Origin of the sequence: Massilia sp. DWR3-1-1 (assembly GCF_049898325.1) — a bacterium.
Lineage (GTDB): Bacteria > Pseudomonadota > Gammaproteobacteria > Burkholderiales > Burkholderiaceae_D > JAFCUW01.
The window spans coordinates 171,710-218,523 of the sequence record NZ_JAFCXL010000010.1; the positions used below are offsets into that span (position 1 = coordinate 171,710).

Here is a 46,814-nt window from a genome sequence, read left to right on the forward strand (position 1 = left end):
CGTCTGCGACGCCGTCCATTACCTGCACCAGCACCTGATCGTCCACCGCGACCTCAAGAGCGCCGATATGCTGGTGGCGCCTGGCGGCGCCGTCAGCGTGCTCGACGCCGGCATGATCGGCGACGGCTGGGCCGTCAACCCCGCCTTTACCAGCCCCGACCAACTGGCCGGCCAGCCGCTGTCGGTGAGCACCGACATTTATTCACTGGGCGCCGTGCTGTTTAGCCTGTTGACGGGCAGGTATGTCCATGGCGTCGATGCGGGCGGCGTATTCAAGACGGGCGGGCAGGTGGTCGCGCCCGCGTCGACCGTCATGCTCGACGCTTTCGAGCGCGGCCTGGACGGCGCCACCGACCTGGCGGTCGATCCGTTCTTCGCCCCGGCCGACGCCGCCGCCGCACAGGCCCGGGCGGCGTGCTTGCGCAGCTGGTTTGACCCGATCCTGGCGCGCGCGCTGGCGGCCGCGCCGGCCCAGCGCTACGCTTCGGCGCACGCGCTTGCGCGCGAGCTCGAGCAGGCGGCGGCGCGGCTGCAGGCGGACGGCGCCGCGGTGCCCGCCGTGCCGGACGATGCCGCACCGGTACGCGTGGCGCCGGCCCTGCTGGCGGCAGCCGCTGACGATGCCGAACCGGCCAGCAGCGCCAGCAGCGCCAGCATCGCCAGCATCGCCGCCGCACCGGCTCCGCACTCTGCTCAATACACTGAGGCCGCCATCGCCGACGCGTCGGCCGCGCCACGCCGCCGTCCGCTGGCGCTGGCGGTGGCCATGCTGGTGGCCGGGCTGCTGGTGGGCGTGCTGGCCGCGCCCTGGCTGCAGCAGCATGGCATCCCGCCGGCGCCGCGCCTGCGCGGCGCGGTGACGGCGCCGGCCACGGTGGCGGCCGTCGCCACCAGCGCCGCGTCGGCCGCCACCAGCCGGCCGGCCCAGGGCGCCGCGCCGCAGTCGGCCAGTTTTCCCGCCGCCCTTGCGCTGGCCGACAGCCGGCGCGCCGCCGGCGACCTGGCCGGCGCCCAGCAGGCCGCCCGCGAGGCGCTGGCGCTGACGGCCAGCGTGGCGCAGCCGGCGCGCGACCAGGCCAGCGCCGACGCCAACCTGCGCCTGGGCGCGATCCTGGCTGAGCAGGGGCACACCGGCGACGGCCTGGCGGCCTTGCGCCAGGCGCTGGCCCTGCACGAGTCGCACGCCTTGATGGACAATGGCGGCAACGGCGCACCCGTGCAGGCGGCCCGTTCGGGCGCCGACGTGCGCCTGGCCATCGCCCGGGTGCTGGCCGCCACGGGCGATGATGCGGGCGCCGAAGCCGAACTGGCGGCGGCGCGCTCGGTGTATGCGGCCCAACTGAAGTCGACCCCGGCCGACGCCGCCCTGCACACGGGCTTGCTGTCGATCGAAATGGCGCTGGCCGCCAGCCAGAACGCGCAAAAGCATGGCCGCGATACCGTCAACACCCTGGCGGGCCTGCGCCGCCTGGCTGGCGCCAGCGGCGACGCGCGCATCGATTTGCTCGAAGCCTACGTGCAGCCGCGCGGCACGCCGGAGAAGGCGCACGCGCAGGCCCAGTCGGCGCTGGCCCGGCTCAGGCAAAGCAATGGTGAGCCGGTCGATGCGGTGCAGGCGCGCGCGCTGGCGCAGTCGCTGACGATGGCGGGCGAGGTGGGCTTGCGGGCGCGCCAGAACAAGACCGGTTGCGCCAATTTCGACGAGGCCGGCGCGCTCCATGAAGGTCTGGCGTCTAGCCACCGCGCCAATGCCTTCGACCAGTTGGCGCAGCAGCGGCTGGCGCAGTTGCGCCAGGACTGCAAATAAGACGGCGCGTTCACGGCAGCGGTGAGCGCGGCCCAGGCAGGCAGCGCGCCTGGCCACTGTGCGCGCGCCGCGTTTATTGCGGCGCTACCACCATCCCGCCCTTCATCACCAGGCCGACGTGCCTGAGCGCGTCGATGGTGGTGGTGGGGTCGCCCTCGACGGCGACCAGGTCGGCCAGCCAGCCAGGCTTGATCCGCCCCAGGTCGGCGGACTTGCCCAGGATGGCCGCATTGACGGTGGTGGCCGCCTGCAGGGCCTCGACCGGCGTCATGCCCAGTTTCACCATCCATTCCAGTTCGCGCGCGTTGCTGCCATGGGCGAACACGCCCACGTCGCTGCCATTGCCGATGATCACTCCCACCTTGCGGGCGCGCGCGAACGCCTGGGCCGCCAGCGTCATCGACGGGGTCGGCGCGCCGCCCCGCACGTGTCGCTGAAAATATTCGCCCGTCGCTTCCGGTGCGCTCAGGGTGGGAATATAGGCCACGCCTTGCTCTTTCATCAGGCGAAAAGTCGCTTCGCTGATGCCGTAGCCATGTTCGACGGTGTCGGCGCCGGCCTGCACCGCCATGCGGGTGGCCGCGTCGACGCTGGCGTGCACCGCCACCTTGCGGCCGCTCACGTGGGCGGCCGCCACCAGCGCGTTCATTTCTTCCTGCGTGAAGGTGGGGCGGGTGCTGCCGTCGATGCCGGTGCGGTAATCGGCGTAGAACTTGATCCAGTCGGCGCCGCGCGCGCTTTGTTCGCGCACGGCGCGGGTGACGCCATCGACGCCGGTGGCTTCCTGCGCGCCTTGCGGCAGGTTCATGTCGGCCCGGTAGCTGCGCGGACCGGGGCCGTAGCTGCTGCTGGCGACGATGGCCAGGGTGGCGATGAACAGGCGCGGACCGGCGATGACGCCGTCGTCGATGGCGCGCTTGAGCGAGACGTCGGCATAGCCGGCGCCCTCGGTGCCCAGGTCGCGCAGCGTGGTAAAGCCCGCTTGCAGGGTGGCGCCGGCATGGCGGGCGGCCAGCAGGGTGCGGTACTCGACGCTCTCCTTGAGGACCTGGTCGTCCCAGCTCGTTTCGTTGTACGGGTGCAGCAGCAGGTGCGAGTGCAGGTCGATCAGGCCGGGGATCAGGGTCTTGCCCGGCAGCGCGATGCGCTCGGCGTCGGGCGGCACGCTGATGCTGTCGGTGGGGCCGGCGGCGGCGATGCGGCCGTTGGCCACCAGCACGCTCCATCCCGCATGGGGCGCACCTTCGCCCGTCCAGGTGCGCTCGGCGCTGAGCAGGACCGGCCGGGTCTGGACCGGCGCCGCGTGCAGCACGCCGCTCACGGCGAGCAGGACCAATGAAAACAGGCGCATGGGCGTTCTTTCAAAAAAAACAGGCGTACCGGCCAGTGGACCGCCTTGTCGGACCGTGGCAACAGCACGGTGTCACGGTGCTCACAAGCTGTTATTGGGCGACCCAGCCCCCATCCATGTTCCAGGCCACGCCACGCACCTGCTCGGCGGCGGGGCTGCAGAAGAACACGGCCAGCGCGCCCAGTTCTTCCGGGGTGACGAATTCGCCGGACGGCTGTTTTTCGGCCAGCAAGGCCTGCTTGGCGACGTCGCCACTGACCCCGTCGCGGGAGGCGCGGTCGTCGACCTGCTTTTGCACCAGCGGCGTGAGCACCCAGCCCGGGCAGATGGCGTTGCAGGTGACACCGGTCTTGGCCGTTTCCAGCGCGGTGACCTTGGTGAAGCCGATCAGGCCGTGCTTGGCGGCGACGTAGGCCGATTTTTGCGCCGAGCCGACCAGGCCGTGGACCGAGGCCAGGTTGATGATGCGGCCCCAGTTTTTCTGCTTCATGCCGGGCAGGGCCAGGCGCGAGGTGTGGAAGGCGGAGGTCAGGTTGATGGCGATGATGGCATCCCATTTCTCGACAGGAAAGTCTTCGATGTTGGCGACGTGCTGGATGCCGGCGTTGTTGACGAGGATGTCGACGCCGCCAAAGCGGGCCTGCGCCTGCGCCATCATGGCCTCGATCTCGGCGCCCTTCGACATGTCGGCATTGCTGTAGTCGGTGGCTACGCCAAATTCGGCCGCCACGTCCTGGACCAGCGCGGCGATCTGGGCGGCGTCGCCGAAGCCGTTGAAAATCACATTGGCACCCTGGGCGGCAAGGGCGCGGGCAATGCCCAGGCCAATGCCGGAGGTGGAACCGGTAACCAGGGCGGTCTTGCCGCTTAACATGGTGCTATTCATGATGTCCTCAATTAAAATGGGATGGTTTCTCGACCGAAGGGCGCAATACAACGTTGCTGAGATTTTAATCGCAACGCCCGGTAAAATGTCGTTTGCAGCGAAATTTGACGTTCTTAAGGATGACCTGGCAATGGCGGTGGCAACAATTGAATCAGTGCAATGCATCTCCCCGGCCGGCCTGCACCGCATGGCCTACAAGCAGTGGGGCGATCCGGCCAACCCGCGCGTGCTCGTGTGCGTCCATGGCGTCACCCGCGTGGGCGACGATTTCGATGCGCTGGCGGAGAACCTGTCCGATGTCTATCGTGTCGTGTGCCCGGACGTGGTGGGGCGCGGCCGCTCGGAGCGCTTGCGCAATCCCCTGTTCTACACCATTCCACAATACGTGAGCGACATGGTGACGCTGGTGGCGCGCGTCACCGGCGTCCCCGGCAGCGCCGCCCATGGCAACCGGGTTGACTGGTTCGGCACCTCGATGGGCGGCCTGATCGGCATGGTGCTGGCGGGCCAGCCCGATGCGCCGATCGGCAAGCTCATCTTGAATGACATCGGCCCCACGCTCGACCCGCTGGCCATGAAGCGCATCGCCACTTATATTGCCCAGGACCTGCGTTTCGACAGTTTCGAACAGGGCGCCCGCTTCGTGCGCGACGTCTCGGCCTCGTTTGGCGTGCATACTGACGCCCAGTGGCACAAACTGGCCGCCGATGTCTTGCGCCAGGGCGAGGACGGCAGTTGGGTGCGTCACTACGACATGGGCCTGTCGGCGCCCCTGCAGGCGAGCACGCCCGAATCGGCGCAGGCCGGCCAGGCGGCGCTGTGGGCCGCCTACGATGGCATCGGCTGCCCGACCCTGCTGGTGCGGGGCGCCCTGTCGGACCTGTTGTCGGCCGACACAGCGAGCGAAATGCTGGCGCGGGGGCCGAAGCCGCAACTGGTCGAAATTGCCGATACGGGCCATGCGCCCACCTTCGTCAGCCCCGCCCAGATCGCCATCGCCCGGCGCTTTTTGCTGGGCGAGTCGGGACCCTGAGCGATCCCGTGGGCAAGCATTGTTTCAAAGAATTATTCAAGCAAGTGCACTACAGCAACCATTAACACAACAACAGGAAAATTATGGAAATCACCCGTCTGCACGTCGGCAAACGCCTCTCCGAAGTGGCAATTCACAACGGCACCATCTATCTGGCCGGCCAGATCGCCGAAGACACCAGCGCCGACATCAGCGGCCAGACCCGCGAAGTGCTGGCCCAGGTCGACCGCCTGCTGACCGAAGCGGGCAGCGACAAGACCTGCATCCTGATGACGCATATTTTCATCACCGACATGGCGTTGTTTCCCGCCATGAACCTGGTGTGGGACGAGTGGGTCGCTGCCGGCCACACGCCGCCGCGCGCCACCGTCGAGGCCAAGCTGGCCAATCCCGCCTGCCTGGTCGAGATCTGCATCACCGCTGCCTTGCGTTAATCGACCATGGTCGCCATCGCAGCGCTGGGCAGCGTCACCGCTGAACTGGTCCAGGGCCTGGGCGCGGACGACTGCGCGCGCGTGGAAGCGGCGCTGGCCTTCGCCACCGACGCCTACGCCGATAAAAAGTGCAGCTCGGGGCAGGGCGCGCTGGAGTTTTCCGTGGGCGCGGCCAGCACCCTCGCTTTCCTGCGCAGCGATGCCGAAACGCGCATCGCCGGCCTGATGTTCGAGCTGACCGTGATCGAGCCGGCCGCCGCGGCCGGCCTGGAAACCCGCTTCGGCAAGGAGGTGACCGATCTCGTCACCGGCGTGCGCCAGCTGATCCGGCTGCGCGACATGACGGTGGGGCAGCAGGTGGCGGGGCCGGCCAGCCGCGGCCGTGGCGCCGCCCAGGCCGCCGTCGCCCAGGTGGAAACGCTGCGCAAGATGCTGCTGGCGATGGCCACCGACATGCGCGTGGTGCTGGTGCGCCTGGCCTCGTGCGTGACCACCTTGCGCTGGTTCGCCGAGCAAAAACTGTTCAACGACATGACGCGTGCCTACGGCCGCGAAACCATGGACCTGTACGCGCCGCTGGCCAACCGGCTCGGCATCTGGCAGCTCAAGTGGGAGCTGGAAGACCTGTCGTTCCGCTTCATGGAGCCGGACACCTACAAGCGCATCGCCAAGATGCTCGAAGAAAAGCGCATGCTGCGCGAGAGCTTCGTGCAGTCGGCCATCACCCGCCTGGAAGACGAGCTGGCCGCCGCCGGCATCAAGGCCGAAGTGTTCGGCCGGCCCAAGCACATCTACAGCATCTGGAACAAGATGCGCGGCAAGGAGCTCAATTTCGACGAGCTGTACGATGTGCGCGCCTTCCGCGTCATCGTCGAGGACGACCGCGCCTGTTACGCCGTGCTGGGCCTGGTGCACAATATCTGGACGCCCATCCCGAAGGAATTCGACGATTACATTTCGCGTCCCAAGGCGAACGGCTATCAGTCGCTGCACACCGTCGTCACCGCCGACGACGGCCGTCCGCTGGAAGTGCAGATCCGCACCCAGGCCATGCACAACTTCGCCGAGTACGGCATCGCCGCCCACTGGCGCTACAAGGAAGAGGGCGGCTCGAACTTCAAGGGCCAGAAGTACGACGAGAAAATTGCCTGGCTGCGCCAGCTGCTGGCCTGGAAAACCGACGTCGCCGACGCCGTGGTGGGCCAGGAAGGGCAGGAGGAAATCCAGAAAGAGTGGGTGGAAAAACTCAAATCGACCGCGCTGGACGACCGCATCTTCGTGCTGACGCCGCAGGCGCGCGTGCTCGAGCTGCCCGTCGGCGCCACCCCCATCGACTTCGCCTACCACCTGCACAGCGAAGTGGGCCACCGCTGCCGCGGCGCCCGCATCGACGGCGTCATGGTGCCGCTCAACACGGCGCTGCGCAATGGCCAGACTTGCGAAATCATCACCGCCAAGGGCGCACCGGGCACCGCCGGACCGTCGCGCGACTGGCTCACACCCGGCTACACGGCCAGCAACCGCACCCGCACCAAGGTGCGCGCCTGGTTCCACGCCATCGACCTGGCCGAAACGCTGGGGCACGGCCGCAGCATGGTGGAAAAAACCTTGCAACGCGAAGGCAAGACGGCCGTCAACCTGGAAACGCTGGCGCACAAGCTGGGCTTTCCCAAGGTCGACGACCTGTTCGTTGCCGTCGGCAAGGACGAGTTCTCCTTGCGCCACGTCGAGCAGGCCCTGCATGACACGGGCGAAGTGGTCGCAGTGGAAGACGCCGTGGTGGTGCGCAACAGTCGCGCCTCCAGCGTCGAGCAGGGCGCCAAGTCGGGCGTGCTGGTGGTCGGCACCGAGGGCTTGCTGACGATACTGGCCAAGTGCTGCAAGCCGGCGCCGCCGGACGGCATCGTCGGCTTCGTCACGCGTGGCAAGGGGGTCTCGATCCACCGCGCCACCTGCAAAAATTTTGCCGAGATGCGCGCCAAGGCGCCCGAGCGCGTCATCCACACGGACTGGGGCCGCGCCGGCCAGGACACGGTCTATCCGGTCGACCTGTTCATCCTGGCGGGCGACCGCCAGGGCTTGCTGCGCGATATCTCCGAGGTGTTTTCGCGCGAAAAAATCAACGTCATCGGCGTCAACACGCAAAGCGCCAAGGGCCAGGCCCGCATGACGTTCACGGCGGAAATCAGCTCGACGGCGCAGTTGCAGAAGGCATTGACGGCGATCATGGAAGTGTCCGGCGTGCAGGAAGCGCGGCGCCATTGAGGCGGGCCTGCAGGGACGAGCGGCGCCCGTGATCGGCTTTCTGCACACCCATCCCGCCCGCTGGTGGCCGCTGTTGGTCCGCTGGCTGGGCAGTTGGTGGCGCATGCTGCTGCTGGGCGCGGTTGCGCTGGTGCTGGCGTGCTCGCCATCGACCTACACGGCGGCGCACCGGCGCGCCGTCTCGCTGCAGATCTACCTGGGCGCCTGGCAGGTGCTGCCGTGGTTCACCGCGCTGGCGGCGCTGGTGAGCCTGGTGATCATCCGGATCGTGCTCGTCACCGCCACCAGTTACGGCTTGTCGAAATTCGCCCTCGAGATGGTGGTGCGGGTGCTGGTGCTCGAACTGATACCGCTGGCGGCCGCCCTGTTCGTGGCGCTGCGGGCGGGCCTGAAATTCAATGTGGCCTCGATCGAGCCGCTGGCCGACCTCGGCGCGCCGGCCGTGCGCACGCGCCTGCAGGGCAGCCTGGTGGCCGAGGTCAGCGCCAACGCCTTCGCCGTGCTGACCCTGGCCATGGTCAGCAGCGTCATCGTGCTGGTGCTGGCCTATCTGAACGTCTACGGCGTCTCGCCGTGGGGACTGGGCGACTACACGCGCACGGTCGGGCGGGTATTCGATCCGGCGGTGACGCTGGGTTTCGCCCTCAAGACGGTGCTGTTCGGCTGCGCGGTGGCGGTGATACCGGCGGCGGCGCTGGTGGAAGTCCAGCGCTTCGGCCAGACGACCACGGACAAGCTGTCGACCATGCAGCCGGGCGCCGTGCGCCTGCTGTTCGTGCTGTTTGTCATCGAGGCGGCTTCGCTTGCCGTCAAGTATATTTGAGTGTGGTGGTTCGACCTCTGAACAGGGAGCTGTAGTGGAAACAAGCAAACCGATGCCGCCCGCGCCGCCGCACGTGGAAGTGAAGGCGGTGATCCTGCTGGCGCTGATGGTGGCGCTGGTGGTGCTCTTTCTGGCCTACGTGATGTACGCGCGCGGGGTATTCGAGCCGACCCAGTCGCTGGTGCTGATTGCCGACGACTCCGAGGGCGTCATTCCCGGCATGGACATGACCTTCGCCGGCTTCGCCATCGGCCGCGTGCGCCAGGTGGACCTGGCGCCCGACGGCAAGGCCCGCATCGCCGTCGACGTACCGAAGAAGGACGCGCGCTGGCTGCGCGTGTCGAGCGTGTTCACGCTCGAGCGGGGCCTGGTGGGCGACACCCACATCAAGGCCTACAGCGGCGACCTCGAGGCCGCGCCGATGCCGGCCGGCGCCACCCGCACGGTGCTGCGCGGCGACACCGCCGCCGAGATTCCCCGCCTGGTGGCGAGCGCCCGCGCGCTGCTGGAAAACCTCGAGGCGATCACCCGTGCCGACTCGGCGCTGAGCAGCACGCTGGCCAATGTGCAGACGGCCACGGAGCGCCTGTCCGGCAAGTACGGCCTGCTGGGCGGCGCGCTGGGTGGCGATGCCGAAGCGAAAAAGCTGATGCTCACGCTGGACCGGGTCAACGGCTTGCTGGCCCATGCCGACCAGCGCGTGTTCGGCAAGAACGGCGTGATGGACGACACCCAGGCGGCGGTGGTGCAACTGCGCGTGGTGCTGGGCGACGCCAGCGCGACCCTGAAGCAGGTCGACGCGGTACTGGTCGAGGCGCAGGCGGTGGGCAAGAATGCGCGGGTGGCGACGGACGACCTGGGCGCGCTGCGCACCGAGGTCGACGCCAGCTTGCACAAGGTGACCCGGCTGGTCGATGAACTCAACCGCAAGTGGCCATTTGCCAAAAAGACGGAGTTGAAGCTGCCATGATCGAGCGCGCACGAGCACGTAAATTGGCCGCGGCGGGCGGGCGGCTGGCGCTGCTGCTGGCCTTGCTGAGCGGGTGCGCCAGCAAGCCTGTCGAGCCTGCATGGCGCGGCAACGCCGCCGCCGCGCTCGACAGTTTTACGGCGGAGTACCTGGCGGGCAATAGCGCACTGGCCGCGTCCGACTTCGCCCGCGCGCGCAGCGACATGGCCAGCACCGGCCAGGCCGCGCTGGTGGCGCACGCCGAACTGCTGCGCTGCGCCGTCAGGACGGCCAGCCTGGAGCTGGGCGAATGCGCGGGCTTTGCGCCGCTGGCACAGGATGCCACGCCGGCCGAGCGCGCGTACGCGGCCTACCTGGCGGGGCGCTTGCAGGGCCTCGATGTGGCCCTGTTGCCACCCCAGCATCAGCCGATCGCACGGGGCACGGCGGGCCTGGCCTCGGTGGCCGACCCCTTGTCGCGGCTGGTGGCGGCGGGCGTCTTGTTGCAGGCGGGGCGCATCGCGCCGGCCGACATCGATACGGCCATCGACACGGCGTCGGGGCAGGGCTGGCGGCGCCCCTTGCTGACCTGGCTGGGCGTGGCGAAGCAGCGGGCGCAGGCCGCCGGCGACGATGCCGGCGTGGCGCGAATCGACCGCAGGATAGCGCTGGCGCAGTCGCGCTAAGACCCTGGAACGTTAAAACCTTAGAACCTTAAAACGCGAAAGCGACCGCGCCCGGCCTGCCCTCAATGCGCGGTGATCTGTCCTTGCCCGTCGCCCGGGCCGGCGCCCCTGGCCTCGATCATTTCCTTGAAACGCTGCAGGTTGCTGCGCGCTTCGAGCCGCATGGCGCCCAGCATGTCGCCGATTTTTTCCACCGTGCCGTCCCTCTCGGCCGCCATTTTCAGGGTGACGCGGGTGTGCTCGTCGGACAGGGCCGTGAAGCTGACCGCGCCGCTGTTGCGGGGGGCGCCGATGCTGCGCCAGGCAAGGCGCTGGTCGGGCACCCGCTCGGTGATTTCCACGTCCCACTCGGTGTCCTGGCCGTCCACCGTGGCCTTCCAGTGCAAATGCCGGCTGTCGAGCTGGCGCACTTCCTTCACGCTGTGCATGAAGCTGGGCAGTTGTTCGAACTGCGTCCATTGATGGTAGGCCACGCCGCGCGGGACATGGACCTCGATCGATTCTTCGACGGCGCCTGCATCGGCGCGGCGGGCTTTGCCGGTGATACGTTTGGATAAGATAAATCCACCGACGGCCAGCGCGGTGGCGGTAACGACGCGGTTCAGTAGCATGGCGAATTTCCTCCGGTGGTGGTCAAGAGCGCTCACCTGTCAGACCACCACGGCGCCGTATGGTTCCCCTTCGTGCCGCCCTTGCGCACCCGCTCAGGCGAGGCCGTTATTGCCGTGTTCGCGAAACGCCGGGCGCTGTGACAGGCGGGCAAAGTAGGCGTCGACGGCCGGCAGCGCCGCATGGGGCAGGGGCGTTGCCTTCCAGCGGTTGACGGACAGGCCGATCACCACGTCGGCCAGGGTGAAGGTGGCGCCGGTCATATAGGGACCCGCGCCAGCCAGGTGACGCTCGAGCAATCCCATATTGTGCTGCCAGGCCGCGATGCCCTCGTCCAGCAAGCTTGCATCCTGGTGCAGGGGGCTGTGGCGCACCAGGGCCATGAAGGCGTAGCGCCATGAATTGTTCAGTTCGGTCGCCTGCCAGTCCATCCAGCGCTCGACCAGCGCCCGCTCGCGCGACGGTGGCGGCAGCAGGCGGCCGCCACCGTGGCGGTCGGCCAGGTAGCGGCAGATGCTGTTCGATTCGCTCAGGATAAAACCGTCGTCGTCGATGACGGGGACCAGGCCGCCTGGGTTGAGGGCGAGGAACTGCGGCGACTGCAGGGACAGGCTGCCCGTACCCCACGCTTCCAGCTGGTGCGGCAGCGCCAGTTCGGCGCAGGTCCACAGCACCTTGCGCACGTTGATGGAGGCTGGCTTGCCCAGGATGTTCAGCATGGCGCCGCCCGCAGGGTCCACGGCAGCGTGTTGTGGATGCGGGTGGCGGCGATGGCCGCCTGGCCGGTGGCCACGCTGATCTGGTTCAGGCCGCGCACCACGTCGCCCACCGCGTACAGGCCCGGCACGCTGGTGGCCTGCCAGGCGTCGACCAGCAGTTCGCCGCAATCGGCGCTGTCGGCGCCCAGCGCGGTGGCCAGCTCCGAGTGGGCAATTTCTCCCAGCATCGGGTACAGCACGTCGAAGGCATGGGCCTGGCCGTCGCCCGTGTGCAGCACGGGCTTGAGATCGGCGCCCAGGCGCACTTCGCGCACGGGCGAGCGCACGTAGCGCACCCCGGCCGCCTGCAATTGGCGCAGCTCCTCGTCGCTGACGATGCTGCCCTCGGTGCGGTCGAACAGGGTGACATCGGCGGAAAAGCTGCGCATGAACATGGCGTGGCCGATCGGATTGCTTGCCGACGACACGATCGCGATGCGGCGGTCGATGACGTCGTAGCCGTCGCACACGGGGCACAGGCGGATGGCGCCGCTGGCGACGGCGTCGCGCCAGTGATCGACCGGCAAGCTCTTGTCGACGATGCCGGTGGCCATGATGACGGTCAGGGCGCGCACTTCGCCGCCGTCGTAACGGCCGACGAAGGTGCCGTCCTCAAGGTGCAGGGAGTCGATGCCGGCGGCGGTGATGGCGCCGCCGTAGCGGCCCAGCTGGCTGCGCAGATTGTCCAGCAGGGCGTTGCCGCCGACGCCTTCAGGAAAACCAGGGTAGTTGTGCGAGACGGGGATCCAGCTGGCGCGGCTGTTGCCCTTGTCGAACAGAGCGACATTGCGCATGAAGCGGCGTAAATATATGGCGGCGGTCAGGCCGCCGGGGCCGCCGCCGATGATCAGGGTGTCATGGACGAGCGGGGCGGCGGCAGGCGGGTTCGGTGGCATGGTCTGGTCAATGAAGGTGGCAGACCATGCTAAGCGATATGGCGCTGCGCCGGCGCGCAGGCCTCCGGCGGCATCGAGGCCGGCTCCGCCTGCAGCGTCACATGATCAATATTGTGCTTGGTCAGCAGCATGGTTTGCGCCGCGCCCAGCACGCGCGGCCAGGCCGCCAGTTCGTCGATCTGCAGGTGGCCGGTCAGGGCCGGCTCGCCCGGCGCCATGTCCCAGATGTGCAGGTCGTGCACGGCGCGCACGCCGTCGAGGGCGGCCAGGTCGGCGCCCACCTGGACGTAGTCGATCTGCAGCGGCACGCCCTTCATGAGGAAGTGATAGGACTCGCGCAGCACGCCGATGGTCGATTTGAGGATCAGCAGGGACACCAGGATCGACAGCAGGGGATCGATGCGCACCCAGCCCGTCAGATAGATCACGGCGCCGGCGACGACGGCGGCAATCGAGCCGAGCAGATCGCCCATCACGTTCACCAGCGCCGCGCGGGTGTTCATGCTCTGGCTGTCGCGCGAGAGGATCCAGGCCACCAGCAGGTTGATGGCGATGCCGATGGCAGCCACCACCAGCACCACATTGCCATGCACGTGCTCGGGTTTGTTGAAGCGGCTGACGGCCTCGATGACGATCCACGCCACCAGCACCAGCATGGCGATGCAATTGACGAAGGCGGCCAGCGCCTCGGCGCGGCCGAAGCCGAACGAATGGCGGGGCGACGGCGGGCGGCGCGCGATGTGCTGGGCGAACAGGGCCAGGCCCAGGGCGGCCGCGTCGGTGACCATGTGACCGGCATCGGAAATGAGGGCCAGCGAATTGGCCATCACCCCGGTGACGGCTTCGATGCCGGCGAACAGCAAGGTGAGCAGGAGAGCGAACACCAGCGCGGTCTGGCTGCGGCCCACCACGACGTGGGTGTTGGCGGCATCGCCGTCGAGGTGGGCGTGGAGGTGGGCGGATTCGGTTTGCATGTTCGCCAGTTTATCGGATACTGCGCCCGCCTGTAAAAAAGGGGCTTGCGGCACACGCTACAAGAAAGCACTTGTCAGCCGGGATACGTCTCTCTATAATATTGGTCTTCGGGCGGTTAGTTCAGCTGGTTAGAATACTTGGTCGACATCCAAGGGGTCGCAGATTCGAATTCTGCACCGCCCACCAGTACATTGTAAGAGAGCGAGAAAGGCACCATGGTTATGACACCGCGAACTACGACGGAGTTGTTCCAGCGACGTTGGTCGAGGTGAATTCTTTCGCTCTTTGAAAAGATAAACGCGGCCAGCCCGCGTTTTTTTTCGTCCGCATTTTTATGGCAGTACGTTGGCGTTTCGCGCCTAAATGGAGATCAGCATGCTTTCAGTCCGCCTTCCCGATGGTTCCGCCCGCCAATTCGAGGGGCCCGTCACGGTCGCCCAGGTCGCCGCCAGCATCGGCACCGGCCTGGCCAAGGCGGCCCTGGCCGGCAAGGTCGACGGCAAAGTCGTCGACACCTCCTACCTGATCGAGCAGGACGCCGACCTGGCCATCATCACCGACAAGGACCCCGAGGGGCTCGACGTGATCCGTCATTCGGCCGCCCACTTGCTGGCCTACGCCGTCAAGTCGCTGTATCCGGACGCGCAGGTGACGATCGGCCCCGTCATCGAAAACGGCTTCTATTACGATTTTTCGTACAAGCGCCCGTTCACCCCCGACGACCTGGTGGCGATCGAAAAGAAGATGCTCGAATTGTCCAAGAAGGACGAGCCCGTCACCCGCAAGGTGATGCCGCGCGACGAAGCGGTCGATTATTTCACCTCCATTGGCGAGCACTACAAGGCTGAGATCATCGGCTCGATTCCTGCCGGCGAAGACGTCTCTCTGTACGCTGAAGGCGCGTTTACCGACTTGTGCCGGGGCCCGCACGTGCCCTCGACGGGCAAGATCAAGGTCTTCAAGCTGATGAAGCTGGCCGGCGCCTACTGGCGCGGCGACTCGAAAAACGAGATGCTGCAGCGGGTCTATGGCACCGCCTGGGCCAAAAAAGAAGACCAGGAACTGTATCTGCACAACCTGGAAGAGGCGGAAAAGCGCGACCACCGCAAGCTGGGCAAGCAGCTCGACCTGTTCCACTTCCAGGACGAGGCGCCCGGCCTGGTGTTCTGGCACCCGAAAGGCTGGACCATCTGGCAGCAGGTGGAGCAGTACATGCGTCACAAATACCAGGTCAACGGCTACCAGGAAGTCAAGGCCCCGCAAATTCTCGACCGCAGCCTGTGGGAGAAAACGGGCCACTGGGAAAACTACCGCGAAAACATGTTTTCCACCGAGTCGGAAAACCGCTCGTACGCCTTGAAGCCCATGAATTGCCCCGGCCATGTGCAAATTTACAACGCCGGCATGAAAAGCTACCGCGATCTGCCCCTGCGCTTCGGCGAGTTCGGCCAGTGCCACCGCAACGAGCCGTCCGGCGCGCTGCACGGCATCATGCGGGTGCGGGGCTTTACCCAGGATGACGGTCACATTTTCTGCACCGAAGAGCAGATCGCGCCCGAAGTGGTGGCCTTTCACGCCCAGGCGATGGAAGTGTACAAGGACTTCGGTTTCACCAATATCGACGTCAAGATCGCCCTGCGCCCGGACAACCGGATCGGTGCCGATGAAGTCTGGGACGAGGCCGAGGAAGCCTTGCGCGCCGCCCTGCGCGACTGTGGCGTGCAGTGGACCGAGTTGCCGGGCGAGGGCGCCTTTTACGGGCCGAAGATCGAATACCATCTGAAGGACAGCATCGGTCGCCCGTGGCAAGTGGGCACCATGCAGGTCGATTTCTCGATGCCGGGCCGGTTGGGCGCCGAATACGTCGCCGTCGACAACACCCGCAAGGTGCCCGTCATGCTGCACCGCGCCATCGTGGGCTCGATGGAACGCTTCATCGGCATGCTCATCGAGCACCACGCGGGCGCCATGCCGCTATGGCTGGCGCCGGTGCAGGTGGAGGTGCTCAACATCTCGGACGGGCAAGCCGAATTTGCCCAGCAAGTGACAGCCGAACTGCGCAAGGCGGGGGTGCGCGTTCACGCTGATTTGCGAAACGAGAAAATAACCTATAAAATACGTGAACATTCCGTCCAAAAAGTGCCGTATATTCTGGTCATCGGCGACAAAGAACGGGATGCCAACACTGTGGCCGTGCGAGCACGGGGCAACATCGATCTGGGTACCATGCCAGTCGCTGCCCTGCTGGAACGCATAGAGCAAGAACTCGCTTCCAAGGCTTGATCTGCGCGGCCGATAATTCAGACTTTAAAAGGAAACAACATAGCTACTGACAAGTCGCATCGCATCAATGGCGAAATCACTGCCCCCGAAATGCGCTTATCCGGGGTGGACAACGAGCCGCTTGGCATTGTGAGCCTGGCGGATGCTTTCCGTCTGGCCGAAGAGGCCAATGTGGACCTGGTGGAAATTGCGCCAACGGCGCAGCCACCGGTATGCCGCTTGATGGACTACGGCAAGTTCAAGTACTCGGAGCAGAAAAAGGCACACGAGGCAAAGCTCAAGCAGAAGATCATCCAGGTCAAGGAAGTCAAATTCCGTCCAGGCACCGATGATGGCGATTACGGCATTAAATTGCGTAACCTCATCAAGTTCCTCGACGAAGGCGACAAAACCAAGATCACGCTGCGCTTCCGCGGCCGCGAAATGGCCCACCAGGACATCGGTTTCCGCATGCTCGAGCGCCTCAAGGCCGATCTGGAACCGTACGGCCAGGTCGAGCAGTTTCCGAAAATGGAAGGGCGCCAGATGATCATGATCCTGTCGCCAAAGAAGAAAAAAGCGTAAAGCACGCTGGTACCGTTGGATCGGTTCGAATCGCGGCGAGGCAACTCGGCCGCGATTTGTCTTTTCAGGCCGTTTTTTCTCGCAAGTGCTTGATAACTCTACACAGTTTCGTGCTACAATCGCCGGCTTCCCTGTCGTGAGGTGGGGAACACTGTGAAAGCAGGCATCTAAGCGCAGCATTACGTTGCCACCTGCAATCCTCTACTGGAGCTGTCCGAAGGACAGAACTACAATGCCTAAAATGAAGACCAAAAGCTCTGCGAAAAAACGTTTTCGCGTGCGTCCAGGTGGAACCGTTAAATCGGGCCACGCTTTCAAACGTCACATCCTGACCAAGAAAACGACCAAGAGCAAGCGCCAGTTGCGCGGAATCACGAACGTCGACGCTGCGGATGTAAAATCCGTCATGCGTATGATGCCAACCGCTTAATCTCACTTACAAACTAAGGAGTTACTATGCCTAGAGTAAAACGTGGGGTTACAGCTCGTGCCCGCCATAAAAAAATTCTTGTTCAAGCTAAAGGCTACCGTGGTCGCCGCAGCAAGGTCTACCGCGTCGCCAAGCAAGCAGTCATGCGCGCCGGCCAGTATGCCTACCGCGATCGCCGCAACAAGAAACGCGTCTTCCGCCGCCTGTGGATCGCCCGTATCAACGCCGCTTCCCGTGAGCATGGCGTGACGTACAGCGTGTTCATGAACGGTCTGAAGAAAGCATCTATCGAACTCGACCGTAAGGTCCTGGCCGATATGGCTGTGATGGACAAGCCGGCGTTTGCCGCGATTGTCAACGCCGTCAAGGCAAAGATCGCCGCGTAAGCAGGTCGATCATTTGTCGAGCGCCACCCCCGGGTGGCGTCGAAAGAGCGGGGCAGAGGTTCAAACCTGTGCCCCGTTTTTGATTGTGGCGCGAAGGCAGTGCACCGCTGCGCCGGTCAGAGGAAAGCTACCAACATGAACTCCCTGGAACAACTCGTCGTCGCCGCGCAGGCTGATTTTATCGCCGCCGAAGACGCTGCCGCACTGGAAAACGCCAAGGCGAAATACCTGGGCAAGACTGGCCAGATTACCGAACAGATGAAGGGCCTGGGCAAACTCGACCCGGACCAGAAAAAAGTGCAGGGCGCCCTGATCAACGCCGCCAAGGTGCAGATCGAGACGGCGCTGACCAATCGCCGCGACGCCCTGGCCAATGCGCAGCTCGAAGCGCGCCTGAACCTCGAAGCGATCGACGTCACCCTGCCCGGTCGCGGCCGGGCCATCGGCGGCATCCACCCCGTGATGCGCACCTGGGAGCGGGTCGAGGAAATCTTCCGCTCAATCGGTTTCGACGTGGCCGATGGCCCCGAAATCGAAAACGACTGGACCAATTTCACCGCCCTGAACAGCCCGGAGAACCATCCGGCCCGTTCGATGCAGGACACCTTTTATATTGAAGGCAATGACAGCACGGGCAAGCCCCTGCTGCTGCGCACCCACACCAGCCCCATGCAGGTGCGTTATGCGCGCACCCACACGCCGCCCATCAAGGTGATCGCGCCCGGACGCACCTACCGCGTCGACAGCGATGCCACCCACTCGCCCATGTTCCACCAGGTCGAAGGCCTGTGGATCGGCGAAGACATCAGCTTTGCCGACCTGAAAGGCGTGTACCTCAATTTCGTCAAGGCGTTTTTCGAAACCGACGACCTGCAGGTGCGCTTTCGCCCGTCCTACTTCCCGTTCACCGAGCCGTCCGCCGAGATCGACATCGCCTTCGGCGCCGGTCCCCTCAAGGGAAAATGGCTGGAAGTGTCGGGCGCCGGCCAGGTCCACCCCACGGTGGTCAAGAATTTCGGCCTCGATCCGGAAAAGTTCATCGGCTTCGCGTTCGGCTCCGGCCTCGAGCGCCTGACGATGTTGCGTTATGGAATCAACGATCTGCGCCTGTTCTACGAAGGCGATCTGCGTTTCCTGAAGCAATTTAACTAATCCTTCTTCTTCGATCTTCGATCAACATTCGCAGCAAGGCACACACAACATGCAATTTTCCGAAAACTGGCTCCGCACCATGGTCAACCCGACGCTCACGTCGGCTGAACTGTCCCACCTGCTCACCATGTCCGGACTCGAAGTGGAAGAGGTCGAAGCCGTGGCGCCGCCGTTTTCGCACGTCGTCGTCGCCCACGTGGTCGAGGTCGCCAAGCACCCGAATGCGGACCGCCTCAACGTCTGCCAGGTCGACGTGGGCACGGGCACGCTGCTCAACATCGTCTGCGGCGCGCCGAACGTGCGCGCCGGCATGAAGGCGATCTGCGCCATGGCTGGCGCCGTGCTGCCGCCCGGCGCCGATGGCAAGCCGTTTGAAATCAAGGTGGGCCAGTTGCGCGGCGTCGAGTCGCAAGGCATGCTGTGCTCGGCCAAGGAACTCAAACTGTCCGACGACAGCGCCGGCCTGCTCGAGCTGCCCGTCGACGCCCCGGTCGGCGAGGACATCCGCGACTACCTGGCCCTGAACGACCTGAAATTTACCATCAAGCTGACCCCGAACAAGGCCGATTGCCTGTCCGTGCTGGGCGTGGCCCGCGAAGTGTCGGCCCTGACCGGCACCCCGCTGTCGGTGCCGACCGCGCGCCTGGTCGCCGTCACCAGCGATGAAATCCTGCCAGTGACCATCAGCGCGCCCGACCTGTGCGGCCGCTTCACGGGGCGCGTCATCCGCGGCCTGAACGCGCGCGCCGTCACCCCGGCCTGGATGGTCCAGCGCCTCGAGCGCAGCGGCCAGCGGTCCGTGTCGGCGCTGGTCGATATTTCCAACTACGTCATGCTGGAACTGGGCCGTCCTTCGCACGTGTTTGACCTCGACAAGATCCACGGCAGCCTGGACGTGCGCTGGGGCCGGGCCGGCGAAAGCTTGAAACTGCTTAACGGCAACACGGTGGCCGTCGACGACTGGATCGGCGTGATCGCCGACCAGGCCCAGCTCGAGTCGCTGGCCGGCGTGATGGGCGGCGACGCCACCGCCGTCACCCTTGACACCAGCAATATTTACCTGGAAGCGGCATTCTGGTGGCCGAACGCCATCCAGGGCCGCGCCCGCCGCTTCAATTTTTCCACCGATGCGGCCCACCGCTTCGAGCGGGGCGTCGATTTCGCCAGCAATGTCGAGCACATCGAGCGCATCACCGGCCTGATCGTGGAAATCTGCGGCACCGCCAGCACCAGCGTGGGCCCGGTCGATGACCAGGTGGCCAGCCTGCCGCAGCGCCAGCCGGTGTTGCTGCGCACGGCGCGCGCCCAGAAAGTGATCGGCGTGCCGCTCACCGACGCCGTCATCGCCGACATCTTCAACCGCCTGGCGCTGCCGTTCACCCAGCCTGCGCCGGGCCAGTTCGCCGTCACCTCGCCCACCTACCGTTTCGATATCGAAATCGAGGAAGACCTGATCGAGGAAGTCGCCCGCGTCTACGGCTTCGAGAACATTCCCGCCAATCCGCCGGTGGCGCCCAGTGCCATGCTGGCCACGCCCGAGAATATGCGCTCGCTGTTCGCCCTGCGTCACCGCATGGCCGACCTCGGGTACCAGGAAGTGGTCAACATGAGCTTCGTCGATGCCGCCTGGGAAGTCGATTTTTCCGCCAACGATGCGCCCATCAAGCTGCAAAACCCCATCGCCAGCCAGATGAACGTGATGCGCTCGTCGCTGATCGGCAGCCTGGTGGCCAATGTGCGCTACAACCTGAACCGCAAGGCGGGGCGCGTGCGTGTGTTTGAAATCGGCGCCGTGTTCCACCGCAACGCCGCCGCCGTCGACGGCGCGCTGGCGGTGGCCGGTTTCGACCAGCCCAAGCGCCTGGCCGGCATGGCCTACGGTCCCGCCTTTGACGAACAGTGGAGCGTGGCGGCCCGCCCGGTCGACTATTTCGACGTCAAAGCCGACCTCGAGGCCATGTTTGCCCCCGTGCCGCTGCGTTTCGTGCCGCTGGCGCATCCGGCGCTGCACCCGGGCCGCTCGGCCAGTGTCGAACTCGATGGCAAGGTGGTCGGCTTCATTGGCGAACTGCACCCGAAATGGCTGCAGAAATACGAGTTGCCACAGGCGCCCGTGCTGTTCGAGGTTGACGCGATTGCATTGCAGCAACGTCCGGTGCCCCGTCACGTCGATATTTCGAAATTCCCCGGCGCCACCCGCGATCTGGCGATGGTGGTCAACACCAGCGTGAGCGCGCAGCAGATGCTCGATGTTTTCTTTAAGGAAAAAGCAACAAATCCTAATGGAAACATCGTGCAAGCCATTGTTTTATTTGATGAATATCGCGGCAAGGGCTTGCAGGCTGACGAAAAAAGTCTTGCTTTCCGCTTTGCGTTGCAAGATACTCAAACCACTTTGCAGGACGACGCCGTGGATGCCCTGATGCATGCAATGGCCGAAGCCGCAACCATCCACCACAATGCGCAAAAGCGTGCGTAACGATCCGACGCGACATTCCGGGACTGATAAGGCAGGGCTGCAAAATTAATAATAACGACGTGGATTCGGCCGTACTCCAATCGGCATTGGCGGCCGATTTGCATCGCGCCATGCAGGTGGCGAAGGTGCGCCAGGAGGCCGAGAAGGACTTGCCGACCCTGACCAAGGCGGAACTGGCCGAGTTGCTTTTCGAGCAAGTCGGCTTGAACAAACGCGAGGCAAAGGATATGGTCGAGACTTTTTTCGATGAAATTCGCAATGCGCTGGAGCGGGGCGAGGCAGTCAAACTGTCTGGCTTCGGCAACTTCCAGTTACGTGACAAGCCGCAGCGGCCCGGCCGCAATCCGAAAACGGGCGAGGAAATCCCCATCACCGCGCGCCGCGTGGTGACGTTCCACGCCAGCCAGAAACTCAAGAGCATGGTCGAGTCGACCAGCCCCGTTGCGCGCGCCGCCTGAATTGATCCATGAACGACCGCAAACCCGATCTGGCCGTCTTGCCGCCGATCCCCGCCAAGCGTTATTTCACCATCGGTGAAGTCAGTGAATTGTGCGGGGTCAAACCGCATGTACTGCGATACTGGGAGCAGGAATTTACCCAGCTAAAGCCGGTCAAACGCCGTGGCAATCGTCGCTATTACCAGCACCACGAGGTGCTGTTGATCCGTCGCATACGCGAGCTGTTGTACGAGCAAGGCTTCACCATCAGCGGCGCCCGTAACAAGCTCGACAGTCGCAGCGGCGAAATGCTGCCGGACAGCAGCGACGACGGCTTGCCGGCGCAGGCCGCCGACCTGGCCGCGCCGACGCTGGCCCTGACGGCCGTGCGCGCGGAGCTGCAGGCGATCCTCGACCTGCTCGACGGCGCCAACTAAGAACCTATCCCGGTAGGTAGGAGGAAGCGGATTGCGACATGCGCGTAGGCGACATGCGCGTAGGCGACGTGCGCGTAGGCGATGCATGGCAGCCGAGGGCAAGGCGCGAGGATGACGCATGGCGAGCCATGCGAAGACGAGGCAAGTCATATATGACGGCCCGCCATCGGTTGCCAGGCGTCGCAGCGGCGCACCGGCAAGCAGCGACTCCGACCTACCGGGATAGGTTCTAAGCCCCGCACGCGCAGCACCCGCAGCCTCGGCTGCACTCCAGGACAGGCCCGGTTGGCGGGGAAGGGCCGTCGCCTTCCCGTTGCAGGCGCCTGTTACATGCGTCGTCGTGATGCTAGAATGACGATATTGTAGTGTTGGTACGCTTGGCCTCATTCCTGCGCCAGGAAAAATAATAGCGCCGAGCACATTTCCAGCATATGTGCTCGGTGTTCTAAGGGAAGACAATGATACGCGTTGCCATTTGTGACGACCACCAGATTGTAAGAGCCGGATTCAAGCAGATTTTTTCGTCCTCGGGCGATGACTTCACCGTCGTTGCCGAAGGCGCCACGGGCCGCGAGGCACTCGACATCGCGCGTCGCGAAATTTGCGATGTGCTCCTGCTCGACATCGCCATGCCTGACCAGAGCGGCATCGACATCTTGCGCACCATTCGCCAGGGCCAGCCGAACTTGCCCGTGCTGATACTGTCCGGTTATCCGGCCCAGCAGTACGCGCTCAATCTGTTCAAGATGGGCGCCAACGGCTACCTGAACAAAGAGTGCGAAGCGGACGAACTGAAAACCGCCGTCAAGACGGTGTTCCAGGGCCGTCGCTACGTCAGCTCGACCGTCGGCGAATTGCTGGCGCAAAGTTTCGACCGCGATCCCAACACCGCCTTGCACACGGAACTGTCGGACCGCGAGTTCCAGGTCTTCCTGCGCCTGGCCAAGGGCGCCACCGTGTCCGATATCGGCGTGGCCCTGTCCTTGTCCATCAAGACCGTGTCGACTTATCGAACACGCATCATGGAAAAAATGGGTTTGCAGTCCAACAGCGATCTCACATACTATGCAATGAAGAATAACCTGCTCGATTAGGACGCTCAAGCAGTAGCCTCTAGTCGGTGTGGCCTCGGCGCTGATCGCGGCCCCCCGTCTTGTCAATGCCCGGGTGCCCGGGTTGCGCAAAAGGACGCCGAGGATGGTCTTTTCTATCGAATCCCCCAGCAAACCGCCGCTGCCGTTTTACAAAACGGTGCTGTGCGTGCTCTGCGTGCTGATCCTGATCGTCAACGGTTTCAGTCTCGCCCGCAACCTCGAATCGCTCAACGACGCCAAGGTCCTGCAAAGCCAGGGCGCGCGCGTGGTCGACCGGGTGCAAGCCCTGAACGTGCTGGTGACGGACGCCGAATCGAATCTGCGGGGCTATTTTCTATCCGGCATCGACAGCTATCTGCGCCAGGTCGTGCGTGCGCGCGGTGAGGCCGACCGCCAGTTCGCCCAACTGCGCGGCCTGCTGGCCGACAATCCCAATCAACTGAAAAACCTGGCGCAGCTGCAAAACCTGGTGCGGCGCGACTTCGCCGGCATGGACGACATGCTGCGCGTCTACCGCGTGGGTGGCTTGAACGACGTGGCCAAGATCGCCCACAGCCTGGGCGACGATGGCACGGTCGACGAGATCCGCCTGATGGTGGTGATCATTGCCCAGGAGCAGCGCGAATTGCTGGCCACCCGCAGCGCCGCCTACAACCGCGACTACCGCAATGCCGTCATGCTGGGCATTGGCATCAACCTGGGCGCGATCCTGGTGGTGCTGCTGTTCTACCGGCTCATACGGCAGAGTTTCTTTTCCGGGGTGCAGGCGCAGCAGGCGCTGGAGACGGCCAACCAGACGCTCGAGTCGACCGTGGCGCTGCGCACCGAGCAGTTGTCGGTGTTGTCGCGCCACTTGATCAGTGTCGCGGAAGAAGAAAAATCGCGCCTGGCGCGCGAGTTGCACGATGAAATGGGGGCCAATCTGACCGCCATCAGCATCGACTTGAACGCCGTCAGCGAGCGCCTGCGCACGCAGCAACCGCAACTGGCGCGCATGCTCGAACGGGCCCGCGCCACCCTGGTCGATACGGTGCAGCTGAAACGCCGCATCGTCGAGAACTTGCGCCCCAGCCTGCTTGACAACCTGGGCCTGTCCGCCGCCGTGCAAAGCTATTGCGCCGAATTCGGCCAGTTGACGACGATCGATTGCGAAGCGCTGGTCGAGCGCACCGTCGATGCGGCCGGGCCCATGCATGCCATTGCCGTGTTTCGCATCGTCCAGGAAGCCTTGAACAATGTGGCCAAGTACGCGCGCGCCAGCACCGTCATCGTGCACCTGGCCGTGGAGCGCGATTGCCTCGTGCTGGAAATATCGGACAACGGCGTGGGCATCGACACCGATGCCGCGCTGGCGCCCAAATCGCACGGTTTGCTGGGCATGCGCGAACGGGCGTTGCTGCTAGGCGGAAATTTTACGGTGCGCCGTGGGGTCAACGACTGCGGCACCTGTATCGAGGCATCGATCCCGCTGGCCACGGCGGCCGCCTCGCATGGCGTTGAGGTCGCAGCAACGACAACGCCGGCAGCGCCGGCGTTGTTGGACCACGTGCAGCATGCGAAGCCGGCTGCGCCGGCCCCGCCATCGATCAGCGAGCCACGTCGGCCAGCAGGCGATCGTATTCCGACTTAGCGACCTTGTAGCATTCGCCTGCGTACTCTTCCAGACCGGCACGGTCGACCACGGTGATGTTGCCGCGACGGTAAGTGATCAAGCCGTCGTCCTGCAGTTTGCCGGCAGCGGCGGTGATCGACTCGCGACGCACGCCCAGCATGATCGAGATCAGTTCTTGCGTCACTTTCAATTCATTCGATGGCGAACGGTCCAGGCGATCGAGCAACCAGCGGCACAGCTTCTGTTCGATCGAGCTGTGACGGCCACCGACCGCGTTTTGCGCCATCTGGGCGAACAGGGCATTGGTGTAGCGCATCAGCAGCTGGGGCAGGGCGCCGCCCTGGTTGAACGCGTCACGCAGATACTGGGTCTTGAGGCGGTAACCGTAGCCGGCGCTTTGCACGACCGCGCTGCAGGTGGCGCGCTCGCCCATGAACAGCGACATGCCGCACACGCCTTCGTGACCGATCACGGCGATTTCAGTGGTGGCGCCGTCTTCCATCACGTACAGCAGGGAGACGATGGCGGTGGTGGGAAAGTACACATTTTCCAGCTTGCTACCGCATTCAAACAATTCTTTGCCAAATGGCAGGGCGACCAATTCAAGATGGTCGAACAGGGTTTCCAGATCATGGCGTGGCAGGGCGGCCAGCAGTTCGTTCTGCTGGGTGCCGCTGTAGCTCACAACTGGCTTGGCGCCAACTTTGGATTCCGCGGCGCTGCCGGGGAACTGGCTGCCCAGTTGCGATTTCTGCGTACTACCACCAAGTTGAGTGCTGTTCATTTTTTCCTCTTTAAATCTTCAAGACATCGTTGCGCTCGGGCTTGCTTTGTAACTTCGGTTGCCGTTTGCGATGGATGAACTTTATAGCGTCGGTCTGTTGGCGAACATAAGATTAGCAGTCGCCCCTGTGTAGGTAGCAAACAGACAGCCTTGTAAGTCTAGTCCTACTGGGGGAAAGGGCGCTATGTGTGGTGTTTAACCTAATTATTTGCCTTTTTTGCCAGAAAAACAGGCACCCAACATGGGTTTGGTGATGTCAAAATGCTCTTTTTTGACGAAATTCGAGGGGGCCGGTCCGCCCGTTTCAGGCAAAACGGCCTCGTTTGGCCTGGTCCATCGTCAAATTTGTTGGCAGAAAGTGTTTCGCGCGCTGGTCTGACGCCGTGGTGGCGCTTGGGAAGCCGCTTGAATTGCCGCATAATACTTTTTTCGCGCTTTCGTCCCCCTCGCCATGCACGCTCCCCTTGCCATCCTGCTGGTCGAAGACGACGCCGTGCTGGCCGACGGCATCAGTCGCATGCTCGAGGCGCAGGCCATCCACGTCGACCTGGTGGCCGACGGCTTGCTGGCCGACCAACTGCTCCAGCACAGCGCGGCGAGCGTGGCGGTGATCGATATCGGCCTGCCCGGCATCGACGGCTTCGAAGTGGTGCGGCGCCTGCGCCAGCGTGGCAGCGCCATGCCGGTCTTGCTGCTGACGGCGCGCGACGCGGTGGAAGACCGCGTGCGCGGGCTGGAAACGGGCGCCGATGACTACCTCGTCAAACCGTTCGCCGGCGCCGAACTGGTGGCGCGCATCCGCGCACTGGCGCGCCGCAGCAGCCCGCGGCCGGCCCTGCTGGGCGCGGGCCGGCTCAGCCTCGACCTCGACACCCGCCGCGCCCGGGTCGGCGAGCGCGTGATCGAGCTGTCGGTGCGCGAATGGGCGGTGCTCGAATTCCTGTTGCAGCACGGCGGACGGGTGGTGTCGAAACAGCAGATCATCGACGCCATCGCGCCATGGGCGGAGGAGCTGACCCTCAACGCCGTCGAAGTGTATGTGTCGCGCCTGCGCCTGAAGCTGCAGGACGCCGGCGTGGCGATCCGCACCATCCGCGGCTTCGGCTACATGCTCGAAGCGGCCGCCACGCCATGACCAGCATCCGGGTCCGCCTGCTGACCTGGTTGATAGGCCCGATCCTGCTGCTCAACCTGGCCAGCGCCAGCCTGATCTATCTGCTGGCGTGGGGCCCCGTCCAGCAGGCCTTCGACCGCGCCCTGGTCGATGCGGCCGCCTCGCTGGCGGCGCGGGTGGGCGCCGACGGCGCGCTCGAACTGCCCGCGCGGGCCGAACGCGCCTTGCGCAGCAGTACCGGCGACACCACGTATTTTGCCGTGCGCGACCGCCACGCCCGCCTGCTGGCGGGCGACGCCGACCTGCGCGTGCGCTTCGACAACGGCGCCGCCCTGGTCGATGGCCAGGTGCGCGGCGCCGCCGTGCGGGTGGCCAGCGAGCTGACGGAAGCGGGCGGCACCGTGGCGGTGGCGCGCACCATCGCCGCCCGCAGCCAGCAGGGCGCCACCGTGCGCGTGCTGCTCTTGCTCGAAGCGCTATTTACCTCGGTGCTGGCGGGCCTGATCTGGTTTGCCGTCACCCGCGGCCTGCTGCCGCTGGACCGCCTGCGCGCCGACCTGGACGCGCGCGACTGGGCCGACATGGCGCCGCTGGCGGCGCGCGCGGCGCCGGTCGAACTGGCGCCCGTGGTGGGCGCATTCGACAACCTGCTGGCCCGCCTGCAGGCCGGCACCCGTGCCCAGCAAGAGTTCCTGGCCAACGTGGCGCACCAGTTGCGCACCCCGCTGGCCGGCGTCAAGCTGCAGCTCGAATGGCTGGCCACGCGCCACCGGGACGACGCCGACAGCGTCAAGTCGCTGCGCCTGATGCTGCTGTCGAACGAGCGCATGATCCGCCAGACCAACCAGTTGCTTTCGCTGGCCAGGGCCGAACCGAGCCGCTTCGAAAAAAACCGCCTCGAGCCGATCGACCTGGCGACCCAGGTGGGCGCATCGATCCAGCATGTCGTCGACCAGGCGCTGGTCCGCCGCATCGACCTGGGCTTCGAGTTGCAGGCCGTGCTGATCGCCGGCGACCCCTTCCTGTTGCGCGACCTGGTCGACAACCTGATCGACAACGCCTTGCGCTATACCCCGGCCGACGGCGCCGTCACCGTGCGCTGCCTGCGTGAGCGTGGCGAGGGGGCCGGCGGCGCCGGCGTGGCGCTGCTGGAAGTGGAAGACTCCGGTCCCGGCGTGCCTGCTGCCGAGCGCGAGCGGGTGTTCAGCCGCTTTGTCCGCCTGGCCGAGCACACCAGCGGCAGCGGCCTGGGGCTGGCGATCGTGCGCGACATCGCCCTCGCGCATGGCGCCCGGGTGACGGTGACGAGCGCGCGCAGCGGCCAGGGGGCCCTGTTCCAGGTCCGCTTTCCCCTCGCGATAGTTGGCCCATCGCAATAAAATCGCTGTTGTCAGCAGTTTGTCAGTATTTCTTCAGGGTAATGTCAGCTTGCCCTAGTATTCTCTCTAGGAAACTCCCGTCATCACGGCGGGCTCGACCTCAGAGGACATCATGCAACGACAGCAAACCGGCCTGACCCTGATCGAGGTGCTCGTCACCCTCGCCATCGTGGGCATCCTCTCCGCGATTGCCTTGCCGAACTACCGCGACTACGTCACCCGCGGCCGGCTGGCCGAGGCGTTTTCGGGGCTGGCGACGGTGCAGCCGAACGCCGAGCAGTTCTGGGCCAACACGCGCAGCTTTGCCGCCTTCGACGGCGCCACGGTGTTCCCCGCCGACACGCCGAATTTTACCTATGCGCTGTCGGGCGCCACCGCGGCCGCCTATGTCGTCACCGCCACCGGGCGCGGCCCCGTGGACGGCTTCGCGTTCACCATCGATCAGCAGGGCAACCGCGTGACCACGGCGGCGCCGGACGGCTGGACCGCCAACGCCACCTGCTGGACCGATCGGCGGAGCGGCGCATGTTCTCAATAGCATCCGCGCGCGGGCAGGGCTTCACCCTGGTCGAAATGATGGTGGTGGTGGCCATCCTGGGGGCCCTGATGGGACTGGGCGTTCCGTCCCTGAGCGGCTGGATGATGGCCAACAAGGCCGCCTCCGCCAACGAGTTCTACATGGAAGGGTTTCGCGCCGCCCGCCTGCAGGCGATCGGTCACAACACCGCCAGTCGCATCGTGCTGTCGGCCAACCAGAGCTCCGGCCAGATGGACTGGCAGGTCGACATCTGCTTTCCCACCGCCGCCGCCGCCTGCACGGCGGTGAGCGCGAACTGGTCGACGCCGCAGGCGGCGGCGGCCAACGACCCCGATCCGGGGGTGAAATACAAGTCGCTGCGGCGCTCGGCCGACGTGCTGCCGTCGACCACGGTGATCGCCCCGAGCCTGTTGCCGGCCGGCGCCTATACCATCTACTACACGTCGCTGGGCTGGGTCGACACCAGCTTTGCCAACCGCCTGACCCGCTTGCAGCTCGATCCCTTGCCGGCCTACGCCGCGCAACTGCCCACCATCGCCATCGCCATCACCCTGGCCGGCATGCCGACGCGCTGCGATGTCGGCGTGGCCGTCACCGATTCGCGCGGGTGCCCGCCATGAGGCCCCGGTCCACCATGGCAGCCGTGGCGCCCATGCGGCGCGCGCCCGTCGCGCCGCGCCGGCCGCAGGACGGCGTGGCCCTGCTCGAAGCGCTCATCGCCACCCTCATCCTGGCCATCGGCCTGCTGGGCGCCATTGGCATGCAGGCGCGCGCCTACTCGGCGCTGTCGGACGCGAGCATGCGCGCCGAGGCCACCATCGCCAGCGAACGCTTGCTGGGCCTGATGGCGATCGACCAGCCCAACCTGTCCCTGTATGCCTATGCCGGCAGCGGCACCGTCAACGCCAAGCTCGCCGGCTGGCTCAGCGACACGCGCGCCGCCATTCCCGGCGCCAGCGTCACGGTGGTGGTGGCGCCGGTGGCGTCCACCAGCCGTAGCCAGATCAACATCGCCATCGGCTGGCAACGCAAGCAGGGTTCGCTGGCCAGCGTGCACGCCGTCACGTCCTACATCGCCAACTCCAAATGAAGATCTCGCCCCCTCCCGCCACGCGCCGCGCCGCGGCCGGCTTTTCCCTCGTCGAGTTGCTCGTGAGCGTGGTGATCGGCTTGCTGGCGCTGGGCTTTGCCACCCGCATGGTGGTCAGCAGCGAGACCAGCAAGCAGGCCGCCACCGGCGGCGCCGATGCCATGCAAAACGGCGTGGTGGCCCTGTTTTCCATCGAACGCGAACTGGCCCAGGCAGGCTGGGGCCTGAACGATCCCCTGGTGGCTGGTTGCGATACGCGGTTTTACGACTCCGGCAATTACGCCCTGCTCAGCGCGGCGCGCGGGGCCGGCACCGTCACCCCGCTCGCTTCGGTGGTGATCGAGTCGAACACGGGCGCCTCGGACCGGCTCTCGATCAATGCCGGCAGCTCCTACAGCAGCACCGGCATGGCGCTGGTGGCGAACAACTACCTGGCCACTGCGGGCGCGATCGACATCGACCGCGCGCCCTACGGTTTCAACGGCACCAGCACGGTGATCGCCGGCGGCGACGTCATCGTGGTGGCGCCCGAGACCTTCGGCAGCGGGCGCTGCTCGATGGCGATGGTGTCGCAGGTGGTGGCGCCGGCGGCGCCGGGGCAAAACCAGTTGTTCATCGCCAGCGGCGGCAACAACCGTTATAACAGCGGCAACCTGACCATCGCCTACACCAGCCTGCAGGCGCGCTTGTTCAACCTGGGTCCGGCGGCGAACCTGTCGTTCCACACCTGGTCGAGCAGCCAGGGCTTTCTCAAATTACGCGCCACCAACCTGGCCGGCGCCAGTGCGGCCCCGGCCACGGTCACCGACAACATCGTCGCCCTCAAGGCCCAGTACGGGCTCGATCAGCGCGCCGGCGCCGCGTTCACGCCCGAACTGGGCATGCAGGTGTCGAACTGGTCCGGCACCATGCTCGACGCGGACGGTGACGGCACGGCCGGCAGCGCCGGCGACTACAGCCGCATCGCCGCCGTGCGCATCGCCGTGGTGGCACGCAGCCGCAACCCGGAAAAGCCGTCCGCCGCGACCGGCCTGTGCACGGCCACCACCACCGCCCCGACCGTCTTTGGCGGGGTGGCGGTGACGCTGGCGGTGACGGGCGACAGCGTGCCCTGGCAGTGCTACCGCTATCGCGTGTTCGAGTCCATGGTACCGATTCGCAATTCAGGCTGGAGGCCCACCGCATCATGAACAACCATGCTCCCCGCCGCCGGCCGGCCCGCCAGCAGGGCGTCGCCCTGCCGGTGATGCTGATCGTGCTGACCATCATGCTCCTGAGCGGCGCCTACCTGCTCAAGTCCAGCAACAGTTCGACCATCACGGCCACCAACCTGGCCTACCAGTCGACCCTGAACCGGGCCAACGACCTCGCCTTGATGCAAGGCTCCGAGTGGCTCAGCAGCACCTGGACGGGCAACCGGGCCACGCTCGATCTGGACAATGCCGGCGCCGGCTACGTCGCCACGCTCGACACCACCCAGACCGTGCGTTCGGCCGGCTTTTGGGTGGGCAAGAAAACCATCACCGACAGCAATGGCTTGTCCATCGAGTACGTGATTCACCGCCTGTGTTCGCGCGCGCTGGCCTACAACGACCCGGTCAACCAGTGCATGCAGACCACGGCCAACGTCAACACGCTGGGCACCACGGTGGCGCTGGGCGCGAGCCTGTCGTCGACGTCGGTGCAACTGGCAGGCAACCCGCAACTGCACTACATCATCACCGCGCGCATCTACGGCCCGCGCGGCGGCAACGTGATCAGCCAGCTGGCCGTGCTGATGGGCGTGTGAGCCCGCGCCGCTGGCGCTGGCCTGGCAACACCGGATAACCTCGATTGGAACGACCATGAAGCTGCCTTCCCGTATTTGCAAGCTGGCCGCGGCCGCGCTGGGCGCCTGCGCCTTGCTGGGCGCGCCCGCGCAGGCATCGCAAACGAACATCGCCCAGGTGCCGCTGTTAAATATCACGGGCACCGGCACCGTCAAGCCCAACTTGATGCTGCTGTTCGACAATTCGGGCTCGATGGACAACCCGTATTTGCCCGATTCGGCCGGCAGCGGCGCCCTGCAGTGCCGTGGCAAGGTGGCCCTGCGCGACGCCACCACGGCCAATCCGAACATGGTCTGCTCGGCTGGCCAACCGCCGTTCATGAGTACCGATTACAACCGCATCTATTACAATCCCGCCATCCGCTACCAGGCGCCGATCAAGTTCGACGGCAGCAGCTATGCCGACATGGTCAGTCCCTGGACCGCCGTGCCCATCGATGGCTTCGGCAGCAAGGCCGTCGACCTGGAGGAGACCAGCGGCCTGGCCAAGACCGCCACCACCAACCTGATTACCGGTTTTCCCGACATCAAGTGGTGCGACAGTAGCAGCAACACCAACAATTGCCGGCGCAACACCGCCACCTACACCTATCCGGACGCGGTGTTCATGTACCCCACGGTGGTGTACGGCAAGCCGTATTACTACAATATCGGCGTGGCCCAGTACTGTTCCGATGCCAATCTGACCGACTGCGTCTCCACCACCGTGGGCGCGGCGGCGCCGGATGGCTATCCGTATCCCGTCAAGGTGCGCTGGTGCGACACGGTCAACCTGAACAACTGCCAGGCCAAGCAAGTGGCGGCGTTCAAGTACCCGTCGTTTTCCAAGCCGCTGGGCTCACGCGTGGCCTACGGCTTCATCACGATCGCCGCGTCGGCCACCGCCACGGCACTGAAAATTACCAGCGTCACGGTGGCCGAGCCCGTCACCAAGTCCACCATCACCGCCATCAGCGGCACCACCACCATTTCCGCCCCCACCGGCACCGACACGGCCCTGAAACAGCAGACCGTCGCCAGCCTGGTGGCCTCGGCCATCATGACGCGCACCGGCACGCCCACCCTGTACTGGGCCTGCGTGAACCAGCCGCTGGGCACGAACAATGTTTCGCCGTGCTCGGCCTACGGCATCGACGGCCTGGCCAATAATCAGGTGGCCATCATTCCCCTCGATTGCACCAACACCAGCAGCAAGGCGACCAGCAACTGCTCGCCCGCGCTCGACGCCGCCAATGCCGGCTGGGGCATCGAAATGCTCACTGAAATCGGCACCGTCAGCAACGCCGTGGCGTATGTGCCGCCGACCGCGCTGATCAGCGTCGTCGGCACGCTCGGCAACAGCAGCAGCAACAAGCTCGCCAGCGTCAGCTGGAACAGCCAGACCCTGGCCAGCAATATTGCGCTGGCCAGCAAGGCGACCGCCAGCGCCGTGGTGACCTCGATCGTCAGCGCCGTCAATGCCAGGACCGGCATCACCGGCATTGCCGCCTACGCTGGCGGCAACACGGTCACCCCGGTCTGCGCGGGCAAGGCCAGCACCTTCGTCTGCCTGGTCAAGAACGGCGCCAGCACCAACCTGGACACGCCCTCGACGGGCACGCTGACGGGCTCGGGCATGTCGTTCACGCCGACCCCCGGTGCCGGCTATACGGCGGCGGCGGCCAAGGTCGAAGACCGGATTCCGCAGCAATTGGGGAGCATCACCGGTGGCTCAATGCCGGCCAGTACGTTTGCCCGCGTCGACATCGTCTCGACCAACAACAGCTACCCGCGTGGCGCCAACCGCAGCGACTGCGCCGGCAGCATCAGCTGCACCTACGCCGAAGAAATGACCAACTTCGCCAACTGGTACGCCTATTACAAGACGCGCATCCAGATGACCAAGACGGCGGTGGGGCTGGCCTTCGCCCCCGTGTCGGACAATTACCGCGTGGGCTTCGTGAAAATGTCCAACGCGGGCGCGTCGAAAGCGATCGACATCAAGCCGGCCCCGTTTGACAGCACCGCCCGCCAGGCCTGGTACAAAGCGTTCTATGACACCGTCACCAGTGGTTCGACGCCCACCCGCGCCGCCCTCGACAGCGTGGGCAAGATGTTCGCCAATATTTACCCGTACGACTACGCCAGCGGTGAAGAGGTGGTGAGATTCCCCTGCCAGCAGAACTTTGTGCTGCTCACCACGGACGGCTACTGGAACCTGGGCTTTAACACGGGCGCCACCGGCAGCGCGGACAGCACCGAGAGCGCCGCCCGCTTTTGCACCGCGGCGCGCGGCTGCGTCGACAAGCGCGTGCAGACCAACCCCTCGCTGGCCGATGTCGCCCTGTACTGGTACAACGGCGGCAGCAATACCGGCACGGTGTCGCTGCGTCCTGCCATCGACGACGTCACCAAGCCGGGCCTGGTGCCGGGCGCGGCCGGTGAAAATACCCACTTGCACGTCAATACCTTCACCCTCGGGCTGGGCATCGACGGCGTGATGAACTACGAAGACAATTACGACACCGCGCCGAAAGTGGGCGGCGACTTCTACAATCTGCTCACCGGCGCCACCACCGGCTGCCCGTGGAACGGCGGCGGCGCTTACGTCTGGCCCGATCCGCAGTCGGGCACCGCTGCCAACAGCACCGCCTCGGTGCAGGAGCGGGTCGACGACCTGTGGCACGCGGCCGTCAACGGCCATGGCAAATACTTCAGCGCCAACGAGCCGAGCGCGGTGCAAAGCGGCCTGTCGCAGGCGATCGCCGCCATTTCCGTGCGGGTGGGAGCGGCGGCGGCGGCGGCCACCTCGACGCCGAATATTTCGCAGCAGGACAACGATATCTTCTCGGCCATTTTCGTCACGGGACGCTGGTACGGCGAGATGTCGGACAAAAAAATCGACATCATCACCGGCAAAGTGGGCACCACGGCGCTGTGGAATACCAGCGACCGGGTCGGCCTGAAGGTCGACGCCAGCACGGACACGCGCACCATCAAGATGCTCGACACTGCCACCAACACGCTCAAGGATTTCAGCTTCGGCACCTTGACCGATACGGAAAAAGCCTGGTTCGCCAACAAGTGCAGCGTTCTGCCCCAGTGCGCGCTGCTGTCGGCGGCCGACAAGGCGAAACTGAACAGCTCGGAAAACGTGGTCAACTGGCTGCGTGGCCAGCAGCAGCACGCCGATGACCAGGTCATGCGCGCGTACACCAAGACCACGCCGACCGGCACCGGCACGCCCGTGCCGATCGTGCTGGGCGATATCGCCTCGTCCAAGCCGGCCTTCGTGCGCACGCCCATGAAATCGTACCCGCTGGCCGGCTACAGCGACTTCAAGATTGCCAAGGCCAGCCGCGCCGCCACCGTCTACACCGCCGCCAACGATGGCATGCTGCACGCGTTTTCCGCCGCCACCGGCGACGAACTGTGGGCCTACGCGCCGCGCATCACCATGCAAAAACTGTACAAGCTGGCCAGCATCAACTACAGCACCAATCACCTGTTCACCACCGACGGTTCGCCCGAAGTGTCCGACGTGCAGATCGGCGGCGCCTGGAAAACCGTGCTGGTGGCGGGCCTGAACGGCGGCGGGCGCGGTTACTACGCGCTCGACGTGACCGATCCGGCCAACCCGGTGGCGCTGTGGGAGCTGTGCGCCGATGCGACCATCTGCAGCAAGAACGACGCCGACATCGGCCTGACCTTCGGCAACCCGCAGTTTGGCTACTGGCAGGGCAAGTGGGTGGTGTTCCTCACTTCTGGCTACAACAATGTGTCGGGCGTCGATAACGTCGCCGCCGGCGCCAGCGGGCACGGCTTCCTGTACATCGTCGATGTCGCCAACGGCACCGTGCTGAAAAAAATCGACACCACGCCGCTCGCCGCCGCCACCACCGGCACCCCGTCGGGGCTGGCGAAAATCACCTCGATCAGCAGCAATCCCTTCACCGATCCCGTCACCACGTATGTGTATGGCGGCGACAACCAGGGCCAGTTGTGGCGCTTCGATCTGACCTCGGCCAGCCCCGGCGTGGTCGGCGTGATCAAGCTTGGTGACGCCGGCGTGAGCCAGCCCATCACCAGCCGTCCCGAGGTCACCCAGTGCCTGGTGACCGACACGGTCGATGGCGTGAGCACCCAGCGGGTCCAGCGGGTGGTGCTGTTCGGGACCGGGCGCCTGCTCGATGTGTCCGACAGCACGGACATGTCGAACCAGACCCTGTACGCGCTGCGCGACACGGGCAGCGCGATCGCCAACATCCGCAGCGCCTCGATGGTGCGGCAAGCGCTCAGCACCGTCGGATCGAGCAACAACATCGCCACCTACGGCGTCACCAACCGCAAGGTCGACCTGGCCACCCAGGATGGCTGGTACATCGACTTCGACATCAACCAGGGCGAGCGCATCAATCTCGACCCGCAGGTGGTGGCCGGCGGCGTCAACGTCGTCACCAACACGCCCACCTCGTCGTCGTCGTGTTCGGTGGGCGGCTCGAGCAATGTCTACCAGTTCGCCGTCTGCAGCGGCGCCGCCGTCACGGCCGGCACGCCCACCATGCCGGGCCAGGACGACACCGTCACGGTGGCCGGCGGCACGCTGTCGGCCAGTTCGGCGGCGGTCGGCTTCATCATCGTGCGCCTGCCTTCGGGCAGCATCAAGATGATCACCACCTTCGCCGACGGCCGCAACGACACGGGCAACGTCACGCCGCCCGCCTCGCTCAGTTCGCGCAAGGTGGGCTGGCGCGGCCTGAACGGCGAATAAGACCTTGCCGCCGGCAGCGCCCGCTCAGGGCGGCGCTCTGTTGAAGGCGGTGATGGTCTGGGTGAGCACGCTGCCGTCGGCGCCGCTCAGTTGCAGCTGCACCGGGTACCAGGACAGCGCCGGCGCCAGCCACACATCGAGCCGGCCGGCCGCATGCGCGGCTGTGGCCGGGCGCTGGCGCAGGTGCACGGTGAGCACGGGCCCCAGCGCCGTTTGCAGGGTTTCCTCCCCCATGTTCTCGAAGCGCACCCGGGCGGCGCCGTCGGCGCCCGCCACCAGCAGGTCGGCGCCGCCGGCCAGTTGGGCGGGGTCGGCCAGGCCGACGCCCGCCAGGCGCATCAGCATGGCGGCGCGATCCTGGATGTCGCCGCTGACGGCGACCGTGCTGCCCGAGCGGGCGAAGCTGGCCCGTGCCGCCGACCAGTCGAAGCTGACGGCGTCGGCGCCGTCGGCGCCGCGCACCTCGAGCGGCGCGAAGCCGCTGTCGGTGAAGCTGCCGCGCGAGTCGAGCACCCCCATGACGCCGTTGTCACCCGATAGCAGCAACTGGTAGCCATGTTCAAAGGTGCGCCATTCGAGCGCGGCGGCGCCACCGCTGCGCACGGCGCCGCCGCTGGCGATCGTCACCGCGTAGGACAGGTAGGCGGGCGGCGGCGTTTCCACGGCCGGCCGGCCGCCCACGCGCGGCAGGCTGGCCGCGCCGTCGCCGGCGCCGATGTCCCAGCGCGCCAGGCCGGAAGGGCCGGCCGGCGTCGCCAGGGCCGCTGGCGCTGGCGTGTCCGGCGGCGCCTGCGGCGAGCGTTGCATCGCCGAGCGGGCCTGCGCCGGTGGGCGCGCCGCCGCAGCCACCACGGCGGGCGCTGGCGCCTGCGCCGCGGCGCCCGGCTTGAGCTGCACCGTCAGGGTTGGCAGCGACGGCGGCGGGCGCGGCTTGGCGCGCCCCAGCACGCCCAGCACCAGCAGATGCAACGTCACCGAGGCTGCGCCCAGCAACAGCAAGGGACGCTCGCGCGCGAGCACGCGGCGCCAGGCGGGCAGGTGCGTCATGGGGCGGGCGCGGCGCGGCCGCGGGGACCGAGGCTGGGACAGGGGAGGAGCCGGTTCATGGCGCTAGTGTAGCCGGTTTGGGGCGGCCGGCCAGGCATGGCCGCCATCGGCAATTACCCAGGAGCGGCGCAACAGGGTAAAATCGAGGGTTTTTCGCCATCCGACTTTCGAGCGTCCCCACCATGTCCCAACCATCCGTCCCCGCGAACGCCAACCCGTCCGCCGATCCCGCCACCCTCGACACCGAGGAGAGCGGCGCCAGCATCGCCAAGCCGGCCGCCGTGATCGCCCGCGAGGTCGAGCGCCGCCGCACGTTCGGCATCATTTCCCACCCCGATGCCGGTAAAACCACGCTGACCGAAAAGCTACTGCTGTTTTCGGGCGCGATCCAGATGGCCGGCACCGTCAAGGCGCGCAAAAGCGGCCGCCATGCCACCTCGGACTGGATGGAAATCGAGAAGCAGCGCGGCATTTCAGTGGCCAGCTCGGTGATGCAGTTCGAGTTTCGCGACCACGTCATCAATCTGCTCGACACCCCCGGCCACCAGGACTTCTCGGAAGACACCTACCGCGTGCTTACCGCGGTCGATTCGGCCCTGATGGTGATCGATGCGGCCAAGGGTGTCGAGGCGCAGACCATCAAGCTGCTGGCGGTATGCCGCATGCGCAATACGCCGATCGTCACGTTCATGAACAAGATGGACCGGGAAACGCGCGATCCCCTCGAACTGCTCGACGAACTCGAATCGGTGCTCAAGATCGAGTGCGCGCCGGTCACCTGGCCGATCGGCATGGGCAAGAATTTTCGCGGCGTGTACCACCTGCTGCGCGACGAGATCATGCTGTTCAAGGCGGGCGAGGAAAAGGCCGATGGCGCCTTCGAGATCGTCAAGGGGATCGACAATCCGCGCCTGTCCGAGATGTTCCCGCTCGAGATCGAGCAGCTGAAAATGGAAGTCGAGCTGGTCCACGGCGCCTCCCACCCGTTCGACCTCGAGCGTTTCCTGGCCGGCATCCAGACCCCGGTGTTCTTCGGTTCGGCGATCAACAACTTCGGCGTGCGCGAGATTTTATCGGCGCTGGTCGACTGGGCGCCGCCGCCGCTGGCGCGCGACGCCTCGGTGCGCGTGGTCGAGCCGACCGAGCCGCGTTTCACCGGTTTCGTCTTTAAAATCCAGGCCAATATGGACCCGGCCCACCGCGACCGCATCGCCTTCCTGCGCGTGTGCTCGGGCCGTTTCGAGCGCGGCATGAAGGTCAAGCACCTGCGCCTGGGGCGCGAGATCAAGGTGTCGTCGGTGGTGACGTTCATGGCCTCCTCGCGCGAGCAGGTGGAAGAAGCGTACGCGGGCGACATCATCGGTTTGCCCAACCACGGCAACATGCAGATCGGCGACAGCTTTTCCGAAGGCGAAATGCTGGCCTTCACGGGCATCCCGTACTTCGCCCCCGATTTTTTCCGCTCGGTGCGCATCCGCAATCCGCTCAAAATCAAGCAGTTGCACAAGGGCTTGCAGCAGCTGGGCGAGGAGGGCGCGGTGCAGGTGTTCAAGCCCGTGCAGGGCGCCGACCTGATCCTGGGCGCGGTCGGCGTGCTGCAGTTCGAGGTGGTGGCCAGCCGCCTGCTCAACGAGTACGGCGTCGATGCCGTGTTCGACGGCACCAGCATCAGCAGCGCGCGCTGGGTCAGCGGCGACGACAAGCGGGTGCTGGCCGACTTCGAAGATGCGCTGGGCCACAACGTCGCCTACGACGCCGCCGGCAACCTGGCCTACCTGGCCACCTCGAACGTCAATCTGCGCCTGACCGAAGAGCGCTGGCCGAAGCTGAAGTTCCACGCCACGCGCGAGCACGCAGCCAGGCTGTCGTGATCGACCCGGGGACCGCCGCGGCGGTCCCCGCTTTCAGGTTTTTGGCGTCGCCAGCAGCCAGGCGTCGAGCGCCGATCCCAGCCAGCACACGATCATCACCGCCGAGGCCAGGTTGGCCAGGGTGGTGTTGCCGCTCGACTGCTCGATCTGCGCCGCCAGCGCGGCCGGGTCGAGCGCGCCGCTGCCGGCAAGGACCTGGGCGACGATCTTGTTGGCCTCATCGACGGCCTGATTGACCACGTAGGCCGCCGCCAGCAGCGCCGGCAGCAGGAAGGCAAGGCCGCGCAGGCGGCGCTTCAGGTAGACATGGCCCGCCCCTGGAAATACCAGAAGTGACAACAAGACGGCAACGGTCGATTTCTTCATTCCACATTCCAGTGTGTGTTTGCTGCGTGCCTGCTGCCGTCATTTGCGGTAGCGCAAATCTCGGCGACGGCGAGCAGGTAAATTGGGCGGTGCGTTTGGGCAACATGACGAACACCGGCTGGCGGTCCGCAGCACTTGGCGTGTCCCGCGCAGCTCGCGTCATCATACCCGGCGCTGCCCCATACCGTCGTCCCAGGAGAGTGCCATGCTGTCGAAACTACGCATCGGTCCCAAGCTGCTGCTGGCGCCCTGCGCCGTGTTGTTCCTGCTGATCGTGGTGTCCTGCGGGGCCTATTATGCGATGGTGCGCCAGAACGATTCGCTCGGCACCATCGTCGAGCAGCGCGCGGTGCGCCTGCGCGACGCGGCGGCGCTGGTGCATTCGGCGCAGCGCGCCCACACCGATGTCTACCAGTTGCTGACCTGGCTGGGCGCCAGCTTCGCCGAAAAACGCCTGGCCGAGCTGCTGGCGGTGATCGACCGCGATCAGGCCGACACCGGCCTGCGCCTGCGCCGGCTGGCCCGCGACACCGCCGCCGGCGGCGTGCGGGGCGCCGAGTTGCGCATGGTCGAGCAGGCCGCCAGCGCCCACGCGGTGTATCTGAAGGCGGTGGCCGACGTGATCGACCTGGCGCGCGCCGACGCCTCCACCAGCGCCAGCGCGATGTCGAAGGCCGAGCGCGCCTTCGACACCGTGGCGGCGCGGCTGGCCGAGTTGTCGGCCTACGAGCAGCAATTGAGCGAACAGGCGGCGCGCCGTGCGGCGGGCGACTTTGCCACCATGTCGACGCTGATGCCGCTGGCGGTGCTGCTGTCGATCGCGCTGTCGCTGGCCATTACCATGGCGGTGCGGCGCGCCTTGCTGCGCGAGGTGACCGATATCGGCGACGCCGCCATCGACCTGGCCAGCGGCAACCTCTTGGTGCCGCAGCGCGACTACGGTGTCGATGAAATCTCCGCCACGTCGCGGGTGTTGGATACCAGCATCCGCAACCTCAACGCCACCCTCAAAGGCATCCTCGCGTCGGCCCGCTCGATCGACAGCGCCTCGCGCCAGATGGCCATCGGTAACGCCGACCTGTCGCACCGCACGCTGGCGCAGGCGCACGCGCTGCTGCATACGGCCAGTTCGGTCGAAGAGATCGGCGCGGTGCTGAGCCGGACCGCCAGCAGCGCCCAGGCGGCGGCGCGGCTGACGGTGGACGCGACCTCGGTCGCCAGCCGCGGCAGCGATGTCGTCGATCACCTGCTCGGCACCATGGGCACGATTCGCCATGGCGCCCGCCAGGCCAGCGCGCTGGCCGATCGCATCGACGGCATCGCCAGCCAGGCTGGCATGCTGGCGCTGAACGCGGCCGTCGCCGCCGGCAGCGTCGAGCGCGACGCCAGCACCTTTGCCGCCGTCGCGCTCGAAGTGCGCATGCTGGTCCAGCAGTCGGCCCAGTCCGCGCGCGAGATTGGCGAACTGATGCGCCACGCCGTGGCCGACATCGACGGCGGCAGCGCCAGCGCCAGCGAGGCGGGCGACAGCATTGCCCACATGGCGCGCCAGGTGGGGCAGGTGGGCGACATCATCAAATCGATCAGTCACGCCAGCGTGGAGCAGGCCAGCGGCATCCTCGAAGTGAGTGAGGCGATCGTGCAGATGGACCAGATGACCCAGCAAAATTCCTCGCTGGTGACGGAAGCGGCGCGCGCCGCCGCCGACCTGCAGCGCCAGGCGGTGGGGCTGGCGAAAGCGGTGGCTGGCTTCAACCTCGATGAGGCGGCCCTGCTGTCGCTGCCGCCGAGAGGCGCGGACGGCAGCGGACGCAAGGCGCATTTGCGCCTGGCCTCGAGCCGGCTGTAGCACCGCCACGCGGGCGTCAACGTAAAAATCCCCGCTTTTGGCGGGGATTTTTCAGTCGATCAAGCCGGGCAACGCCAGCAATTTACGGCTGCTCGATCACTCGTAGTCACTGATCGGCGCGCAGCCGCAGAACAGATTGCGGTCGCCATAGACGTTGTCGGCACGGCCCACCGGCGGCCAGTACTTCTTGCGGCGCAGCGAAGCGACGGGAAAGGCCGCCTGTTCGCGCGTGTACTGGTGCTGCCAGTCGTCGGCCATGACCACTTCGGCCGTGTGCGGCGCGCCCTTCAGGGGGTTGTCGAGGCGGTCGAATTCGCCCCGCTCGACCTTGACGATCTCGGCGTGGATGGCGATCATCGCTTCGATGAAACGGTCGATCTCCACTTTCGATTCGCTCTCGGTCGGCTCGATCATCAAGGTGCCCGGCACGGGGAAGCTCATGGTCGGCGCATGAAAACCGAAGTCCATCAGGCGCTTGGCGACGTCTTCGTTGCTGATGCCGGTGGCGTCCTGCAGGGGGCGCAGGTCGATGATGCACTCGTGCGCCACCAGGCCGTCGTGACCGGCGTACAGCACCGGGTAATGCGGCGCCAGGCGACGGGCGATGTAGTTGGCGGCGAGGATCGCCGTCTCGGTCGCGTTGGTCAGGCCCTGGCCGCCCATCATGGCGATGTACATCCACGAGATCGGCAGGATCGACGCCGAGCCGTACGGCGCCGCGCTGACCGCGCCGATGCCGGCGTCGTCGCGGCTGTAGCCGGACGAGCGCTGGTTGGGCAGGAACCTGGCCAGGTGGGCGCCAACGCCGATCGGGCCGACGCCGGGGCCGCCGCCGCCGTGCGGGATGCAGAAGGTTTTATGCAGGTTCAGGTGCGAGACGTCGCCGCCGAAACTGCCGGGCGCGGCCACGCCGACCAGCGCGTTCATGTTGGCGCCGTCGATGTAGACCTGGCCGCCGTGCGAATGGACGATCTCGCACAGTTCGGCGATGCCTTCCTCGAACACGCCGTGGGTCGACGGGTAGGTCACCATCACGCAGGCCAGGTTGGCCGCGTGCTTCTCCGCCTTGGCGCGCAGGTCGGCCAGGTCGACGTTGCCGGAGTCGTCGCAGGCGGTGACGACCACCTGCATGCCGACCATATTGGCCGAGGCGGGGTTGGTGCCGTGCGCTGACGACGGAATCAGGCAGATGTTGCGATGGCCGTCGCCGCGCGACTCATGGTAGGCCTTGATCACCAGCAGGCCCGCGTACTCGCCCTGCGAGCCGGCGTTCGGCTGCAGCGAGACGGCGGCGTAGCCGGTCAGGGCGCACAGCATGGCTTCGAGCTGGTCGATCATTTCGCGGTAGCCGATGGTCTGGTCGTTGGGCGCGAACGGGTGGATGTTGGAGAACTCGGGCCAGGTCACGGGAATCATCTCGGAGGTGGCATTGAGTTTCATGGTGCACGAGCCCAGCGGAATCATGGTGCGGTCCAGTGCCAGGTCCTTGTCGGCCAGGGCGCGCAGGTAGCGCAGCATTTCGTGCTCGGCGTGGTAGCGCGAGAACGTCGGGTGGGCCAGGTAGGCGCTGGTGCGCGACAGTGCGGCCGGGAAGGCGTCGCCGCCATCGGCGTCGAAATCGGGCGCATCGCTGACGCCGAAAATCGTGCACAGCAGGACGATGTCGTCGCGCGTGATGGTTTCGTCGAGCGTCAGGCCGACCTGGGTGGCGTCGATGCGGCGCAGGTTGACACCGGCGGCGACGGCGGCGGCGTGGATCGCCTCGGCGTCGTCGACGTTGACGGTGAGCGTATCGAAGTAGCTCTGGTTGGCCAGGCTGAAGCCGGCGCCCTTCAGGCTCGCCGCCAGGATGGCGGTGAAGCGGTGGGTGCGCTGGGCGATCTGCTTCAAGCCTTGCGGGCCGTGGTAGACCGCGTACATCGAGGCCATCACTGCCAGCAGCACCTGGGCGGTGCAGATGTTGGAGGTGGCTTTTTCGCGGCGGATGTGCTGCTCGCGCGTTTGCAGGGCCAGCCGATAGGCCATGTTGCCCTGGGCGTCGATGGTCACGCCCACCAAGCGCCCTGGCATGCTGCGCTTGAATTCGTCACGGGTGGCCAGAAAGCCCGCGTGCGGGCCGCCGAAACCGAGCGGTACGCCGAAGCGCTGGCTGTTGCCGACGACAACGTCGGCGCCCCATTCGCCCGGTGGCGTCAGTACCGTCAGCGCCAGCAGGTCGGCGGCGACGATCACCATGGCGCCGGCGCCATGCAGGCGCTCGACGGCGGCGCGGTAGTCGCGCACTTCGCCGTTCACGCCAGGGTACTGCAGCAGCACGCCAAAGCAGCTCTCGTCGAGCGTAGCGACATCGGCGGCGGCCACGCTGCGCACTTCGATGCCCAGCGGCCGGGCGCGCGTTTCCACCACTTCGCGCGTTTGCGGCAGCACGTCGTCGGCGACGTAGAACACGGTCGACTTCGATTTGCCCACGCGCAGGATCAGCGTCATCGCTTCGGCGGCGGCGGTGCCTTCGTCGAGCATCGACGAGTTGGCGATGCCCATGCCGGTCAGGTCGGTGACGGTTTGCTGGAAGTTGAGGATCGCCTCCAGGCGGCCCTGCGAGATCTCCGGCTGGTACGGCGTGTAGGCGGTGTACCAGGCGGGGTTTTCAAAGATGTTGCGCAACACCACCGGCGGAGTGAAAGTGTTGGCGTAGCCCTGGCCGATCAGCGACTTCATGACCTTGTTCTTGCCGGCGATGCCCTTGAGCTTGGCCAGCGCGGCCTGTTCCGTCATCGGTTCGTAGAATTCGCCCAGCGCCAATTGGCTCTTGTTGCGGATGTTCTCCGGCACGATGGCGTCGATCAGGGCGGCGCGCGAGGCGTAGCCCAGCACGGCCAGCATGGCCTGTTCTTCTTGGGCGGTGGGGCCGATATGGCGCGCGATGAAGGCGTCGCGCGATTCGAGTTGGGTCAGGCTGGAGCGGGTCATGGTAGGGGCCAAATAAATGCTGGCCGGCGGCGCGTTTCGATGAACGCAGCAACGACGCCGCTGGCCGGGGTCATGAAGAGAAGGGACGGCACGGGCGCATGCGCCCGTTGGCAGGACAATCGACCGGCAAGCTTAGTCGGCGGTTTTCTGGCCGTAGGCACCGGCGTCGAGCAGGCCGTCGATGGCGCTGGCGTCGCTCGGCTTGAGCTTGAACAGCCAGGCGGCGTAGGCGTCGGCGTTGATCGATTCGGGCGCGTCGGCCACTGCCTGGTTGATTTCCGTGACTTCGCCCGACAGCGGCGCGTAGATGTCGCTGGCGGCCTTGACCGACTCCACCACGGCGGCGTCGTCGCCGGCGGTGAAGCTCTTGCCGACGGCCGGCAATTCGACGAACACGATGTCGCCGAGCGCATCCTGGGCGTACTCGGTGATGCCGACGGTGACGGTGCCGTCAGCTTCGGCGCGCACCCATTCGTGGGACTCGGTGTATTTCAGATCGGCAGGGATGTTCATGTGGGCTCCAAAAAGGGCGATACAGGGATGGTGGAAGGGGTGACGCTGTGCCGGCTCAGGCAGCGAGGATTTTACCGTTTCGCACGAACGGCAGCTTGACCACCGAAGCGGCGAGCTGCTTGTCGCGGATGGCCACCTTGACGGTGTCGCCGACGGCGACGTCCATCGGCACGCGCGCCAGGGCGATCGCCTGCTCCATGGTGGGGCTGAAGGTGCCGCTGGTGATTTCGCCGACGCTGCCCGAGGCGGCGATGACTTGCTGGTGGGCGCGCAGCACGCCGCCTTTTTCGCGCAGGATCAGGCCGACGAACTGGAAGCGCTGGCCCATCGCCAACAAGGCTGCCTTGCCGATGAAATCGCGCTCGGAGACCAGGTCGATGGTCCAGGCCAGGCCGGCGTCGAGCGGGTTGACGGTGTCGTCCATGTCCTGGCCGTACAGATTCATGCCCGCTTCCAGGCGCAAGGTGTCGCGCGCGCCCAGCCCGGCCGGCTTGACGCCCACCGCCAGCAGGGCGTCCCACGCCGCTTGCGCCTGCGAGGCGGGGAAGGCCAGCTCGAAGCCGTCCTCGCCCGTGTAGCCGGTGCGCGCCACCATCACCTGGCCGAACGGCGTGTCGTCGATGATGGCGGCGTTGAACGGTTTCATCGCTTCGCCGGCCGCCTGCGCGCCGGGCAGCACCTGGTAGACCTTGGCGCGGGCGTTCGGGCCCTGCACGGCGATCAGGGCCATGGTGTTGTCGAGGGCGCCATCGCGGCGCTGGCTGATGTGCAGGGCGCTGCCGGTGGCGGCGTTTTGCGCCTCGATCCAGGCGATGTCCTTGACGGCGGTGCCGGCGTTGACCACCAGGCGGAACCAGTCTTCACGGAAGAAGTAGACGATCAGGTCGTCGATGACGAAGCCGGACTCGTTCAACATGCACGAGTACAGGGCCTTGCCGGCCACTTGCAGCTTGTCGACGTTATTGGCCAGCAGGCCGCGCAGGAAAGGGCGCGCATTGGCGCCTTCGATATCGACGACGCACATGTGCGAGACGTCGAACATGCCGGCATCGCGCCGCACGGCGTGGTGCTCTTCGATCTGCGAGCCGTAATTGACCGGCATGTCCCAGCCGCCGAAGTCGACCATCTTGGCGCCAGCGGCGCGGTGTGCGGAATTGAGCGGGGTGGAAGAGAGCGTCATGAAATCCTCGGACAGATAAAGCATTGGGGGCCGTCGCCACACGCGGCAGACATTCTGCCTGCGGCTGGCGCGCCCCTCTGTCCTTGGTACCTGAGAGATAGCGGAGCGTGCTCCGCCTGCCCCTTCGGTGGGCCGCCGGCGTGTGCCGCGGCCGCTCTCCAGAGTGTGGCCGGCGCTGTGCGCGCGGCCCTTGAGCGGTCCTTTTGCCTGAGAGTTTTTGGGTGATGCCCCTTCGGCGGCAGCTGCGCTGCGCTCTCCCGATCAAGACTTCGCACAATAGCAAAATCCCCGACGAAAGTAAAATATTTCACGCGAAAGAGAACGGCTGGCGGCGCCAGCGCGATGCATTTTTTCTGGTGGGAAACACGCGCACAAATGGGGCATGGGGCAAGATTTCTTGGGCTCTATTTGCTAGAATGTTTGATCCCCTTTGCGAAGCGAACTCCCATGAGCGAAGAACATTCCCAACAGAAAAGTGAGGCCTGGTTCACCCTGTCCGGCGACGTCAACAGCGACATGGTGCACCGGGTGTTCGAGGCGGTGGCCGCGATGACGGAAGACGGCCTCGACGTTGCCCACGTGCTGGTGCAGTCGAACGGCGGTTATGTCAGCGATGGCTTGTGCCTGTATAACTTTCTGGCCAATTCGCCCGTCGAGTTCATCATGTACAACGGTGGCGCCGTCGCCTCGATCGCCGTCATCGTCTACCTGGCGGGCAGTCGCCGCTACGCCAGCGACACCGCCCGCTTCATGGTGCATAAATCGCATGCAACCGCTTCGCCCGGCGCGCGCCCGGATGCCCTCAACATCATCGTCGAAGGTCTGCGCGCCGACGACGCCCGCACCGAGGCGATTCTGCGCAAGCATATCGAACTGGCGCCGGCGCAGTGGGCGATTCACCAATATTCCGATTTGCACCTGAACGCGCGCGATGCGCGGCTGGCGGGGATGATCGATGAGGTGGGCGATTTCCGGCCGCCGAAGGGCGCGCGGCTCAGTAATATATAAGCAGATGGGGCGCCGTCGAGAAGCAGATGAGCGCGACCCGCCTCACGTTAAAACTCTTCCCAGTCGTCGGCCACCGCTTCGCGCGGCGCGGCGGCGGCGCTGCCGCCCCGGGCCGCCCTGGCGCGTGGCGCGCGCGCCGGCGCGCCGGCCGGGGCCGGGGTCGGGGCGGCGCGCCGGGCCG

General features: G+C 65.9%; 40 protein-coding genes, 1 tRNA gene and 2 riboswitches (1 of these 43 cut by a window edge). Of the genes, 29 read left to right on the top strand and 12 right to left on the bottom strand.

What is annotated here, in order from left to right:
* Positions 1–1,807: the 3' portion of a serine/threonine protein kinase gene (locus ACP7EY_RS12840; RefSeq protein ID WP_426194088.1), read on the top strand. The gene continues 575 nt to the left of window position 1, outside the view; only the last 1,807 of its 2,382 coding nucleotides appear in the window; the start codon falls outside the window, past its left edge; it ends in the stop codon at positions 1,805–1,807.
* Positions 1,808–1,880: 73 nt separating this feature from the next.
* On the opposite strand, the gene ACP7EY_RS12845 is transcribed toward ACP7EY_RS12840, so the two are convergent.
* Together ACP7EY_RS12845 and ACP7EY_RS12850 are read right to left on the bottom strand one after the other, a co-directional pair.
* Positions 1,881–3,158, bottom strand: a complete 1,278-nt coding sequence (locus tag ACP7EY_RS12845) for an amidohydrolase family protein (RefSeq protein ID WP_426194090.1) — start codon at positions 3,156–3,158, stop codon at positions 1,881–1,883.
* 91 nt (positions 3,159–3,249) lie between these two features.
* Positions 3,250–4,044, bottom strand: coding sequence for a 3-hydroxybutyrate dehydrogenase (locus tag ACP7EY_RS12850; RefSeq protein ID WP_426194093.1), 795 nt, complete (start codon positions 4,042–4,044; stop codon positions 3,250–3,252).
* Between the two features lie 130 nt (positions 4,045–4,174).
* Between ACP7EY_RS12850 and ACP7EY_RS12855 the strand changes: the two genes are divergently transcribed.
* The 6 genes from ACP7EY_RS12855 (at position 4,175) to ACP7EY_RS12880 (ending at position 10,234) form a co-directional block, all read left to right on the top strand.
* Positions 4,175–5,077, top strand: coding sequence for an alpha/beta fold hydrolase (locus ACP7EY_RS12855; protein WP_426194095.1), 903 nt, complete (start codon positions 4,175–4,177; stop codon positions 5,075–5,077).
* An 83-nt stretch (positions 5,078–5,160) separates the two neighbouring features.
* Entirely contained in the window at positions 5,161–5,511 is a 351-nt protein-coding gene (locus tag ACP7EY_RS12860; protein ID WP_426194097.1) for a RidA family protein, read from the top strand.
* A 6-nt stretch (positions 5,512–5,517) separates the two neighbouring features.
* A complete protein-coding gene (locus ACP7EY_RS12865; protein WP_426194099.1) occupies positions 5,518–7,776 on the top strand; it encodes a RelA/SpoT family protein in 2,259 nt (752 codons plus the stop codon).
* A gap of 103 nt (positions 7,777–7,879) precedes the next feature.
* Positions 7,880–8,599, top strand: coding sequence for an ABC transporter permease (locus ACP7EY_RS12870; protein WP_426194166.1), 720 nt, complete (start codon positions 7,880–7,882; stop codon positions 8,597–8,599).
* Positions 8,600–8,651: 52 nt separating this feature from the next.
* Positions 8,652–9,569 carry an MlaD family protein gene (locus ACP7EY_RS12875; RefSeq protein WP_426194168.1) on the top strand — a complete coding sequence of 306 codons (918 nt, stop codon included), beginning with the start codon at positions 8,652–8,654 and terminating at the stop codon, positions 9,567–9,569.
* Positions 9,566–10,234, top strand: coding sequence for a hypothetical protein (locus ACP7EY_RS12880; RefSeq protein ID WP_426194101.1), 669 nt, complete (start codon positions 9,566–9,568; stop codon positions 10,232–10,234). Before ACP7EY_RS12875 ends, ACP7EY_RS12880 begins: the two co-directional genes overlap by 4 nt.
* Before the next feature lie 62 nt (positions 10,235–10,296).
* Here ACP7EY_RS12880 and ACP7EY_RS12885 read toward each other — a convergent pair whose 3' ends face one another.
* From ACP7EY_RS12885 to ACP7EY_RS12900, 4 genes are all read right to left on the bottom strand, one after another.
* On the bottom strand, positions 10,297–10,845 hold the full coding sequence (locus ACP7EY_RS12885; RefSeq protein WP_426194103.1) for an SRPBCC family protein: 549 nt from the start codon (positions 10,843–10,845) through the stop codon (positions 10,297–10,299).
* A 93-nt stretch (positions 10,846–10,938) separates the two neighbouring features.
* Positions 10,939–11,562, bottom strand: a complete 624-nt coding sequence (locus tag ACP7EY_RS12890; protein ID WP_426194105.1) for a glutathione S-transferase family protein — start codon at positions 11,560–11,562, stop codon at positions 10,939–10,941.
* Positions 11,556–12,497, bottom strand: coding sequence for an NAD(P)/FAD-dependent oxidoreductase (locus tag ACP7EY_RS12895; RefSeq protein WP_426194107.1), 942 nt, complete (start codon positions 12,495–12,497; stop codon positions 11,556–11,558). Before ACP7EY_RS12895 ends, ACP7EY_RS12890 begins: the two co-directional genes overlap by 7 nt.
* 29 nt (positions 12,498–12,526) lie before the next feature.
* Entirely contained in the window at positions 12,527–13,471 is a 945-nt protein-coding gene (locus ACP7EY_RS12900; RefSeq protein ID WP_426194109.1) for a cation diffusion facilitator family transporter, read from the bottom strand.
* A 110-nt stretch (positions 13,472–13,581) separates the two neighbouring features.
* Between ACP7EY_RS12900 and ACP7EY_RS12905 the strand changes: the two genes are divergently transcribed.
* The 11 genes from ACP7EY_RS12905 (at position 13,582) to ACP7EY_RS12955 (ending at position 24,364) form a co-directional block, all read left to right on the top strand.
* Positions 13,582–13,658, top strand: a tRNA-Val gene (locus tag ACP7EY_RS12905).
* 189 nt (positions 13,659–13,847) lie between these two features.
* On the top strand, positions 13,848–15,755 hold the full coding sequence (gene thrS, locus ACP7EY_RS12910; protein WP_426194111.1) for a threonine--tRNA ligase: 1,908 nt from the start codon (positions 13,848–13,850) through the stop codon (positions 15,753–15,755).
* A 15-nt stretch (positions 15,756–15,770) separates the two neighbouring features.
* Positions 15,771–16,319: a translation initiation factor IF-3 gene (infC, locus tag ACP7EY_RS12915; RefSeq protein ID WP_426194170.1), complete on the top strand. Its 549-nt coding sequence runs from the start codon at positions 15,771–15,773 to the stop codon at positions 16,317–16,319.
* A gap of 232 nt (positions 16,320–16,551) precedes the next feature.
* Complete coding sequence (gene rpmI, locus ACP7EY_RS12920) at positions 16,552–16,749, top strand: 50S ribosomal protein L35 (RefSeq protein ID WP_099416965.1); 198 nt, start codon at positions 16,552–16,554, stop codon at positions 16,747–16,749.
* Positions 16,750–16,775: 26 nt separating this feature from the next.
* A complete protein-coding gene (rplT, locus tag ACP7EY_RS12925; RefSeq protein WP_038493023.1) occupies positions 16,776–17,135 on the top strand; it encodes a 50S ribosomal protein L20 in 360 nt (119 codons plus the stop codon).
* Positions 17,136–17,270: 135 nt separating this feature from the next.
* Positions 17,271–18,287, top strand: coding sequence for a phenylalanine--tRNA ligase subunit alpha (pheS, locus tag ACP7EY_RS12930; protein ID WP_426194114.1), 1,017 nt, complete (start codon positions 17,271–17,273; stop codon positions 18,285–18,287).
* Positions 18,288–18,336: 49 nt separating this feature from the next.
* Positions 18,337–20,766 carry a phenylalanine--tRNA ligase subunit beta gene (gene pheT / locus ACP7EY_RS12935; RefSeq protein ID WP_426194116.1) on the top strand — a complete coding sequence of 810 codons (2,430 nt, stop codon included), beginning with the start codon at positions 18,337–18,339 and terminating at the stop codon, positions 20,764–20,766.
* 110 nt (positions 20,767–20,876) lie between these two features.
* The gene (locus ACP7EY_RS12940) at positions 20,877–21,224 is read left to right on the top strand and encodes an integration host factor subunit alpha (protein WP_426194172.1); all 348 of its coding nucleotides are present in this window, start codon (positions 20,877–20,879) and stop codon (positions 21,222–21,224) included.
* An 8-nt stretch (positions 21,225–21,232) separates the two neighbouring features.
* Entirely contained in the window at positions 21,233–21,640 is a 408-nt protein-coding gene (locus ACP7EY_RS12945) for a MerR family transcriptional regulator (RefSeq protein ID WP_426194118.1), read from the top strand.
* A 458-nt stretch (positions 21,641–22,098) separates the two neighbouring features.
* Positions 22,099–22,734 (top strand): response regulator, encoded by a 636-nt coding sequence (locus ACP7EY_RS12950; RefSeq protein WP_426194120.1) that lies wholly within the window; start codon positions 22,099–22,101, stop codon positions 22,732–22,734.
* 103 nt (positions 22,735–22,837) lie between these two features.
* On the top strand, positions 22,838–24,364 hold the full coding sequence (locus ACP7EY_RS12955) for a CHASE3 domain-containing protein (protein ID WP_426194122.1): 1,527 nt from the start codon (positions 22,838–22,840) through the stop codon (positions 24,362–24,364).
* Here ACP7EY_RS12955 and ACP7EY_RS12960 read toward each other — a convergent pair.
* Positions 24,321–25,130 (bottom strand): Crp/Fnr family transcriptional regulator, encoded by an 810-nt coding sequence (locus ACP7EY_RS12960; RefSeq protein ID WP_426194124.1) that lies wholly within the window; start codon positions 25,128–25,130, stop codon positions 24,321–24,323. The two genes, ACP7EY_RS12955 and ACP7EY_RS12960, sit on opposite strands and share 44 nt — an antisense overlap.
* Before the next feature lie 451 nt (positions 25,131–25,581).
* On the opposite strand from ACP7EY_RS12960, the gene ACP7EY_RS12965 reads away from it, so the two are divergent.
* The 8 genes from ACP7EY_RS12965 to ACP7EY_RS13000 all read left to right on the top strand — a co-directional run bounded on the left by ACP7EY_RS12965 (position 25,582) and on the right by ACP7EY_RS13000 (position 35,829).
* Positions 25,582–26,265, top strand: a complete 684-nt coding sequence (locus tag ACP7EY_RS12965) for a response regulator transcription factor (protein ID WP_426194126.1) — start codon at positions 25,582–25,584, stop codon at positions 26,263–26,265.
* Positions 26,262–27,623, top strand: coding sequence for an ATP-binding protein (locus ACP7EY_RS12970; RefSeq protein ID WP_426194128.1), 1,362 nt, complete (start codon positions 26,262–26,264; stop codon positions 27,621–27,623). Before ACP7EY_RS12965 ends, ACP7EY_RS12970 begins: the two co-directional genes overlap by 4 nt.
* Before the next feature lie 112 nt (positions 27,624–27,735).
* Positions 27,736–28,161 carry a type IV pilin protein gene (locus tag ACP7EY_RS12975; RefSeq protein WP_426194130.1) on the top strand — a complete coding sequence of 142 codons (426 nt, stop codon included), beginning with the start codon at positions 27,736–27,738 and terminating at the stop codon, positions 28,159–28,161.
* Positions 28,149–28,781: a pilus assembly FimT family protein gene (locus ACP7EY_RS12980; protein ID WP_426194132.1), complete on the top strand. Its 633-nt coding sequence runs from the start codon at positions 28,149–28,151 to the stop codon at positions 28,779–28,781. The genes ACP7EY_RS12975 and ACP7EY_RS12980 overlap by 13 nt, the downstream gene beginning before the upstream one ends.
* Complete coding sequence (locus ACP7EY_RS12985; RefSeq protein ID WP_426194134.1) at positions 28,778–29,251, top strand: type IV pilus modification PilV family protein; 474 nt, start codon at positions 28,778–28,780, stop codon at positions 29,249–29,251. Before ACP7EY_RS12980 ends, ACP7EY_RS12985 begins: the two co-directional genes overlap by 4 nt.
* Positions 29,248–30,441: a PilW family protein gene (locus ACP7EY_RS12990; RefSeq protein ID WP_426194136.1), complete on the top strand. Its 1,194-nt coding sequence runs from the start codon at positions 29,248–29,250 to the stop codon at positions 30,439–30,441. Before ACP7EY_RS12985 ends, ACP7EY_RS12990 begins: the two co-directional genes overlap by 4 nt.
* Positions 30,438–31,040, top strand: a complete 603-nt coding sequence (locus ACP7EY_RS12995) for a pilus assembly PilX family protein (RefSeq protein WP_426194138.1) — start codon at positions 30,438–30,440, stop codon at positions 31,038–31,040. Before ACP7EY_RS12990 ends, ACP7EY_RS12995 begins: the two co-directional genes overlap by 4 nt.
* Before the next feature lie 55 nt (positions 31,041–31,095).
* A complete protein-coding gene (locus tag ACP7EY_RS13000) occupies positions 31,096–35,829 on the top strand; it encodes a pilus assembly protein (RefSeq protein ID WP_426194140.1) in 4,734 nt (1,577 codons plus the stop codon).
* Positions 35,830–35,853: 24 nt separating this feature from the next.
* Here the strand turns inward: ACP7EY_RS13000 and ACP7EY_RS13005 are convergent, their stop codons facing one another.
* Positions 35,854–36,876, bottom strand: coding sequence for a DUF3108 domain-containing protein (locus ACP7EY_RS13005; protein WP_426194142.1), 1,023 nt, complete (start codon positions 36,874–36,876; stop codon positions 35,854–35,856).
* A 182-nt stretch (positions 36,877–37,058) separates the two neighbouring features.
* On the opposite strand from ACP7EY_RS13005, the gene ACP7EY_RS13010 reads away from it, so the two are divergent.
* Complete coding sequence (locus tag ACP7EY_RS13010) at positions 37,059–38,747, top strand: peptide chain release factor 3 (protein WP_426194144.1); 1,689 nt, start codon at positions 37,059–37,061, stop codon at positions 38,745–38,747.
* Between the two features lie 33 nt (positions 38,748–38,780).
* Here ACP7EY_RS13010 and ACP7EY_RS13015 read toward each other — a convergent pair whose 3' ends face one another.
* Entirely contained in the window at positions 38,781–39,113 is a 333-nt protein-coding gene (locus tag ACP7EY_RS13015) for a hypothetical protein (protein WP_426194146.1), read from the bottom strand.
* 205 nt (positions 39,114–39,318) lie between these two features.
* On the opposite strand from ACP7EY_RS13015, the gene ACP7EY_RS13020 reads away from it, so the two are divergent.
* On the top strand, positions 39,319–40,962 hold the full coding sequence (locus tag ACP7EY_RS13020; protein ID WP_426194148.1) for a methyl-accepting chemotaxis protein: 1,644 nt from the start codon (positions 39,319–39,321) through the stop codon (positions 40,960–40,962).
* A gap of 96 nt (positions 40,963–41,058) precedes the next feature.
* Here the strand turns inward: ACP7EY_RS13020 and gcvP are convergent, their stop codons facing one another.
* The 3 genes from gcvP to gcvT form a co-directional block, all read right to left on the bottom strand.
* Positions 41,059–43,932: an aminomethyl-transferring glycine dehydrogenase gene (gcvP, locus tag ACP7EY_RS13025; RefSeq protein ID WP_426194150.1), complete on the bottom strand. Its 2,874-nt coding sequence runs from the start codon at positions 43,930–43,932 to the stop codon at positions 41,059–41,061.
* 132 nt (positions 43,933–44,064) lie between these two features.
* Entirely contained in the window at positions 44,065–44,445 is a 381-nt protein-coding gene (gcvH, locus tag ACP7EY_RS13030) for a glycine cleavage system protein GcvH (protein ID WP_426194152.1), read from the bottom strand.
* 55 nt (positions 44,446–44,500) lie between these two features.
* Complete coding sequence (gcvT, locus tag ACP7EY_RS13035) at positions 44,501–45,625, bottom strand: glycine cleavage system aminomethyltransferase GcvT (RefSeq protein WP_426194154.1); 1,125 nt, start codon at positions 45,623–45,625, stop codon at positions 44,501–44,503.
* Positions 45,626–45,692: 67 nt separating this feature from the next.
* Positions 45,693–45,797: riboswitch (glycine riboswitch) on the bottom strand.
* Positions 45,798–45,810: 13 nt separating this feature from the next.
* Positions 45,811–45,895, bottom strand: a riboswitch (glycine riboswitch).
* Positions 45,896–46,072: 177 nt separating this feature from the next.
* Between gcvT and ACP7EY_RS13040 the strand changes: the two genes are divergently transcribed.
* Positions 46,073–46,633: an ATP-dependent Clp protease proteolytic subunit gene (locus ACP7EY_RS13040; RefSeq protein WP_426194156.1), complete on the top strand. Its 561-nt coding sequence runs from the start codon at positions 46,073–46,075 to the stop codon at positions 46,631–46,633.
* Positions 46,634–46,814: the final 181 nt, after the last annotated feature.

Coding starts and splice junctions, on each gene's coding strand:
- ACP7EY_RS12970 (WP_426194128.1), top strand. CDS start 26,262: ATGACCAGCATCCGGGTCCGCCTGCTGACCTGGTTGATAGGCCCGATC.
- ACP7EY_RS12890 (WP_426194105.1), bottom strand. CDS start 11,562: ATGCTGAACATCCTGGGCAAGCCAGCCTCCATCAACGTGCGCAAGGTG.
- ACP7EY_RS12960 (WP_426194124.1), bottom strand. CDS start 25,130: ATGAACAGCACTCAACTTGGTGGTAGTACGCAGAAATCGCAACTGGGC.
- ACP7EY_RS13020 (WP_426194148.1), top strand. CDS start 39,319: ATGCTGTCGAAACTACGCATCGGTCCCAAGCTGCTGCTGGCGCCCTGC.
- ACP7EY_RS12845 (WP_426194090.1), bottom strand. CDS start 3,158: ATGCGCCTGTTTTCATTGGTCCTGCTCGCCGTGAGCGGCGTGCTGCAC.
- ACP7EY_RS12955 (WP_426194122.1), top strand. CDS start 22,838: ATGGTCTTTTCTATCGAATCCCCCAGCAAACCGCCGCTGCCGTTTTAC.
- pheT (WP_426194116.1), top strand. CDS start 18,337: ATGCAATTTTCCGAAAACTGGCTCCGCACCATGGTCAACCCGACGCTC.
- ACP7EY_RS13040 (WP_426194156.1), top strand. CDS start 46,073: ATGAGCGAAGAACATTCCCAACAGAAAAGTGAGGCCTGGTTCACCCTG.
- ACP7EY_RS12895 (WP_426194107.1), bottom strand. CDS start 12,497: ATGCCACCGAACCCGCCTGCCGCCGCCCCGCTCGTCCATGACACCCTG.
- rplT (WP_038493023.1), top strand. CDS start 16,776: ATGCCTAGAGTAAAACGTGGGGTTACAGCTCGTGCCCGCCATAAAAAA.
- ACP7EY_RS13010 (WP_426194144.1), top strand. CDS start 37,059: ATGTCCCAACCATCCGTCCCCGCGAACGCCAACCCGTCCGCCGATCCC.
- ACP7EY_RS12940 (WP_426194172.1), top strand. CDS start 20,877: ATGCAGGTGGCGAAGGTGCGCCAGGAGGCCGAGAAGGACTTGCCGACC.
- ACP7EY_RS13015 (WP_426194146.1), bottom strand. CDS start 39,113: ATGAAGAAATCGACCGTTGCCGTCTTGTTGTCACTTCTGGTATTTCCA.
- ACP7EY_RS13000 (WP_426194140.1), top strand. CDS start 31,096: ATGAAGCTGCCTTCCCGTATTTGCAAGCTGGCCGCGGCCGCGCTGGGC.
- ACP7EY_RS12850 (WP_426194093.1), bottom strand. CDS start 4,044: ATGAATAGCACCATGTTAAGCGGCAAGACCGCCCTGGTTACCGGTTCC.
- ACP7EY_RS13005 (WP_426194142.1), bottom strand. CDS start 36,876: ATGACGCACCTGCCCGCCTGGCGCCGCGTGCTCGCGCGCGAGCGTCCC.
- ACP7EY_RS12860 (WP_426194097.1), top strand. CDS start 5,161: ATGGAAATCACCCGTCTGCACGTCGGCAAACGCCTCTCCGAAGTGGCA.
- gcvT (WP_426194154.1), bottom strand. CDS start 45,625: ATGACGCTCTCTTCCACCCCGCTCAATTCCGCACACCGCGCCGCTGGC.
- ACP7EY_RS12950 (WP_426194120.1), top strand. CDS start 22,099: ATGATACGCGTTGCCATTTGTGACGACCACCAGATTGTAAGAGCCGGA.
- ACP7EY_RS12995 (WP_426194138.1), top strand. CDS start 30,438: ATGAACAACCATGCTCCCCGCCGCCGGCCGGCCCGCCAGCAGGGCGTC.
- ACP7EY_RS12880 (WP_426194101.1), top strand. CDS start 9,566: ATGATCGAGCGCGCACGAGCACGTAAATTGGCCGCGGCGGGCGGGCGG.
- ACP7EY_RS12945 (WP_426194118.1), top strand. CDS start 21,233: ATGAACGACCGCAAACCCGATCTGGCCGTCTTGCCGCCGATCCCCGCC.
- ACP7EY_RS12900 (WP_426194109.1), bottom strand. CDS start 13,471: ATGCAAACCGAATCCGCCCACCTCCACGCCCACCTCGACGGCGATGCC.
- ACP7EY_RS12875 (WP_426194168.1), top strand. CDS start 8,652: ATGCCGCCCGCGCCGCCGCACGTGGAAGTGAAGGCGGTGATCCTGCTG.
- ACP7EY_RS12985 (WP_426194134.1), top strand. CDS start 28,778: ATGAGGCCCCGGTCCACCATGGCAGCCGTGGCGCCCATGCGGCGCGCG.
- gcvP (WP_426194150.1), bottom strand. CDS start 43,932: ATGACCCGCTCCAGCCTGACCCAACTCGAATCGCGCGACGCCTTCATC.
- pheS (WP_426194114.1), top strand. CDS start 17,271: ATGAACTCCCTGGAACAACTCGTCGTCGCCGCGCAGGCTGATTTTATC.
- ACP7EY_RS12855 (WP_426194095.1), top strand. CDS start 4,175: ATGGCGGTGGCAACAATTGAATCAGTGCAATGCATCTCCCCGGCCGGC.
- ACP7EY_RS12980 (WP_426194132.1), top strand. CDS start 28,149: ATGTTCTCAATAGCATCCGCGCGCGGGCAGGGCTTCACCCTGGTCGAA.
- thrS (WP_426194111.1), top strand. CDS start 13,848: ATGCTTTCAGTCCGCCTTCCCGATGGTTCCGCCCGCCAATTCGAGGGG.
- gcvH (WP_426194152.1), bottom strand. CDS start 44,445: ATGAACATCCCTGCCGATCTGAAATACACCGAGTCCCACGAATGGGTG.
- ACP7EY_RS12870 (WP_426194166.1), top strand. CDS start 7,880: ATGCTGCTGCTGGGCGCGGTTGCGCTGGTGCTGGCGTGCTCGCCATCG.
- ACP7EY_RS12965 (WP_426194126.1), top strand. CDS start 25,582: ATGCACGCTCCCCTTGCCATCCTGCTGGTCGAAGACGACGCCGTGCTG.
- ACP7EY_RS12975 (WP_426194130.1), top strand. CDS start 27,736: ATGCAACGACAGCAAACCGGCCTGACCCTGATCGAGGTGCTCGTCACC.
- rpmI (WP_099416965.1), top strand. CDS start 16,552: ATGCCTAAAATGAAGACCAAAAGCTCTGCGAAAAAACGTTTTCGCGTG.
- ACP7EY_RS12990 (WP_426194136.1), top strand. CDS start 29,248: ATGAAGATCTCGCCCCCTCCCGCCACGCGCCGCGCCGCGGCCGGCTTT.
- ACP7EY_RS12865 (WP_426194099.1), top strand. CDS start 5,518: ATGGTCGCCATCGCAGCGCTGGGCAGCGTCACCGCTGAACTGGTCCAG.
- ACP7EY_RS12885 (WP_426194103.1), bottom strand. CDS start 10,845: ATGCTACTGAACCGCGTCGTTACCGCCACCGCGCTGGCCGTCGGTGGA.